Raw genomic sequence first — 42,342 nt, forward strand, 5'->3', positions numbered from 1 at the left:
ATGCAAGGGAAGTGAGAGAAAAAAGGTCGAAATATCCTTTAAAAAACAATGCTGGTCACCTTAAGTGACCAGCATTACGCCGGAGCGTGCCTTACAGAGGAGCCGTGCTGACGGATTACTGTGCCAGCAGGTAAATCGAGGTGTCACCACGCTGAATGTCCAGCGCCAGAACGTTTGGTTTGGTGTCGAGAATTTTACGCAGCTCACCCAGATTGGCGACTTTCTGCTGGTTCACGCCCAGGATCACGTCGCCTTTTTTCAGGCCGATGCGTGCCGCAGTAGAACCGGCTTTCACTTCATCCACTTTCACGCCTTTCTGATCGCCTGCTGCACCGTTGCTCAGTTCAGCGCCTTCGATACCGGTGTAAATGTTGCCGGATTCGACTTTAGGCGTCTGAGTGCTTTGCTCAATGGTGACATCGACGTTCACCGGTTTACCTTCACGCAGCAGACCCAGCGTCACTTTAGTGCCGATTGGCATGGTGCCAATATCAGCACGGAACGAGGCGAAGCTGCTGATTGGCTTACCGTTCATGCTCAGGATCACGTCACCGGCTTTGATACCCGCTTTCTCTGCTGCAGATTTCGGCATGACCTGGCTGATGAATGCACCGCGCTGTGCGTCCACTTTCATGGCTTTCGCCAGTTCAGAGTTCAGCTCGGTACCCATGATGCCCAGTTCGCCGCGTTTCACCTGACCGAACTCGATCATCTGTTTGGACAGGTTTTTCACCATGTTACTTGGGATCGCAAAACCGATACCGATGTTGCCACCGTCCGGCGCCAGGATCGCAGTATTGAGGCCGATCAGCTCGCCGTTCAGGTTCACCAGCGCACCACCGGAGTTACCACGGTTAATTGCCGCATCCGTCTGGATGAAGTTTTCGTAGTTTTCGATATTCAGGCCGGAACGTCCCAGCGCAGAAACGATACCGGAAGTCACGGTTTCGCCCAGACCATACGGGTTACCGATGGCCACGGTGTAATCACCGACGCGCAGCTGTTCGGAATCGGCCATTTTAATCGCCGTCAGGTTCTTCGCGTTTTGCAACTGGATAACCGCGATGTCTGAACGCGGATCTTTACCGATCACTTTCGCGTCGAATTTACGGCCATCGTTCAGCTGAACGCTGATTTTGGTCGCGTTATCCACCACGTGATTGTTGGTAACGACATAACCTTTGTCCGCATCAATAATGACGCCGGAACCCAGCGCGCGGAAATCTTCTTTCTGCTCAGGCGCAGGCTGACCATCCGGTCCCTGACCGCCACCCTGGCAAACAGGTGACCCCTGGAACGGAGAACCGTCCTGGCATAGCGGCGAGTTCTGACCAAAGAATTGCTGGAACTGCTGGCCCATGCGCGGTGTTTTCACCGGCGCGCTGCCTTCAACGTTCACACTCACCACGGATGGCATGACTTTTTCAAGCATCGGGGCAAGACTTGGCAGTTGTGTGGTGCTTGTAGATGAAGACGCTGTTTCAGCAGCCAGTGCAGATGAAACCGGGGCCATCGCCATACCGATGCTTAACGCTAATGCGCTGAGGAATAAACTTGTTTTTTTCATTTTTCAGGATCTCTTAAAATTATTGTGGCAACCAAAAAAGTCGCGTTGCTTGGTAGTCGTGATACTGAGATGTTATTAATAGCGTGAAGTTCATCATGGTCGATCTGGCAATGGTAAAAAATTATTGTCAGTATTTACAAATGGCGTTTTTTCAGACAGTTCCGTAAAGAAAATTAAAGACATTTATACTTTCCTTTTAATGAGAACTATTCCGCCGCCATTAAACGGCGATATTCATCATAGGCGTACAGGTCGGTCATTCCGCTAATATAATCCTGGATCATTCTTGCCCGGTAATAAAACTCCTGCGCCGCATGTTCCGCGACCGGTAATCCTTTCAGCGCCGTCACCGCATTGTTGTAGGCCAGCCGATGCTTGGCAGAAATCTTATGCAGTAAACGGGTTTCTATAGGATATTGCCTGTGTGTATCCTCATGAACCAGCTGCGAAAAATCAGAAAGCGGCATATCCAGCAGCGGGCTGTAAATATCGAGTAATCCGCTGATCACCCGGTAGCCCTGCAATTCCAGTTCTTCTACTTCGTGATGATTGAACACCTGTTTGAAGGCCACGTTTTTATAAATCTCTAACAAACGGTTAGCCTGGCTTTCATCTTCGAGCAGGGCATGGTTAAAGGTGCCCTGATAAATATCTTCGATGTTATCAATGAAACGGCGGGCAGCGTGCGGGACCAGTTGCTTAACGGTCTGAACACGCAATTCCATAAAGAAGTAATCGACCGGATTACGGAACGTTTTGGCTTTATCCATTTTCTCGTGAGCGGTGCGGACCACTTTGTCGAAGAAGTCGTTCTTCTCTATCTCGCCCCATTCACGGCACAGGTAATTATAGAGCTGGTCGACGCTGAAAATATTTTTCTCGACCGCATCCTCGAGATCCGCAATACAGTAAGAAATATCATCCGCCGCCTCCATAATGTAGGTCAGCGGGAAACGGCTGAACTCGCCCAGACTCAGTTCACTGCGCAAATCTTTAATAAAAGGCTCTTCTGCCAGATAAAAACCCGGCTTTTTCATCAGGTAATCATGCGAAGGCAGTTTGGTCATCGAATACGCCGGGCGGGTGTATTTCAAAATGCAGGCGGTCTGGCTGTAGGTCAGATTGAGTTTCAGCAGGGTAAACACCAGCCGTATGGCCTGTGCGTTGCCTTCGAAATTACACAAGTCATAGCGGATTTTACTGCGCAGACGGTTCAGCTCAACCTCGCCGGAGGCCAGGCGTAAACACGCCACCAGACAGGAATCAGTTTCCTGCGGCGTTTCGCCACAACTGGCGGTATCCAACCTTTTGGCAAACCAGTTATTAATCGCCGATTCACCAAAATGTCCGAACGGCGGATTGCCGATATCGTGCATCAGGCAGGCCATTTCGACCACGCTTTCAAAAGGATCGGTGACATCTTCAAGACCATACGCCTCGAGTTTCCCCTGGCGATGCAGACGGTGAAGCACTTCTTTGGCGATATGACGCCCAACCTGCTGAACTTCAAGAGAATGTGTCAGGCGGCTGCGGACAGCGGCGTTTTTCTCCAGCGGAAAAACCTGCGTTTTTTGCTGCAAACGGCGGATGGCGGCGGAGTTAATAATGCGCCCTCGATCGCTTTCAAACTGGCGAACCACATCGTACGCATCACGCGCCTCAATCGGGGCGCTGAAAGGACGCTGAAAATTGAATTTCGCTTTAAAATCGATCCCGGACATGATTTCTCACCTTTTCAGTAACTCACGCATCAAACCGATACGCTTGCAGCCTGATCATCCTGCATCCCAAACGCATTATCTCTTACCTTTAGCCATGATAGACTATCGCACATTGTTTTCGTGATTAAACCGTCAATTCCGCACAAGCTGCGGCTTATTCCAACCACATCTGCGAGTATTCATATGAAAGTAGGCATTATCGGTGCAATGGAGCAGGAAGTGACCCTGCTGCGCGACAAAATCATCAACCGTCAGACTATCGAACGCGCGGGCTGTGAAATCTACACCGGCCAGCTGCATGGCGTGGACGTGGCGCTGCTTAAATCTGGCATCGGTAAAGTGTCTGCGGCGATGGGCACCACGCTGCTGCTGGAACATTGCCGTCCTGATGTGGTGATCAACACCGGTTCCGCGGGGGGTCTGGCTAAGACGCTGAAAGTAGGCGATATCGTGGTTTCTGATGAAGTGCGTTATCACGATGCGGACGTCACCGCGTTTGGCTATGAACCCGGCCAGATGGCCGGTTGCCCTGCCGCTTTCACTGCCGATCCGGAGCTGATTACTCTGGCTGAAAACTGCATCCGTGAACTGAATTTAAACGCTGTCCGCGGTCTGGTGTGCAGCGGCGATGCCTTTATTAATGGTGCTGCGCCTCTGGCCCGTATCCGCGCAACTTTCCCGAACGTTGCTGCGGTGGAAATGGAAGCGGCTGCCATCGGTCACGTCTGTCACCTGTTTGAAACGCCGTTCGTTGTCGTTCGTGCCATTTCTGACGTGGCCGACGGGGGATCTCACCTGAGCTTTGAAGAGTTCCTGGTGGTTGCCGCACAGCAATCTACCCTGATGGTCGATGCGATGCTGAAAGCACTGGCAGCCTCAGAAGAGTGACAGTTCGCCGGTTTTGTCTCATGTTCAGTTGCCTGTGGTTGCCTGTGACGGCCACCGCAGCACCAGCCCAACGGGTGGTCAGTCTGGCACCCAATCTGACAGAACTGGCGTACGCAGCTGGTCTCGGCGAACGCTTAGTCGGAGTTAGTGCTTACTCCGACTATCCGCCGCAGGCCAGCAAGCTGGAACAGGTAGCAAACTGGCAGGGGATCAACGTCGAACGCATTGTGACGCTGAAACCCGATCTGGTGCTCGCGTGGCGTGGCGGAAATCCTCAGCGTCCTCTGGACCAGCTGACGTCTCTTGGCATCAAAGTGATTTATCTTGATCCGCAAAATGCAGACCAGATAGCACAAGCGCTGGAACAACTCGCGCCTTACAGCCCTTCGCCCGCCAGCGCGCAAAACGCCGCGAAGGCATTTCGCCAGCAATGGCAGGCACTTAAGCTGAAATATCACCGGCAGACTCCGGTTTTGGCGTTTATCCAGTTCGGCACACAGCCATTATTTACGGCTGCCGCCACCACGTTACAAAGCGAAGTGCTGGAAGCCTGCGGAGCAAAAAACATTTTTGCCGACAGCCGTGTCCCGTGGCCTCAGGTCAGCCGGGAGCAGGTTTTAACCCGCCAGCCACAGGTTATTGTTATCTCTGGCGGAAAATCGCAAAAACAGGTCATTGAAGATTACTGGCATTCTCTGCTCCGGGCGCAGGTTATCGCGCTGGATCCGGACTGGTTCAGCCGTGCAGGCCCGCGTATTTTGCTGGCAGCACAACAGCTCTGTCCGCAGCTGGCAGCGCTGCCTTTGCGGTAAATGCTTACTAACATAAGGTGCAGCGGATTCTCTTCCCTCTCTGTCGCCTTTTTCTGAATTGTTCTTTTATTAACCAAAATCAATAATTGAGTGCTGTCATCTGGTAACATGTCTGGCGTAAAATTCTTCGAACGTTGCCTGACCCCCGCTTTAACATTATCTCTTTGTATTACAGATGAAATAATAAAAATACTGGCACAACTGACGACAAAAACGCGACTTATTTCCAGATCATAAGAAATCCGGATTAAAGGCCGCAAAAATTAGACCGATAACCTTTTCAGCCACGCTGACTTATATTGTTCTACACCAGCAGGATTAAAAGAATGAAAGCTCTATTACTCAGCGTGTTACTCGCTGTGAGTCCACTTTTTGCCGTCGCGGGCATGGTGGGTGGCGACATCAATGTCAGCCTGACTATTTTGCCCAGCTGCAAAGTTGATGCTGCGCACAGCGGCACGTCCGTCACCTGCGCCAACCGGACGATGATGCAACCGCACATCAGCGAAATGATGCTCACCGCGGTGCCCGGGATCAGCCTGGATTCCAAGCTGGTGACGGTGGAGTGGTAATCCCCTTGTGAATGCTTACTTACCTGACCGCCCGCGTTTAATCATAAAAAAAGCCCGTCTGCATCAGCAAACGGGCTTTTTCTTTGAGACGGGTAATCAGATACTGAAGGAAGAACCGCACCCACACGTGGTTTTTGCGTTAGGGTTGGTCACGACAAAGCGTGAACCTTCCAGACCTTCAGTGTAATCGACTGAACCACCGACCAGATATTGCAGGCTCATCGGGTCAACGACCAGCGCCACACCGGCTTTCTCGATGGTCATATCGCCGTCGTTAATTTTATCGTCGAAGGTAAAACCATACTGGAATCCGCTGCAACCGCCGCCGGTGATATAAACACGCAGCTTCAGATTTGGATTTTCTTCATCCGAAATAAGGTTCTGTACCTTACGTGCCGCGGCCTCAGTAAACTGTAACGGCAACGCGGCTGTGTCATTCATCAATGCTTCGCTCATAATCTCTCACTCCCAATCCGCATTTGTTCAGGCCGCCGGATTGACTGTCTGAATAATGTACTCATTATCTAATACCTGAAAGTAGGGTTCAAGTATGGGGATTTTTTGCTGCGCTGTCCTGCTTATTGGTGCCTTCTGCGTCGGGTTCTGTCTGCGCTTTCTCTGCATTTTCACGTTCCTGCTTCTGCAAAGTGCGGGTGAGGATCGCGGAATACAAGGGCTTACCGCCTAAAAACTGTGCCAGTAAGGTGGCGCCAAGGCAGGTGATGATCATCGGTAAAATAAGCTGATAGTTATCGGTCATTTCGAGAACCAGCACAATACCGGTGAGCGGCGCCCGAACACTGGCGGCAAACAGCGCCCCCATTCCGGCTATCGCAAAAGTAGCGGGCTGGATCCCGTACTGCGGGAACCACGTCAGCGCGGCGGTACCAAATGCCGTGCCCAGCAGCGTGCCCAGCGCCAGCATCGGGGCGAAAATTCCACCCGGCGCGCCGGAAGCAAAGCATAAAAGCGTGGTGACCACGCGGACAAGAAAAATCGCCAGCAACATCATCAGGCTGTATTTTCCTGCCGCTGCCAGCGGGATCAGCGCAAAACCGCCACCCGTCGCTTCCTGGTGAATCAACCCGAGCAGGCCACAAAAGCCACCCAGCATCCCGCCGATAATCAGAATGTTACGCAGATTACCGCCATGAACGCGGGCAAACATGTCCTGCGTACGGAAAATCAGGGCGTTAAACGTTACGCCGACCACGCCAAAAACCATCCCCAGCACCAGATACAACCACAGTGTATTAAGCGGTGCGCTGGCAAGCTTGCCCACTTCAATCACTGCGCCGTCGCCGTTAAAAATACGGAAAACGATGCTCGACATAATCACGCCAATAAACACCGCTTTTATCGAAATCAGGCTGTAACGAAATTGCAGACGCATCTCTTCGAGGATAAACAGAATACCCGCCAGCGGGGCGTTGAACGCCGCAGAAAGCCCGGCAGCCGCACCGGTCGCCAGCAGCGAATGGCGCGCTTCTGCACTGCGCAGCCGGAAAATATCGTACATCATCTTCCCGACATTGGCGCCCATCTGTACGGTCGGCCCTTCCCTGCCCAGCACCATGCCCGCGCCAAGCGTGCCCAGACCGCCAAAAAATTTCACCGGGATCACCCGCCACCAGCGAACAGGACGTAACTCTTCCAGCGCCCCTTCAATTTCCGGGATCCCCGAACCGCCCGCTTCCGGCGCGAATTTACGCACCAGGTAATAACCGAACATCGCCATCACCGCCGAGATAACAAAGGTCAGCGGCCACAGCAGGATCCAGTAGTCACTGAAAACCCCAATGCCCGACAGACGCAGCGCCATCACCAGATTCACCGCTTTCTCAAAAGCAACGCCAAGCAAACCGGCGACGGTGCCTACCAGCGCGGCCATGATCAAAATCGTGACAGGTGTTTTATCCCGACGCAGCAAAAGGCGCAGCGCTTCACTACGTTTGCGAGGGCCGCGGACGTGCACGCTCTCTAAATTCTCAGTCTCAGATTCATTCATAACGGAAAGGGAAGTACAGGCATGGTTATAGAAGATTGATGGATTTAATCATACAAATTGCCTGCCTGACAGGATCTACAACAAAATGCATCACGGTTTACGGTTTTATATCGCCGCTCAGTTCACTAGAATGGGCGCATCAAAATTTCTTTACCCAGAACCCAGTAATTTCAGGAGTTGAATAATGAGTAAGTCTGAAAGTCTGTTCACGCAGGCGCAAGCGCTAATCCCGGGCGGTGTTAACTCGCCGGTACGTGCCTTCTCCGGCGTTGGCGGCGTGCCATTATTCATCGCGCGCGCTGACGGCGCTTTCCTTTTTGATGCCGATGGCAAAGCCTATATCGACTATGTCGGTTCATGGGGTCCGATGGTGCTTGGCCACAACAACGCCGAAATCCGCAGTGCGGTGATTGAAGCCGCAGAGCGTGGTCTGAGCTTCGGTGCGCCGACTGAAATGGAAGTCAAAATGGCCGAACTGGTCACCGGTCTGGTGCCAAGTATGGACATGGTGCGCATGGTGAACTCCGGTACCGAAGCGACCATGAGCGCCATTCGTCTGGCGCGTGGCTTCACGCATCGCGATAAAATCGTCAAATTCGAGGGCTGCTATCACGGTCACGCCGACTGCCTGCTGGTGAAAGCCGGTTCCGGTGCGCTGACCCTCGGCCAGCCCAACTCTCCAGGTGTTCCGGCTGATTTCGCCAAACACACGCTGACCTGTACGTATAACTGTCTGGATTCAGTGCGTGCCGCGTTCGAAGAATTCCCTGATGATATCGCCTGTATCATCGTTGAGCCGGTCGCGGGCAACATGAACTGTGTGCCGCCACTGCCGGAGTTCCTGCCAGGTCTGCGCAAGATTTGTGACGAGTTTGGCGCGCTGCTGATTATCGACGAAGTGATGACTGGTTTTCGCGTCGCGCTGGGCGGTGCTCAGGAGTATTACGATGTGATGCCTGATCTGACCTGTCTGGGCAAAATCATCGGCGGCGGTATGCCGGTGGGCGCGTTTGGCGGTCGTCGCGACGTGATGGAAGCACTGGCACCGACCGGTCCTGTCTATCAGGCGGGAACCCTTTCCGGTAACCCGATTGCGATGGCAGCCGGTATCGCCTGTCTGACACAAGTGGCACAACCGGGCGTGCATCAGACTCTGACCGAGCGCACTACGCAGCTGGCCGAAGGTTTGCTGGATGCGGCGCAGCAAGAAAATATTCCGTTCGTGGTGAACCACGTCGGCGGCATGTTCGGCCTGTTCTTCACCGATGCCGAAACCGTAACCTGTTATCAGGACGTGATGAAGTGCGACGTTGAGCGCTTTAAGAAGTTCTTCCATCTGATGCTGGAAGAAGGCATTTATCTGGCCCCTTCCGCGTTTGAAGCCGGCTTTATGTCTCTGGCCCATACGCAGGAAGACATCCAGCGCACCATCGACGCTGCTCGCCGCTGTTTCGCTAAGCTTTAAGATCCTGTCAAGTCGGCTCCTCCCCTGCGCAGGGGAGGAGCTAAGGCCACTTCCAAAGAAAGATCTGTTCTCAACATCTCCCTTTGTTATTCTCTAAAATTTTCTACTTCGCCTGTTTTCTCAGCAGATAGATAAAGTACGGCGCACCGATAAATGTCGCGAGCAAACCCGCCGGTATCTGGTTCGGAAAGATAATCATCCGGCCGCACCAGTCGGCAAAGACCATCAGTAAACCGCCGAGAATACTGGCGACCATCCACTGCGGAACCGCACGACGAAAGCCCATCATACGCGCCATATGCGGTGCCATCAGCCCGACAAAGCTCAGCGGCCCGATGGTCAGCGTCGCGGCAGCCGTCATCACCGCCGCCAGCAATAAAATCGCCATGCGGGTCGGCGTCAGTGCAATACCTACCGATTTCGCCGTCACGCTGCCCAGCGGCAAAATATTAATCCAGCGACGGCAGAACGGTACAATCACCATCAGCACAGCCGCAATAATCAACGTACGCCATGCCGCTTCGGCAGAAACTGAATAAGTAGAACCGGAAAGCCAGGTCAGCAACCCCCCCATACGCGGATCACCACTCGCCAGCAGCAATGCCATCAGCGTGGTGAATGCAGTACTCAGCGCGATACCGGTCAGCAACATACGTTCGGCAGAGAAACTGCGCAGGCCCGATGCCATCATAATCACCAGCAACGTCAGCGCCGCCCCGAGACTGCCCGCCGGTAACAGCCACGCAAAAGCATCGCCCGGCACGATAAACATCATCACTACCACGCCGGTCGCCGCGCCCGAGCTAATCCCCAGTACTTCCGGGCTCGCCATCGCGTTTCCGGTGAGTTTCTGGATCAGCACACCGGAAGATGCCAGCATGATGCCCGCCGCCAGTGCCGCCAGCACGCGGGGCAAACGCCACGGCAGCAGCGCCTGTAAATCCGCCCCCATAGACCAGCTCCAGCCTGTGGCGTTACGCCCTGCCATCAGTGCGATAACCAGACCCACAAACAATACCGCCAGCGCCAGAGCAACCCAGCGTACCAGGTGGTGACGCTCAGCCGGTACGTTATCCCCCTGATCCATCGGCGGCGGCGTCATGTTGTTGCGAAGACGCGGCAACAGCCACAGCAGCAGCGGAGCACCGACCAGCGCGGTTGCGGCCCCGGTCGGAATTTCCATCCAGAACGTGGTGATGTACTGCATCACCTGATCGGTGAACCACAGCAACAAAGCACCAATCAGCGGCGCCATAATCAGACGTGATGGCAAACGTCGCGCGCCGAGCATTTTCGCCAGAAGCGGGGCGAACAGACCGATAAAGCCGACGATACCGACTGCGTTAACCAGTTGCGCACTCATCAGAATGGCCAGCGTCAGCACCGCCAGACGTGCCGCAGAAAGCCCGAGGCCGAGATTTTTTGCGATGCCGTCGTCAAGCCCGAGAAGCGTCATCGGACGCTGCAACAGAAACGCCAGCAGCCAGACAATAACCACACGCGGCAACAGGAAGCTGGCGACATCCCAGTCCTGTTGCGTCAGCGAACCGCTGCTCCACATATACAGGCTTTGCAGGCTCTGATAATTGAAGATGCCGATCAGGCCGTTGACCGCACCGCAATACAAACCGAGCACCAGACCCGCCAGGATCAGCGTGACCGGTGACATGCGTTTGCCCCAGGCGATACCGAATACCAGTGCGCCAATCACCACTGCGCCAGTCATCGCAGCAAACTGCTGGGTGATCATCCCGCCCGGCAGCGCCCACAACGTCGCGACCGTCAGCCCGAGTTGTGCGCCAGCCGAAACGCCGAGCGTCGCAGGTTCTGCCAGCGGGTTGCGTAATACCTGCTGGAACAGCAAACCGACCAGCCCGAGCCCTGCACCGGCCAGCAATGCCACGGCGATGCGCGGCAGCGAGCTGTAATGGAAAAGCATCTGCTGCACATTGTCGATGTCCGGCTGCCACAGTGCGCCGCGCCATTGCGCGTAAGGCAATTGCTGATGCAGGTTGTAAATACTGAGCGCGCCCGCAGCCAGCGCCATAATAATCAGAAGCGTCAGCGACATGCTGAGCGAACGGCGGTTCATACCGGTTTCCTCAGTGTGCTGGTTAAAATATTGCACTTGTCAGTTAAAATATTGCAAAAGTGCATTGCGCTGAACGTTGCACCGTAGTACCAGACCGCAGGAATGACGGTGAACTGATTCGCACGCACGAAAGGCATCGATTTCCACAGAGGCGTTTTTTCAACGACGTTCATGATGCTGGCGCTGTCATGGTCGAAACACAGCACACGGGCATTTTTGATGCCCGCCAGCCGTTCAACACCGACGGAAACGCTACCCCAGAAACTGCCCTCACCCTGCCAGGCGTTGGTCAGCCCGACATTATTCATGACTTCATGCAGCATGCTGCCCTGACCAAAGACCAGAACATGGCGCGGATCGATAAAAGTAATCAGCAACAACGGCTGCTGTGCCACCGGCTTCAGCTGTTCGCGGGTTTGGGCTAAGGTGTCCCGATAAAGCTGTAAATGCTTTTCTGCGCGATCCTGTAAACCCAGCGTATCCGCCAGTTTATGCAGAGAACTGATCGCCAGATCTAAGGGCTTTGCAGAGCCGTCATTGGCTTTTACGCTCAGCACCGGCGCAATGTTTTCCAGCTGGCTGGTTGCGGGGCCATAGCCCTTAGTCACCAGTACCAGAGAAGGTTTGAGCTGCTGGATAAGTTCCATATTGGGTTCGGTGCGCTGACCGACGTCAATCACGCCCGGCGCCAGCGGCGGTTCCCCTACCCAAATGTTGTAATTACGGATATCCGCAACCGCCAGCGGCATTACGCCGAGGGCTATCAGAAGTTCAGCGGGAAGCCATTCCAGGGCAATAATACGGCTGAGATCGGGGCGGCTCGCTGACAGCGCAGGCAAGGAGGTCAGCAACGGGGAGAGCGCTATCATCTGCAAAATGCGACGACGGGTTATTGCGGAAAAATTTGAAATATCAGACATATCAGTATACGAAGCTCACCGGTGCGCCACCCGCTGGATGCGGCAAAATGCCCATCGGAATGCCATAAATTTGTTCGAGCACCTCACCGCGCATCATCTCGTCGGGCGTGCCTTGTGCGATCATCTCGCCACCGCGCAGCGCCATCAGCTGGTCGCAGTAACGCGCTGCCATATTCAGGTCATGCAGAACCGCAATCACGGTTAAGCCTTTTTCACGGCTCAGACGCTGGATCAGGGCCAGTACATCTTTCTGATGCGCAATATCCAGCGCAGAAGTCGGTTCGTCGAGCAGCAGACAGCGGCTGTCCTGCGCCACCATCATCGCCAGCCAGGCACGCTGACGCTCGCCACCGGACAGGCTGTCGACCAGACGATGTGCGAAAGGTTTCAGGCCGACCAGCGCAATGGCTTCTTCGACTTTTTCTTTATCGTGATGTTTGAAACGCCCCAGTGCGCCGTGCCACGGATAGCGGCCAATCGCCACCAGTTCCTGCACGGTCATGCCTTCAGCGGCGGGAAGTTGCTGCGGCAGATAGGCCACCTGCCGCGCAAAAGCTTTGCTGTCCCAGTGCGCCAGTGGCGTTTCATTGAGGTAAATGGTTCCGGAGGTCGCCGCCTGATGACGTCCCAGCATTTTTAACAACGTCGATTTCCCTGAGCCATTGTGACCAATCAGTCCGCACACCTTTCCTTGCGGGAAAGTCAGCGACAATGGCGCCAGCAGTGTTCGCCCCGGCACGGTAAAGCTGACCTCTTGCAGGCGGAATACGCTGTCCGGCTGCGGGGAAGAAGGATGTACGTTGTTATCAGGCATAAGATTTTCTACGTCGACATCTGGTTGAGAACAGGAAACGGGCACGACCAGCGTGCCCGGATTTTAGTGCTTACATACTGACTATTCGATGACTCTTAGAAACGGAATGTTGCTGTTGCTACGACCTGGCGATCTGAACCCCAGTAACAGGCGTAATCGCGGTAGCAACTGGCGACATATTCGCGATCCAGCAAGTTGTTGATGTTCAGACCCACGGAAGAACCTGGCAGGCCGAAGCGACCCAGATCGTACTTAACCGTAGCATCGACCAGCGTGTATGAAGAGACATTGAAGGCTTCATTCGCTTTGCCGGCATTCACACCGTTTGCGGTGTAGAAGCTGGAACTGGCACCGACATAACGCACACCGGAACCCACTGTCAGGCCGCTAAGCGCTGTTTCGTGGAAGGTGTAATCCGCCCACAGGGACGCCATATTTGCCGGCACTTCAACAGGACGTTTGCCTTCAAAGTTGGTGTCATGCGTGTATTTTGCATCGGTGTAGGTATAAGACGCCGTGATATTGATGTTGGCGTTAACCGCAGCTTTTGCTTCGAGTTCCACACCGCGTGAACGGATTTCACCCGACTGAACACTGAAGTTAGCGTCAGCAGGGTTGGCCGTCAGGTTTTTGTCTTTTGTCAGCTGGTATACCGCTGCCGTTACGCTGATCGGACGATCGTTCGGGATGTATTTGATCCCGGCTTCGTACTGTTTGCCCATTGAAGGATCGAACGGCTTTCCTTCTTTGGTCGCGCCGGCAGTCGGTTCAAAGGATTCGCTGTAGCTGAAGTACGGAGAAATACCGTTGTCGAACAGGTAGTTCAGACCGCCACGCCAGGTGAACTGCTCATCGTTGATCTGCGACGCGCTGTTGGTCGTACGGGTAAAGGTTGAGCTTTTCGCGAAGTCGTAACGACCACCAAGAGTCAGGATCCACTTATTCCATTCCGCCTGATCCTGCACGTACAGACCGGTTTGTTCCTGACGATTGAGGATCTCATACGGGAAGTACAGTGAAACGTTGCCGTTACCGTATTGCGGATCGGCCAGATTCAGATTACTTGCACTGCCGTAGTCCGCGTCAATATCGTTACGCATACGCATGTAATCGACGCCTGCCAGCACGGTGTGATCGACATCGCCGGTACCGAATTTGGCCTGAACCTGCGTATCAACATCAAAGTTCGCCAGCTTCTCTTTAGACTGAACATAGCTGCGCGTGATGTTGCCGTTACCGAGGTAACCGAAGCCATAAACTGATTTATATTCGGTATCGAGTTTGGTGTAACGCAGGTTCTGGCGCACCGTCCAGGTATCATCAAACTGATGCGCGAAGCTGTAACCGACCATTTTCTGGTTGCGGGACATGCGGTTATCCGCTTCACCTTCGTTGAAATCTGTCGGCAATTTATGCGCTTTACCGTTGGCGTCGTAATACGGCACCACGGTACCTTCACGCGGCAACCAGCCGTAATAACCGGCATCCGGATCGTTCTGGAAATTGCTCAGGAAGGTAAAGTCAGTTTTATCGTCAGGACGCCATGAGAAGGACGGAGCAATCGAATAGCGCTTCTCTTTCGCCATTTCCTGCTGCGCATCCTGACTGCGCGCCACGCCGGTCAGACGGTAGGAATACACGCCTGCATCGTCGATAGCATCGCTGAAATCAAAACCGGTCTGGTACAGATTGTCTGTACCCATTTTAAACTGCACTTCTTTCAGCGGTTCAGTGGTCGGGCGCTTGCTGACCATGCTGACTACGCCGCCCGGATTGCTTTTGCCGTACAGAACGGAAGACGGCCCGCGCAGCACTTCGACGCGCTCAAGCATGTACGGATCCATCGACACTTCAGAATAGTTGTCGCCCTGAAGTTTGATGCCGTCCAGATACTGGTTGGTGTTAACAGATGTGAAGCCACGGATTGCCATGGCGTCGATAGTGTTGGAGCTGCCACGACTGGCGAAGACACCCGGCGTATAACCCAGAGCCTCTTTCACGGTCACAGGCTGCTTCATGTCCATTTCTTCGCGGGTGACCACTGAAACTGATTGTGGTGTTTTCACCAGTGGCGTGTCGGTTTTCGTACCGGTTGCGCTGTGTTTAGCCGCGATGGTCGCCGCAGGGCCCCACGCAGATTCCTGCGCCGCTTCGGGAGCAGAAGAAGCTGTCACGTTAATCGTGTCTTCTTGCGCAGGGGCGGTGGTTGCGGCACCGGCGTAAAACGCGGCAGAACCCAGTATTGTCGTAATCGTTAAAGCTAACGTCCGACGCTTAAATGCGCCTTTTTGGACAGAAATTGAAAGCGAGCGTTGAGAAGCCATTGCATTATCTCTGGAGTGGTAATGGGAATGTAAACGATAATTATTATTATGACCGTCGCATATTATGCGCAATGCTTGCCCGTCTGCAACACTAATTCACACATAGATTGGCTGAATGAATAAAAAGTATCCCTATGTTAAGCATGGGTAAATATGCTTATAAATTAAACGGGGGTAGATGTAGCAGGCTTGCGGGGAATGTGAATCATCAGGGGTAAATTTGAGTTATGGATAACAAATAAAAAGGGCACGATTTTCATCGTGCCCTTTTTTACAATAAATCCAATATCCTAAATCATTCGAGTTGGATCATGGTAACCAACGCCGAGCCAGCTTGAAGGATGACGGATATTTAGTTGCCTGAACCAAACATATCCTTAATCCAGCCCGCCACGCCGTTGCTGTCTTTCTTCTCATCCTGAGATTGTGGCTTTTGCTGCTGTTGCCCGGATTGCTGTTGTTGTTGTTGCTGCTGGATCTGTTGCTGCTGCTGTTGCTGAACTGCCGTCACAGAAGCCTGACACATCGCATCCGGCGAATCCGTCCAGACAGGGATGGAACGCGTTGCGCCACCGCCGCCCAGCATTCCGCCGCTGTTATTACCGCAGACAAAGTTACCGCTGCCATCAATATTCATCGTACTGATGCCTTCCGGCATTTGCAGATCCAGTGGCTGCGGCGTGCCGTTCTCCAGATAGCGTCCGTACAGCACCAGCGCACCGGTTGAACCCCACAGTTTAGACGGGCCGTTGTTATCGCGACCAACCCAGGTAATGGCTACCTGATTGCCGTCGATGCCTGCAAACCAACTGTCACGCAGTTCGTTGGACGTACCGGTTTTGGCTGCCAGATGCAGTTTTGGGAACTTGTTCGCCAGAGCGCGTGATGTCCCTTCCTGCACAACCTGTTGCATCGCATACAGCGTCAGATACGCCGCCTGTGACGGGATCACTCGGACTGCCTGCGGGAAGCTCTGATAAAGCACCGTGCCGTCTTCCGCAATCACCGAGCGCACCGCTGAAAGTGGCGCTTTGTTACCGCCGCTGGCAATAGTCTGATATTCCTGCGCCACTTCCATCGGCGTCAGTGCAATCGCACCGAGCAGCATCGACGGCGTCTGATTCAGAGATTCTTTCGGGATCCCCAGGTTTATCAGCGTACTGGTGATATTATCCAGCCCTACCGCCATACCCAGATTCACTGTCGGTATGTTCATAGAACGCGCCAGGGCATCCACCAGCAGAACCTGACCACGGAACTGATGGTCATCGTTTTTCGGCGACCACGTCTGTCCGTTCGCCAGTTTCAGCGTCAGTGGCTGGTCGGCCAGAATGGTGTTCAGACGGTATTTATCCGGCTGTGAAAGCGCAGTCAGATAGGTCGCCGGTTTAGCCAGAGAACCCACCTGACGGCGTGCCTGCATCGCACGGTTGAAGCCTGCGAACTGCGTTTCCGCGCCGCCGACCATCGCCCGCACTTCGCCGGTATAACGGTCAACAATGACCATCGCGGTTTCGATGTCATTCAGGCCGCTTTTTTTGCGCAGTAACGGAATGCCTTCTTCGACCGCTTTTTCCGCCGCATCCTGAGAAATAGGATCCAGCGTGGTGAAGATTTTCACCCCGGACATGTCCTGAACTTTATCGCCCAGTTTGGCCTGAAGCTCCTGACGCACCATCTGCATAAACGCAGGCTGAGGCGAAATCACACCGCCTTTCGGCTGCACGCCAAGCGGACGCGCGCTGAGCATGTCATACAGCTCCTGATCGATAACTTTCTGATCAACCAGTAAACGCAGCACCAGATTACGACGCTGCAACGCCATTTGCGGGTTACGCCACGGGTTATACAGCGACGCACCTTTCACCATGCCGACCAGCAATGCCTGCTGATCGAGACTCAGTTCATTCACCGGACGGCCAAAGTAATACAGGCTCGCCAGCGGGAAACCGCGGATCTGATCTGAACCGCTCTGGCCGAGATACACTTCGTTCAGATACAGCTCGAGAATGCGGTCTTTGCTGTAATCCGCGTCGAGCAGGATAGCCATCACCGCTTCACGCGCTTTACGGCTCAGGGAGCGCTCGTTAGTCAGGAACAGGTTTTTCACCAACTGCTGCGTCAGCGTTGAACCGCCCTGCACCGCATGACCGGCAGTCAGGTTAGCCAGCACCGCACGACCAATGGAATAGAAGTTAATCCCGTCATGTTCATAGAAATGGCGGTCTTCGGTCGCCAGCAAAGTGTCGACCAGCAAATCCGGGAAACCGGCGCGTGGCACGAACAGACGCTGTTCACCGTTGGCGTTAGAGGCCTGCAACATCGTTATCAGGCGCGGATCGAGGCGGAACAGCCCGAAGTCATGCTGATTATCCAGATTCTTGATTTCTGAAAGGCTGTTGCCATCAAACATCAGACGGGCGTTTACCTGCCCTTCTTTACCTTCCGGGAAATCAAACGGACGACGCAACAAATCGATGTAATTCGCGTGCACCGTAAACTCGCCAGGGCGGGTGATGCGCGTCACTTCGCGGTACTGCGTCCCTTCCAGCAACCCGACCATTGCCGCTTTGCTGATCTGCATGTCCGGCTCAAGATTCACCTGACGGCCATACACCGCCGCAGGCAACTGCCAGACTTTACCGCCGTCAATGCGGTCATGGATTTGCCTGTTCAGATAAAACGCGTAAATCCCAAGCAGAATAAGAAACACGATGAACAGTTTGACTAACAGCCAGAAGATACGGCGCTTCAGGCTCTTTTTTCCGCCTTTTTTGGCTTTACGCGGCGATGCTTTACGGCTCATGCGAGATCCCTGTTCTTCTTCGTACTCATCGTCATCCTCATACTCGTCATCGATTTCTTCTTCGTCATCATCGTAGTCGTCATCCCGGCGGCTACGGCGGACGGGACGAGCCCGCTCAGGCTTGCGCCCGGCAGGTTTACCTTTACGGCCAATCGGCTCGCGATCATCGCCAGACATCAGTCAATCTCCCAACGTGCTGCTGTGTTCGTCATAATGATTCTGCTTAGCTGAGTCATTTTCATTTTTGATTTCATAAAGATAGATTCAATGGCCTGAAATCCAGGCCGCAAGGCGCTTACTCTGTGCCCCGCTTAAGTTTTCGCCCACAGGAAATGTCTGAAAAACCGGCCCTTTCATGCACAATTTTTAAAGACTCAGACAGACATCAGGACGCGTGTTTTTTCGTCCGTCGCGTAGGCAGCGCCTCTGCCGGATTATCCGGCCACGGATGTTTCGGGTATCGCCCTTTCATTTCTTTCTGCACTTCGCGGTACGATCCCTGCCAGAAAGCCGCCAGATCGGCGGTTATCTGCAACGGACGCTGCGCCGGTGACAATAATTCCAGCACCACGCCAACGCGGCCTTCCGCCAGTTGCGGGCTGCGCTGCTCGCCAAACATCTCCTGCATCCGCACCGAAAGTGCCGGTGGCTGGTCTGCATGATAACGGATTGGCAGACGACTGCCAGTCGGCACGGTGTAATGTGTCGGCAAGGCACTGTCAAGACGCTGACGTTGTTGCCAGTCGAGCAGCCTTAATAAGGCGTCATGTAAATCAACCTGTTGCAGCGATTTCAACGAGCGGACGCCCTGTAAAGACGGCTGCAACCAGCGTTCGAGACCGTCGAGTAATGTCTGGTCATCCACCGCAGGCCAGTCGGCTTCCGGCAGCCATTTAACGGCGCAGTGAAGCCGCACGCGCAGTTGTTCTGCCGCCACTGACCAGGTCAGCGCCTGCAAACCCTGCGTGCGGATCCAGTCGATCAGCGCCTGTTGCAGCTCTTCATCGTCCGGTTTAGCCAGCGGATTGGCTTTAAGCACCAGCCGGCCAATCTGCCAGCGTCGCCACGCGCGCAGTGTGCCTTTTTCCTCATCCCACTCCACGGCGGTTTGTTCTTTCACTACCTCCGGCAGGCGCGTGGGGAGTTGCGTAATATCCAGCGTGATCGCCAGCAAAATGCGCGCATCCGGACTGTTGTTGCCCTGCAATAACTGCGGCGCGACCAGCCACGGCGCGCGGGTTAAACCGTCGTCCTGCGGCAAAGCTGCACCCAGCCCGTTGGCCAGCAGATAGCGGCCATCTTCGCCGCGACGCTGCGCAATACGGTCGCTGAAAGCACGTGCCAGCAGCCACGGCGCAAGGGAAGCATCCGGCTCGCCGCTTTGTGCGCCGGTTCGCTGCGCCAGCTGTTTTGCCCGCCGCTGCCAGTTGCCTTGCGCACGGCTGAACCAGTAATCGATATCGGGCAATCCGCCGCGCGGCGGTTCTTCGAGCATCGCCGCCAGTAACGCCGCGGTCGCCAGCGCATCCGGACTTTGTGCCGCGGCAGTAATCAGCATCGCCGCCAGCCGTGGCTCACAGCCAAGCCGGGCCATACGTTGTCCGGCTGCGGTGAGTTTGCCCCGCGCATCGGTTGCACCGAGCTGTTGTAACAGGTGTTTTGCCGCAGATAACGCGGCAGCAGTCGGCGTATCCAGCCACTGAAGTTGCGCCGGATCCTGACAACCCCACTGCAACAACTCCAGCCAGAAACTGCTCAGATCGCTTTGCAGAATTTCCGCTTCTGCCTGCGCACTGGCGCGTTCAGCCTGCTCTTTGCTGAACAGATGCCAGCACAAACCCGGCTCCAGACGTCCCGCACGCCCCGCGCGCTGGGTCATCGACGCCTGACTGATGCGCTGCGTTATCAGCCGCGTCAGGCCGCTGCGCGGATCAAACTGCGCACTGCGCTCCAGACCGCTGTCCACCACCAGACGGATCCCTTCGATGGTCAGACTGGTCTCGGCAATATTGGTCGCCAGCACCACTTTACGGCGTCCGTCGGGCGAAGGCTGTATGGCTTTTTGCTGTTGTTCCAGCGATAACGCGCCGTACAGCGGGCAGAGATCGACATCGGCCGCCAGCCTGCCGGTCAGCAGATTTTGCACACGGGTGATTTCAGAAACACCGGGTAAAAACAACAACATCGAGCCGTGATTTTCGCCCATCAGACGGCTGACCACCCGCGCCACGCCTTCGTCCAGCCGTTCGTGGGTCGCAAGGGAAAGATACTGCCGGTCAACAGGAAAACTGCGGCCTGCGGATTCAATGACCGGCGCATCCGGTAATAAAGAGGACAGGCGCAGGTTGTCGAGCGTGGCCGACATAATCAGGATTTTTAAATCATCACGCAGCGCATTCTGCACATCAAGCAACAGCGCCAGCGCCAGATCGGCCTGCAAACTGCGCTCATGGAATTCATCGAGAATGACCATCGACACCCCGGTCAGTTCAGGATCCGCCTGCACCATGCGGGTCAGAATGCCTTCGGTCACCACTTCGAGACGGGTCGCTGCGCTGGTTTTACTTTCAGCGCGCATGCGGTAACCCACAGTCTGCCCCGGCGTTTCACCCAGCTGTTGCGCCAGACGGAAAGCCACGTTTTTTGCGGCCAGACGACGCGGTTCCAGCAGCAGAATTTTGCCCGGCAAATTGGCCAGTTTGAGCAACTGCAACGGCAGCCAGGTCGATTTACCCGCACCGGTCGGGGCGAGCAAAAGCACCTGCGGAGCCTGTTGCAGTGCGGCTAATAGCGGTTCAAGTACGGCGCTGACCGGCAAAGAAGGCAATGAATTCACCATGAGAGTTAACTTTAAACGGCGGGCATTGTAGCATTTAGCCCCACATCCGGCATGTTGCCGTGATTTGTCTGCTCAGGGATCACTATGTCTGCCGAACGTCGCCTGTTTTTCGCCTTATCCCTGCCTGCAAAATTGCAGAAGCAGGTGATTAAGTGGCGTGCTGACAATTTTCCGGCCGAAACGGGCCGTCCTGTTGCGGCGGCGAATCTGCATATTACTCTGGCGTTTCTCGGTGAAATCAGTGAGCTAAAAGCACAGGCGCTGACCCGTGTGGCCGGACGCATTCAGGCCAAAAAATTCAGTCTGACACTGGATGATATCGGTCACTGGCCGGGCTCGGGTGTGGTGTGGATTGGCACAAAGCGCGCGCCGAATGCGCTGTTACAGCTGGCCTCGGTATTGCGCTCCCACGCCGCCCGCAACGGTTGTCATCAGACCACGCTGCCATTTCATCCGCACGTTTCGTTATACCGCAGCGCCACGCGCCCTGTGGCTATTCCGCCCGCCACGCCGCAATGGCTGCTGGAAGCTACCGAGTTCAGTTTGTACGAGTCCCAGTATGAAAAAGGACGCACCCGTTATCGTTGTCTGCAAACCTGGCCACTGGCTGACGCACCGGCAACTTAACTTTACTGCTCACGCAAAACTCTACATCACACGGAAACTGTCATGCATTTCGAGCCTGCGCTTCAACCTGCCACTTTGATCAAACGTTACAAACGTTTTCTCGCGGACGTGATTACGCCCGAAGGCACGGAACTGACTCTGCATTGTGCCAATACCGGCGCAATGACAGGCTGCGCCACGCCGGGCGATACCGTCTGGTATTCCACATCGGACAATCTCAAGCGCAAGTACGCCCACAGCTGGGAACTGACCGAGACGCAGCAAAACCACTGGATTTGCGTCAACACGTTGCGGGCCAATCAGCTGGTACGCGAAGCGATTACAGAACAGCGTATACCGGAATTATCCGGTTACAGTAAACTCACTTCAGAAGTAAAATACGGCACCGAAAATAGCCGTATAGACTTGATGTTACAGGCAGAAAATCAACCTGACTGCTATATTGAAGTGAAATCTGTCACGCTGTTGCAGGAAGGGCAGGGATACTTCCCTGATGCAGTCACCCTGCGCGGTCAAAAGCATTTGCGCGAGTTACAGTCGATGACAGAACAGGGACAGCGAGCCGTACTTTTCTTCGCTGTTTTACATTCAGGCATTGAAAGCGTGTCCGCTGCACACCATATTGATCCCCGTTACACCCAATTGCTAACGCAGGTTCAGAAAAACGGTGTAGAAGTGATGTGCTACGGTGCCGCACTTTCTGCTGAGGGTATCCGCCTCACAGAACGATTACCGCTGGTTACGAAATCACTAAACGGATAAACCCAGTTAGGATAACCCTGTTATTAGCCGTCGGCGGCATAAAAAACAGGTCGCGAATACGCTTTTCCTCACAGCCTTGTCAAGCACCTGCGAGGAATAATTGCCAACTTCGTTGCCTTCTGTTATTTATAGCGGCCTGATTTTTTCCCCCGTTGGGGATCGAAATGTTCGAAGCCGGTATGTTGCAGTGATGCTGCGGCGTAAAAAGCGGATGAACATAGTGCGTGTTATGTAGGAGAAGCATCATGCAAGAAGGCCAAACCCGTAAGACGTCGTCCTTGAGCATTCTCGCTATCGCTGGGGTGCAGCCGTATCAAGAGAAGCCGGGCGAAGAGTACATGAACGACGCTCAGCTGGCTCACTTCAAAAAGATTCTTGAAGCATGGCGCAATCAGCTCAGGGATGAAGTAGATCGTACCGTTACACACATGCAAGATGAAGCTGCAAACTTCCCTGATCCGGTCGACCGTGCCGCTCAGGAAGAAGAATTCAGCCTCGAACTGCGTAACCGTGACCGTGAACGTAAGCTGATCAAAAAGATTGAAAAAACACTGAAAAAAGTGGAAGACGAGGATTTCGGATACTGCGATTCCTGTGGCGTTGAGATTGGCATCCGCCGTCTTGAAGCACGTCCTACCGCGGATTTGTGTATCGACTGTAAGACTCTGGCAGAAATCCGCGAAAAGCAGATGGCTGGCTAAGTTTCGGGTCCCACGCGGTGCGTCATGCACCGCGTTCCCTTTAAGCGCAGTACCCCATTTTTATGCCGCAAGAACAACACTACACAGGCCGTTTCGCCCCCTCACCTTCCGGTGACCTCCATTTTGGTTCGCTGATTGCCGCGCTTGGCAGCTATCTGCATGCCCGTTCGCAAAACGGACAATGGTTTGTCCGCATCGACGATATCGACCCGCCGCGTGAAATCCCCGGTTCCGCTGATCGCATTTTAGCCACGCTCGAACGTTACGGGCTGGAATGGGATGGTGAGGTGGTCTGGCAGTCAAAACGCCATGAAGCCTATCGCGCCACGCTGGACTGGCTGTATCAGCAGCAAAAAAGCTATTACTGCACCTGTACACGTCAGCGTATTTCGCAAACCGGCGGTACCTATGACGGCCACTGTCGTGATTTAAATTTAGGTGCAGAAAACGCCGCTATCCGCCTGCGCCAGACAATACCGGTATACGGTTTTGATGACGATTTTCAGGGTCACTTGCAGGCCAGCGCGAAACTGGCCGAAGAAGATTTTATTATCCGCCGCCGTGATGGCCTGTTTGCCTATAATCTGGCGGTGGTGGTAGATGACCATTTTCAGGGTGTAAACCACATCGTGCGTGGTGCGGACCTGATTGAACCGACGGTGCGCCAGATTTCCCTTTACCGGCATTTAGGTTATCCGCAGCCCGGATATCTGCATTTACCGCTGGCACTCAATGAAAATGGCGATAAGCTTTCCAAGCAAAATCACGCGCCCGCGCTGCCGGAAGGCGATCCCCGTCCGGTTATCATTAACGCACTGAAATTTTTAGGCCAAAGGCTGCCGGAAAACTGGCAGGATTACACTTTGCCTTTATTATTACGCTGGGCGACAACACAGTGGACGACGGCTGATATCCCGCATCAGGGCGCTAAAGCTGCGCAGATGTGACATCGGCATTCTCAAAGCGGCTACTGTGAGCTATGATTAGCCGCTGTTTTTGCGTCACGCCAATTTTTTCAGTCACTATCGAGGTGTACCATTTTTACCCGAGTAGCCAATTTTTGCCGTAAGGTGCTAGTTCGTGAAGATAAAGTCGTTCGTGAAGAAAAGGCTGTTCATGACGAAGCCGTGCTTCATGGAGAACCTAATCGCGAGGAGAATTCCCGTCGTGATCCGTCTCCTGTGGCCGAAGGCAATGTGAAGGCAAAAAATCCTGAACGTCGTGACAACGAGCAACGCCGCGAAAACCGCGGCCGTCGGGATGACAATGCGAACCGGGGCGACCGCCGCAATAATAACAACCGCCGCTCCTCTTCCCCTTATCAGCCTCGTGGCGAACGCAGCGATTCCCGCGGCGATCGTAATCACGATCAGCGTGCTGACCGTAATGAACCGCGCAATGAGCAACGCGCCCCGCGCCCTTCTGTTGAACACGTACAGAAACCGCGTCCGTCATTTGATTACGCCGGCGAAACCCGTGCGATAACCATTATTCCACGCGATGAGCACAATATTTCTCGTCGTGATATCAGCGAAAACGCCCTGAAAGTCCTTTACCGTCTGAACAAGTCTGGCTTTGAAGCCTTCCTGGTCGGCGGCGGCGTACGCGATTTGCTGCTGGATAAAAAACCGAAAGATTTCGACATCACCACCAACGCCACGCCTGATCAGGTACGTAAACTGTTCCGCAACTGCCGTCTGGTCGGTCGCCGTTTCCGTCTGGCGCACGTTATGTTTGGCCCGGAAATCATCGAAGTCGCCACCTTCCGTGGTCACCACGAACAGCACGAAGAAACCGAAGATAAAAACGTCTCCCAGCAGGCCGTGAATGGCATGCTGCTGCGCGACAATATCTTCGGCACTATCGAAGACGACGCCCAGCGCCGCGATTTCACCATCAACAGCCTGTATTACGGCGTCGCTGACTTCACCGTTCGCGATTACACCGGCGGTCTGCGTGACCTGGAAAACGGCATCATCCGTCTGATTGGTGATCCGGAAACCCGTTACCGCGAAGACCCTGTCCGTATGCTGCGCGCCGTGCGTTTCGCGGCCAAACTGGACATGAAGATCAGCCCGGAAACCGCCGGGCCGATCCCACGTCTGGCCACGCTGTTGCAGGAAATTCCGCCAGCGCGTCTGTTCGAAGAATCTCTGAAGCTTTTGCAGGCCGGTTACGGCTACGAAACTTACAAAAAGCTTTGCGAATACCAGCTGTTCCAGCCGTTGTTCCCGCTGATTGCCCGCCAGTTTACTGAGCAAGGCGACAGCCCGATGGAACACATTCTGGTGCAGGTGCTGAAAAACACCGATCACCGTCTGCAAAACGATCAGCGCGTCAATCCGGCGTTCCTGTTTGCTGCAATGTTGTGGTATCCGGTGATTGAGCATGCTCAGAAACTGGCGCAGGAAGGCGGTCTGACGTATTACGACGCCTTCGCGCTGGCGATGAATGACGTGCTTGATGAACAATGCCGCACGCTGGCTATTCCTAAACGTATTACTACGCTGGTTCGTGATATCTGGGCGCTGCAACTGCGTCTGTCACGCCGTCAGGGTAAACGTGCGCACAAGCTGATGGAGCATCCTAAGTTCCGTGCGGCTTACGATTTGCTGGTGCTGCGCGCTGAAGTCGAGCAACACCGCGAACTGCAAAGTCTGGCGCAGTGGTGGGGTGAGTTCCAGGAAGCCACACCGGCTTCGCAGAAAACCATGCTGGGTACGCTCGGGGATGATGCCACACCGGCACGCCGTGCGCGTCCGCGCCGTCCGCGTAAACGGGCTCCGCGTAAGGACGGCGGTCAATGATCCGCATTTACCTGGCTCTGGGCAGTAATCTTGCCCGTCCTCTTGACCAGGTAAATTGCGCGCTGGAGGCGCTGGCACATCTGCCGCGCACCCGCTTTGTGGCCGCATCCCCGTTTTACCGCAGTAAACCGCTGGGGCCGCAGGATCAACCTGATTATCTGAATGCTGTGGTGGCGTTAGACACGCTGCTGCCGCCGGAAGAGTTGCTCGATTGCACGCAAGGGATCGAGCAGAATCAGGGACGCGTTCGCAAAGCCGAACGCTGGGGACCGCGGACCTTAGATCTCGATATGCTGATGTATGGCGATCAGGTGATCAACACCGAGCGTCTGACTGTGCCGCATTACGACATGAAAAATCGTGAGTTTATGCTGTATCCGCTGGCCGATCTGGCGCCGGATCTGGTGCTCCCGGATGGCGAAACGCTGCAAAGCCTGCTCGCACGCGTTCCGCTTAACGGCCTGACGAAATGGTAAGTCGCTCAGCGACTTACCCGAACGATCAACCCGCCCTCTGCTCTGTTCCTGTAAACCACTCTCAGCTGATGTAACTGCGCGATCCTCTGCACGATCGAAATCCCCAGACCGCTGCCGGTTTGTTCCTGTCCCGGTGGCCGGTAAAAGCGCTCGCCGAGCCTTGCTAGATGTTCATCACTGATCCCCGGCCCCTGATCTTCAACCGTCATACCCCACGGTTCCCGTCGCACCGTCACACAGGTTCCGGCTGGCGAATAACGGATCGCATTATCGAGCAGATTACGCACCATCAGCGAAAGCAGCAGCGACTGACCGCGCATTTCGGGCGGCTTGCCCTGCTCCTCGAAACGTAATTCGATACCTTTGCCGTGCGCGCGATAATCCTGTTCCGACAGACTTTGAGCGATCAGCGAAGTCCAGTCGATGCGTTCCAGCTCTTCCGGCGCAGAGAAACTTTCCAGCCTTGAGAGCGTCAGTAACTGATCTACCAGGCGCGTGGCGCGATCAATACTGGTGGTCAGATTTTCCAGCGCATGTTCGCGCATCTCGCTGTCATCGCCGGAAAGCTGCACCACTTCGGTTTGCACCCGCAGCGCCGCCAGCGGACTGCGCAGTTCATGTGCGGCGTCCGAGGTAAACCGGCGTTCGCGTATCAGCATCTCACCGGTGCGGGTAAACAGGGAATTGAGCGCATTGGCCAGCGGCAGCACTTCTCCGGGCAGCGAGTCCGTCACAATCGGCGTAGCATCTTCCGGCGAACGCTGACGCAGCCCCTGCGCCACGCGCCGCAGCGGACGCAGTTCCAGCGTGACCATCACAATCAGCGCCAGCAACAGCACCGGCAGCGAGGCCAGCCACGGCGTCAGCTGTCCGCTGACCAGACTCCATGCCATGTCATTGCGGTAATCATATTCCTGCCCGACCGCCACGCGATATTGTCCGTCCGGCGACGTCAGCCAGACCATCCGCCAGGTATCACTGTCTCCTTTCAGCTCCACGTCGTTAAAGCCCTGCGTGTCACCATCAAAGCGGATGCGCTTGCCGTTCTCGCCATCATTGAGCAGCATCTGCCCGTGAACATTAAAAATGGCAAACGTCAGCGCATCGTCATCGGTATGACCCCGCGACCCTTTGCGCACCATTTTTTTGGTGTCCGGCAGTTCGGCATCCTTTGACAGATTCAGGCGATCGCCCAGCCCTGTCGCGGCAAGACGTTTAGCGAAAAGCATTTGCTGGGTATCGAAAACTTCATTGATGTGTTTGCGGGTCTGATGCCACGCCACGCCGCTGGCAATCATCCAGGTCAGCAGCGCCAGCACCGAGAAAAGCAAAATCAGACGCAGGCGCAGACTGAGGTTTTTCAGTTTCTTCAAGCGCCTCACGCCTCGCCTCCTCCACCCGCTTTTATCGCATCCCCCAGCGTATAGCCCACGCCATGCACCGTGCGGATAAAACCTTTGCCGAGTTTGCTGCGCAGATGGTGGATATGCACTTCCACTGCATTGCTGCTGACGTCGTCGTCCCAGCTGTAGAGTTTTTCCTGAATAAGCGTACGGGCCAGCACGCGGCCTTTGTTGTTGAGGAGTAATTCCAGCACCGCCACTTCACGCGGGGTGAGCGTGACCGCTTCTCCGTTGAGCGTGACGCTGCGGGCTGCGGGATCAAACTCGACCGCGCCATGCATCACTTTAGGCGTCACCACGCCATGACGGCGGCGGATCAGCGCCTGCAAACGCGCGGCGACTTCCACCAGTGCAAAAGGCTTACACAGGTAATCATCGGCACCGGCCTGCAGCCCGCCGACACGCTGCTCAAGCGCATCACGGGCGGTGAGGATCAGCACCGGCGTGTCGCGTCCGGCCTTGCGCCATTCGCGTAACAGATCCATTCCGTCCATTCCCGGCAGGCTTAAATCGAGGATCACTGCATCATAAGGCGCGCTGTCGAGCGCCGCTTTGCCGGTCACGCCGTCGGTAAACCAGTCGAGCGTAAAACCTAATTTTGTCAGCCCGGCTTTGATGCCGTCGCCAATCATCTTGTCGTCTTCAACTAATAGAATTCGCATGGTTCCCTCCGTTTTTGCCATTATAGCCGACGCTTCTTAATCACTTCTTAAGAGCAGGATCAACGTCTCTGAGAGTGATCGTGCTGTCTGACTTTCCACTCATACAGTAGAATACCGGCATCATATTCATCCGATGAATTATTCAAAGGAACGTGTTCATGAAACCAACAACGCTGAGCCAGCTTCGCCAATGGAAGCAGGAAAAACATAAATTTGCGACCATTACCGCGTATGACGCCAGTTTCGCGCAGCTGTTTGCTGAGCAGGGCATCAACGTGATGCTGATCGGCGACTCACTGGGCATGGTCGTTCAGGGCCAGGATTCCACGCTGCCGGTGACGGTCGAAGAGATTGCTTACCACACCCGCTGCGTGCGCCGTGGCGCGCCTCACGCATTATTGCTGGCTGACCTGCCCTTTATGAGTTACGCCACGCCTGAACAGGCGTTTGAAAGCGCCGCCGTGCTGATGCGGGCGGGCGGTAACATGGTCAAACTCGAAGGCGGCAGCTGGCTTTGCGGTACGGTTCGAATGCTGACCGAGCGCGCCGTGCCGGTGTGCGGCCATCTGGGGCTGACGCCGCAGTCGGTGAATATTTTCGGCGGTTATAAAGTTCAGGGCCGCGATGAAGTCGCCGCCAATCAGCTCATCAAAGATGCGATGATGCTCGAAGAAGCCGGTGCGCAGTTGCTGGTGCTGGAATGTGTGCCGGTCGATCTCGCCCGCCGCGTGACAGAAGAACTGAGCATTCCGGTTATCGGCATTGGCGCAGGTAATGTCACCGACGGTCAGATTCTGGTGATGCACGACGCCTTCGGCATCACCGGCGGCCATACGCCAAAATTCGCCAAAGACTTCCTCAGCGAAGCGGGCGATATTCGTGGCGCAGTGCGTTTGTATATCGATCAGGTCGCGCAGGGCGCGTATCCGGGCGAAGAACATTCCTTTAAATAAGCGGGAGAAGGCTGGTGTTGATAATTGACAGCGTGGCGCTGCTGCGTCGCGAAATCCGTGATTTTCGCAAGAATAACCGACGTATCGCGCTGGTGCCTACAATGGGCAACCTGCACGAAGGCCACATGACGCTGGTGGAAGAAGCCAAAGCGCGTGGCGATGTGGTCGTGGTGAGTATTTTCGTCAACCCGATGCAGTTCGAGCGTTCGGATGATCTCGAGCGTTACCCGCGCACTTTGCAGGAAGACTGCGAAAAGCTGAACAAACGCGGCGTGGATCTGGTCTTCGCACCGTCGCCGGCAGAAATCTATCCGAAAGGTCTGGCGACGCAGACCCAAGTCGATGTGCCGGTGATTTCCACCATTCTGGAAGGCGCGAGCCGTCCTGGGCATTTTCGTGGCGTCTCCACCATCGTCAGCAAACTGTTCAATCTGGTACAGCCGCAGGTTGCGTGCTTCGGGCAAAAAGACTTCCAGCAACTGGCGCTGCTGCGCACGATGGTGGAAGACATGGGCTATGACATCGAGATTATCGGCGTGCCGGTTGTGCGTGCCAAAGACGGTCTGGCGCTCAGTTCCCGTAACGGTTATCTGACTGCCGATGAACGTAAACTCGCGCCTCAACTGAACAAAATCATGAACGCGCTGGCGGAACGTCTGAGCCAGGGCGAGCGCCACACCGATGAAATGTTGCAGGAAACCGCGCAGCAACTTCGTGAAGCGGGATTCACACCGGACGAACTGTTTATCCGCGATGCGAAAACCTTGCAGGAGTTATCCGTCGACAGCACCGCTGCGGTGATCCTGATGGCAGCATGGCTGGGTAAAGCGCGACTGATTGATAACCAGGAGGTTGATCTGACGCAGTAGACAGCGCAGGTCAAATGGGCAACTATGTTGGCCGCCGGAAACTTCAGACTTTTATACTGTCTGCCCGGCGGATCCCCAGACTTTTTACGCACGAAGGGTCACACGCAATGGTACGTACAATGCTGCAAGGCAAACTGCACCGGGTTCACGTCACTCAGGCAGATTTGCACTACGAAGGTTCCTGCGCCATCGATCAGGATTTTCTCGATGCCTCAGGTATTCTGGAATACGAAGCGATTGATATTTATAACGTTGATAACGGTCAGCGTTTTTCGACTTACGCCATCGCGGCAGAACGCGGTTCGCGGATTATTTCGGTCAACGGTGCGGCTGCGCGCTGTGCCTGTGTCGGCGATCTGCTGATCATCTGTTCTTATGTGCAGATGTCCGATGCAGACGCCCGTCAGCACCAGCCGAAAGTGGCCTATTTTGAGGGCGAAAACCAGCTGAAACGCACCGCGAAAGCCGTGCCGGTTCAGGTGGCGTAATTAAATTCCTGCCCCTGCAAAGGGGCAGGAGCAAAAATCAACTTCTCAAACCGCGCCCGCGTTCAATCAAATACCACGCCAGCAGATAAAACACCGCGATAAACGCCACCAGCACGCTCATGGTAAACACCAGCGGCACATCGGAAATCCCCAGAAAACCGTAGCGGAAACCGCTGATCATATAAACGATCGGGTTCAGCTTGGAGACGGCCTGCCAGATTGGCGGCAACAGTGACAGCGAGTAGAACACGCCACCGAGGTAGGTCAGCGGAGTCAGCACGAAGGTCGGGATCAGGCTGATATCATCGAAGGTTGTGGCAAACACCGCATTCAGCAGGCCGCCCAGCGAGAACAGGATCGCCGTCAGCAGCAATGTCAGCGCAATGATCAGCCACGAATGGATCACCAGCGGCACGAAGAACAGTGAGATCGCCGTGACCAGGATCCCCACGCAGATCCCGCGCGCCACGCCGCCGCCGACATAACCGGCGATCACCACGTGCGTGGGCACCGGCGCGACCAGCAGTTCTTCAATATTGCGCTGGAATTTAGCGCTGAAGAACGACGAAGCCACGTTGGCGTAGGAGTTAGTGATCACCGCCATCATGATCAGGCCCGGCACGATAAACTGCATGTAAGTAAAGCCATGCATGCTGCCGATTTGCGAACCGATCAGATTACCAAAGATGATGAAATACAAGGTCATGGTGATGACCGGCGGAACCAGCGTTTGGATCCAGATCCGGCCAAAACGGTTGATCTCTTTCAGCCAGATACTTTTGAGTGCCACCCAGTACAATTGCGACATTATTTCTTTTCCTCACTGCCGTTCACCAGCGTGACAAACAGCTCTTCCAGACGGTTCGCTTTGTTACGCATACTCAATACCTGCACGCCCTGCTTGCTCAGCTGACTGAACAGGGAATTCAGCCCCTGTTCACGCATGACTTCTACTTCCAGCGTTGAAGTATCTGTCAGATGACTGCGGTAGCCTTCCAGCACCGGCAACGGGCTTTTCGCACCTAAATCCAGAATGAAGGTTTCGGATTTCAGCTTCGACAGCAGCTCTTTCATGCTGGTGTTTTCCACCAGTTGGCCGCCCTGAATAATGCCGATATTACGGCACAGCATTTCCGCTTCTTCCAGATAGTGCGTGGTCAGAATGATGGTGGTGCCCTGCGCGTTCAGCTCTTTCAGGAAGCCCCACATCGAGCGGCGCAGTTCGATATCTACACCGGCGGTTGGCTCATCAAGGATCAGCAGTTTTGGCTCGTGCATCAGCGCACGGGCGATCATCAGACGGCGCTTCATCCCGCCAGACAGCATGCGCGAACGCTCGTTGCGTTTGCCCCACAGGTCCAGCTGCGTCAGATATTTTTCCGCACGTTGCAGCGCCAGCGGACGCGGCACGCCGTAATAACCGGCCTGATTCACCACCACCTGCATGACGGTTTCAAACGGGTTGAAATTGAATTCCTGCGGCACCAGACCTAACTGGCGTTTAGCGTTGACGATATCTTTATCGATGTCGTAACCGAACACCCGCACCTTGCCGGCAGTTTTGTTGACCAGTGAACTGATGATACCAATGGTGGTGGATTTACCCGCACCGTTAGGCCCAAGCAGGGCATAAAAATCGCCAGCTTCGACGCGCAGATCGATTCCACGCAAAGCCTGTACACCACCGGCGTAAGTTTTGGTTAACTTTTCCAGTTCCAATGCATAATTCATAAAGGGAGCGTACCTTCTTGTGAAAACCCTGTTGTAGGAATGAGTAAGTGGAGATGCCGAATCAGTATGAAAAGTCGGGACATTGCCCTATATTACCCCATCGCAGTGAGCTCGTTACAGGCTATTAACCTCCATGAATGACATAGAAAGACTCATCAGTAACAACGCAGCCTGGTCTAAAACCATGATTGACGAAGATCCTGGTTTCTTTGAGCGCCTCTCTCAGTCTCAAAAACCCCGCTTCCTGTGGATTGGCTGTTCCGATAGCCGCGTCCCAGCCGAGCGCCTGACTGGCCTGGAGCCGGGCGAGCTTTTCGTTCACCGTAACGTCGCCAATCTGGTTATCCACACCGACCTTAACTGCCTGTCCGTCGTGCAATATGCTATCGACGTGCTGGAAGTCGAACACGTGATTATCTGCGGTCACTACGGCTGTGGCGGTGTGCAGGCGGCGGTTGAAAACCCTGAGCTGGGTTTGATTAATAACTGGCTGTTGCATATCAGGGACATCTGGTACAAGCACAGTTCCCTGCTGGGCGAACTGTCGCCAGAAAAGCGTCTCGATAAATTGTGCGAACTGAATGTGGTTGAACAAGTCTACAACCTTGGCCATTCCACCGTGATGCAATCGGCCTGGAAACGCGGCCAGAAAGTCACGCTGCACGGCTGGGTATACGGCATTCAGGATGGTCGTCTGCGCAACCTCGAAGTTGACGCCACCAGCCGCGAAACGCTGGAACAGCGCTACCGTCAGGGCGTCTCCGCCCTGCTAAACGGTGACCCGCAGTAACAAGCCGCCCTACTTTACAGAATTTAAAAAAACAAAAGGCACAAAAATGTGCCTTTTTTACCATTTATTTTTCCTGCACTTACAACGCGATCACTATAAATCAATGAGTTATAAATGCTGTAAGCAGCTGTAAGCCCTATAAAGATGCTTAGGTGTGGACACTATGTGGACACTCAAGCCCCGCTTTCCCCCTCAGTGGATTGAAGGAAATTGCGTCCTGCAGGAAGTCCGGAGCGAAGTGAGCATAGACCATTGTCTGGTTGATATTCGCGTGTCCGAGAATTCTTTGCAGGGTGATTATGTTCCCGCCGTTCATCATGAAATGTGTAGCAAACGTATGTCGCAGCACATGCAATGATTGCCCTTTCGGTAAGTCTGGCTTCACCGATTTCAATAGCAGCCGGAAGGTCAAGTAATCGGCATCAGGAAAAAGTAATCCAGACTTCTGATTTTTGACTGCCTTACATACCTCATCTGAGATCGGGACTGTTCTGGGTTTGCCATTTTTGGTATTGAGAAAAGTCACTCGGTTATTAATGACGTTCTCAACCTTCAAACTGCTTATTTCTCCCCAGCGGCCTCCTGTACTCAGGCTCAGGATCGCAATCCTCTTATTGTCCCCTTCCAAAACTGACAGCAACTCTTCAATTTCATCAGCAGACATAAAAGTCATGGATGATAGCTGCCCTTTTAGCAACGTTACGCCATGCAACGGATTTTCAGCGTGGAATAAACCTGCTTCGTTCAGGTAAGTAAACAGACCACTCAGCAACATTAAATTGCGGTTTACCGTTGTTGCCTTAACGCCCTTCGCCAATCTCAAAGACTTAAATTTTGTAATAGCCAGGCTATCAATTTGGAAAGAACACGGGTCATCCATCAGGTTGCAGATGAATTCCAGTTTGGCTTTGTCGAGCTTGCCGTGTTTCACGTTCTGCCCGTGATAGAGCCACCACAGTTCTATCAACTCGGATAACGGCCGCTTGTCTGCCGGTTTAGATAGCCATTCTTTGTCGTGATAATTCACCGCTACATATTTTTCGTAGGCGGCTGCTTCATGTTTCTTGTCGAACCTACGCCGGAAGCGCTTTCCGTTGCGCCCCTGCGGTCTGATGTCCACTTCATAACGACCATCATCGAGCTTCTTAATCGACATATTGAAGCCCTCCGGAATCGTGGGTACTGCAAAGACTCTGTGATTCTATAAAACGTAAAAAATCGAAATGTAGCGTTAACCAGTCTTTTTGTCGGAGTGGGACGACGTTGTTTCGCCCTGCCCAAAGTGTGCGAGAACCGGCGCGATCTGTCCGGCTTCTGGTGCAATTTGATCAGTCATAAACCACATTGTGTATTTCTTAAACGAATCGAAACTCAATAGTTTTTTAGCCGCAACTAAACTTATTTCCTTCGTTCCATTTTCATAAGCGGAAAGCGAGCTATACGGAACACCTGTTAAGTCGCTCAATTGCTTACGATTTAATCTCTCAGATTCTCTCATGAGCTTAATCTTTTCAGCATTGTCTATTGACATGAATATCCTCTCAGATAACAATTATACGAACAGAGTAATTAAATATCTTATAGAAGCACTTATAAGCCTCTGTAAGCACTTAGTAGTACCATGAGAGAGGTTACCAAATGAGTAAACAAATCGTAAGTGTGTCGGACGTTATGACTTATACGGAATTTGCCAAATCAATCGGTAAAACTCCGGTAGCAGTTAAGTCGATGATTGAAGCTGGCAAGCTCCCAATTGTCGAAATGCGTAACCCTGAAAATCCTACAGCACGTGCGGAAAACTGGGTTTATCTCCCTGCCTGGAATGCAGGCATGAAATTAGCATTTGAAAAGCGTCCAAAAGAGATTCGCGACGGTTGGCTGATGTGGCTGGGTTTGGGCGAGCCACGTTAAGGAGGGGAAATGGTTATCTCAATTGCACCACTGCTGAAAAGACAAAGCCCTTCCCGCAGTTTTGGACACGGCTGGATTGAGCTACCAGGTGGCAAACGCTGGAATCCAGCTAAACCGCAAATGTATTCAACTGTTCCGAACCGGAAGCCCTTCTACAAACGCTTCTTTGGTTGAGGTGTCTATGCAATCGCAAACATTGAGCTATTCGGAAAGTATCCCGAAGGAAAAAAGAGAGGCCTGTTTTCAGCATATTATCGGGATCCGAAAAATGCTGACCAGCCAGAAAAATATTGCGCAGGAAACGTTTGATGAAAGTACGCCGACCATGCGCAAATTGATCTGCTTCCATGCTGGATTGAAAAGTCGTCATATCAATATGCGTTTCTTTGAATTGGCACACAGTGAAAGAATAAAGGTGATTGAAGCACTTAACTCACTCATTGAGTTTGGTAACGCGCTTCCGGCCTTTATTAGTGAAACCGACTCAGTTCTCCACATAGAACATTAATACATCTGAAATTTAATTGGCGTTCAACTCGCCGGGCATTCTTTTGCCCAAAAACAGGATTGAATAATGGAAGAAATCATAAATGAAGCTCGTTCTGACGAACGTTTAAATCGTGCAGCCGTATTCGCTGCACGTCTTGAGGCTATCGCATGTTTCATCGTCAAGCAGGCAATGACCGGCACTGAAGCCGCCGAAGCTTTACGCGTTGAGGCTACCCGCATCCAAAACGAAGCGGGAGAATTTCATTAATGGCTGATGTTATTGACGCTGCCCAAGAACGAGCGGACCTGATCTTAGAGTCACAAATTCAAGCTGCCCGCATAAGCACTGCGGGCGCTTCCTCCATGTATTGCCTCGACTGTGACCGCCCTATTCCTGAAGAACGCCGCGCAGCTCTGCCTGGCGTTGAGCTGTGTGTCTATTGCAAGGAAATCAGTGAGCTAAACGCTAAGCATTACCGAGACAGTAAATGATTTTGTTCTCGATGGCATTGCTCATTCTGGCTGGCATCAATGCTGGCTATCTGATCATTGATATCAAAGACGGTTTGTAATGCAGAACAATCGCTTTACTTCTCAGACTGAAACGCCCGATGTTTGGGCGTTCCCCTGGAATAAACCTCTAGCCCCAATCGTCCCCCAAGAAAGGCCGAGACCGCTTACCCGTGATGAATACGATCAGGGGCAAGCTGTTTTAATCAAAGTAAAAAACCTCTCTAAAGACCTGCAAGAAATTTTCACTGGCCGCCATAAGTACCTGCTCAAAACTCAGGGCATTCACGCAGCTAATAAATATCTGGTTTATACCCTTGGGCGCAGCATACTGCCGCGTGTCGATGCAGTTAATAAAGCCCATGCAATGAATGTCAATGCCACCATGAAATTCATCTCAGAGGCCGATGTTTATCACCAGTTACCAGGCATGAGCGACAAACCGCTACGTCGTTTCACACAGAATATTGCAGGACAATTGAAGGCCATTTATGAAGACCGTTGCGATCAGCTGTTGGCTGAACATGGTGGAGATTACGCGGTACTTCTTCAGTCTGATACGCAGTGCGTTCTGTATCGTGATATTGCAGGAATATCCCGTGCCTTCAACGTCAACCCTATGTATTGGACAAAATTCACTAAAGGCAAGCTTGATGCAACGTCTGCCATCGCTAGCATGTCTCGGCTGGTAAATCCCGATTGGTGGTTAAGTCAGTTGAAAGGCCAGCGTACCCGCTGGCGTGAGTCATTGCTGATCGCAATCGGCAAGGTTAACCGTGACGCGTCTCCCTATGCCAGTAAGCAGGCTATCCGTGAAGTTCGTTCCCGCCGACTGTCGAATCTGGACTATCTAAAAAGCCGCGACCTGGAGAATGTCGAAACCGGCGAGCGTATCAGTTTGATCGATAAGGTCATGGCGAGTATTTCAAACCCTGAAATCCGCCGCATGGAGCTGATGAGCACTATCGCCGGCACCGAAAAATATGCGGCCGCAAATGGTGACGTCGGAATGTTTCTGACCATCACCACCCCATCTAAATTTCACCCGACCCGCATGGTGGGTAAAGGTGATAACAAGCGCGTTCAGCGAAATCATGCTTGGGACAAAGAGGCCTACACGCCGAAAGATGCGCAGCGTTATCTTTGCGGGATCTGGAGCAAAATGCGCACCGCGTTCAAAGACAGTGGCCTGTCCGTTTATGGGATGCGCGTAGTAGAGCCTCACCACGACGCGACCCCACACTGGCACATGATGTTATTCACAAAGCCCGCTATGCGTCAGCGGGTAATAGATATCATGCGCAAATACGCCATGAAAGAAGACGGTAACGAACGCGGCGCAGCTAAAAACCGCTTTGACTGTAAACACCTGAACCGCGGCGGTGCCGCTGGCTACATTGCTAAGTACATCGCGAAGAATATCGACGGTTATGCACTGGAAGGCGAACGCGACCACGAGACTGGCGAGCTTCTGACGGACTCCGCTACTGCTGTTACTGCTTGGGCTGCAACATGGCGTATCCCGCAGTTTCATCCCATAGGCTTACCTACCATGGGTTCCTACCGTGAGTGTCGTCGTATACGTTCCATCAGTCTGACTGAAACTTTTGACGAAGAAGTAGAAGCCGTTCGCGCTGCTGCTGATATCGGTGACTTTATGGCGTACATGACTGCCCAGGGCGGCGCTAATGTTCCTCGTGAAGATCAGACGGTGCGCGTAGCACGTCGCGTTGCTGACGAGTTGAATGCCTACGATGAAGAAGTGAAAAAGGTTGTGGGCATTTTCGCGCCCCATCTCGGCAAATCACATGTATATGAAACACGTACAACTCAATGGCGCATCGTTGCTTCTGCCGTTGATTCTGAGGTTTTGACCGCAAAAAGCGCCTCCGGCGCGCCTCGGAGTCCTGTCAATAACTGTGGGTTAGGAGGAAAGAAACAGGCCGAAAATTGGCGTTATAGCCAGGCTGAGAGCAATATTACTGATTCCACTTCACAACCAGGGAGTAATGGACTGGACAGACATTGCTGCCGCGAGGGCCATTGTGGCACGCATGCGGGAAGAAACACCAATTGGGAGTAATAGACAGAGAAGTGTTGCGAAAGAAAACGGTGATACAGTTCTATCATCAAATATGTCATCACTTTTGATTACTATTGTTAGAACTTTACTTTTCAGAAGAACGCATCCTGTACTCGATGCAATCATAATTGCAGAAAATGCCCCGCAGTCACTGCGGGGCACATTTATTATTGCACTTTCTGGATTTTCGGCGGTTGCCATGAACCATCAATAATCGCCTGTTCTCCCCAATAGGCGCGGATGTACAAAGAGAAAATCCCCTCCGGCGCAGGCAGCCAGTTTTTGACCTTATCCTCTCCCGGCGAAGCATGGCTGATATACAGCGTCAGAGAACCATCGTCGTTGAGTTTCAAATCCTTATTTTTTGTCCCAAGCGAATAGCGGTTAAGTTCATTCGGGCTGAAAAGATGGCGTTCGTTATATAACGTCAGTGACCAGAACCCTTTGACCGGCGGCAGTTGCCCTTTTGCAAAAGTTACCGTATAGGACTGTTTACCATCAAGTTGTGTCCCTGAAAAATCGTTATCGGTATAGAAATATTGGGTTTCATCTGGCTTATTATCAAACATGTTGGACTTGGACGTGCCCGTACGGTTGTAATAATCCACGCCAAATTCGGCATTATTTTTGGAGCGGTTCCATCCGTTACCGGCAGCTACTCCATTATTTTTCCATTTGAAGAAGTCTGCGATCACCGTTTTATCGGTTTGTTCGGCAGCCTCATTCATCCAGCGGCGTACTTCAGGATCTTTTTTCCCCGCATCGACCAAATGGCGGAACTGCGCATACAAGGCCTGTTCACCAGGAAGAGGCGGGACTTTTGTGAGCACGTTGTCCAACTGGTCAAAAAACTTATCAGGCACAACCCATTTCACTTCACCTGCCTGAGGATCGGGCTTATCGCCTATTGATGGCATTTTTGAATAGTCGAAAGATTTCATCTTGCCATCAAACTGGCTCAGGGGATAAGACATCACCTGCCGGATAGGCTGTTGGATTACCGTGCGCTCTTCGGGCGTATCATCCATCTGGATTCGTGGAATCATATTGGCCATTTCGGTAGAAGAACGGATCACACCACTGATACCTTTAGGCGTCTCACCTTTCCAATTAGGTCCCACCAGCAAATAAAATCCTGGTTTGGTTCCGTAAGGTTTCCCGACATTGCCTATCTGATCTGTCCGCGCATCGTAAATTGCATAAACCCAGAATCTGTCACCAAAATCAGGCACCTGAATAACAACAGGCTCTTTGTCTAAAGCATAAAAGCCAAGCCCATATACAACGTCCTGATTGGGACATGTTACAAAGGTTTCTTCCGGCTTAATGTAATTCGTCAGCATACTCAGTTGCCCCATCGGAGCTACAGGAACCATCCCGCCATTTAACGCGGGATAGGGTGCCTGCGTGATCGTCATACGGCGGTTGAACTGGTTAACCAAGGGATAGCCCCAGATATAAGCCTGCTGCGCAACCGCCTTAACATATGACTCAGGCATTTTTACATCAGGCGAGGGCATGGAAAGGTCTTCAAACTTTGCAGGATGAGGAATAGTGAGCGGTTCGGACTGAGCTGTAGCCCCCGCAGTAAACAGTAGGGACGATATCACTAGAGCAAGGCATCTGATTTTCACGTGAATTCCTTAAATATGGATGTAGGAGGCGGTTATATTACTTGTGAGCACTATTGTTCATTTGCACGACGTCATCCGGCAGCCAAGTTTGATCGTAAAAACTATCCCCTGTTCCATTTAAACGAAGAGCAACGAGGAAATTGCGACCAAGGATAGTTTTGATGACGGCCTTATTAGTGACATTATCCGGTTTGGTTGGCCCGAACCAGATATCGATCGATCCATCCTGATTGTAAGCTAATGATGCGATTCGGATTTTTCCATCATACCCTCTTAGAAAAAGCAAAATACTTTCTGTAAAGGATAGAAGGAAAAAGTGAATTAAGTTAAATATTTCTTGTTTAGAATTAAACATTGAGAGCGCTATCATCAATTTCACTAAATGGTTGGAAATTCATGCGTTTTTATGCACAGCGTGAGAGTTTGAATTGAGAATTCGCTTCATGTAAGAAAAAGTAATGCTTTCTAGAGTTCGTTGAGGTCTTTTGGTATAAGCCAAATATTAATGAAAGCTGTGGGTGTCCTAAGTGCATGGTTTTGCATGGTCCCTGAAGGATCAATAAATCCCTGTTCGTCCCTCTGGCCGTGCTTGGAGGCTCTCTGAGTCATGCATTAAAAACAATGAGTCAAGTCAGAAGCGGGCAGGCGGGTAACATTGCGCGCGCCGAGGTTCAGAGCGGCAAAAAATGACTCCGCGTATGACACACTGAGTCATTTTTTCATTTAAAACGGTACGCTATTATTTCGCGCCGGTCAGCGCAGCGTGGCTCTGAGACGTTCGTGTGATGTGGGGTGAAGTAGGTGGGAACTTTGTGGTAGTACTTAAGCTCCGTATCGCGGAGCTTTGCGATATTACTCTGGCGTAAGTTCATAAGAAGTAAACCTGATCACCTCCTCCCCAAACCACGCATTCAACTCCTTAAACCGTTCCTGCAACGGCGTCAGTTCATTCCGCACAAATACCTGTGATGCCTTAACTGAATCACCAAACCCGCCGCTGTTCTCCGGAATAATCCCCATCATCTGTGGCGGTACGCGATGCGCGCACAGCAAATCGTTCTGGCTGGCTTTCTTGATATTAAAGAAATCGTCTTTGGTGGCGACTTCACTTAACGGCAGAATCTTAATCCCGTCCGGCTTGCCGTTTGGGGCGTACATGAACAGGTTGCGGAAATTGCCCAGACCTTTTGTGTCCCGCATAGCCTTGCGCATTTGGTCGATGTCCGAGCTGCTTTGTGCCGCGTCCGTCATATACAGGATATATCCGGCGTGCGCGCCGTTCTGGTAATACTTGCGGCGGAACAGCGTGGCTGCTTCATTCAGCCAGGCAGAGTTCAGGGCGCTGAGATATTCCGGCAGGCCGTACAGCTCCTGATTAATGTCCGGTTCAATCAGATGAAATACACTGCCCGTTTCAAACTGGTGCGCATCCTTCCACTGCTGCACAAACCAGTAGGTATCCTGCTCAACGCCGCGCCGTGCATATTTGGCGGGCACGGTTTTCATCACCACGGCGTCGCCGAGCTGGTTACGGATCACTTCTAAGAACGCATTCCCGAATACCAGATAATCCAGGGCAAACCGGCTGAACTCCTGCTGCGATAGTAACGGGTGCGGGACAAAGGTCGAGGCCAGAATATTACGTTTCACATACAGCGATGAGCTGTGATGAACCGCAGCGCGCAGCGTGCGAGCCAGCCCGTCAAAGCTGACCGGTGGCTCATACCACTGGCCGTTACCCGTGCATTCGATGTAGTCCAGAATTTCGCGGCGGTCTAACACCGGCGTCGGGTCGCCAAAGCTGAACGCTTCCGCACCGCCGGTCTGCTGTGTGGTGGCGGTGACTGTGTTTTGTGCCGACTTGCGGAATTTGCGCTTACTCATAGTTAATAAAACTCCAGGATGTTAGGGCTTTGGCCGCCGTTCGCGGCGGTCAGGGGTTCGTTAAGCAGGGCGTGCATGATTGCCCAGGCGACATCCGCGTGGCTGGCTTCCTCGCTGCGGCTGGCCTCGTAGGTGGAACGGCTGCCGCTGGCGGTCATGGTTTTGCGGATCGCCATGAATGACGAGGTGATGTCTTTGTGGTTAGTGTCGTACTCCAGGCGGCCGGACGTGATGGTGTCTTTCGCTTTCAACACCATCTTCGTTTTGGTTTCGGGGCTGTAGCGGATTTCCATCGCGGCGGGGAAGAACTGCCGGACAAGCTGGAAAACCCCCTGGCCGATGCCGGTGGCATCTACGCCGATGTATTCCACGCAGTACCGCTTCGTTAACGCCTCAATGCTTTTCGCCTGGGCGGCAAAGTCCATGCCTTTCCACTGGTGACGTTCCAGCACGCGGAACTTGCCGCCGTCCACCAGCGGCGGAGCCACGACGGCACAGCCTGCGCTGTCGCCGGTGTGCGACGGGTCGTAACCAATCCAGACGGCGCGATAACCAAACGGACGCACGGCAAACGGGCTGAAATCTTCCCATTCCTCCGCGCTTTCCACCATGCAGCGTTGCAGCTCGGCAAACGGGAAAACGGAAGCCTGATCGTCTACAAACTCACACATGAACAGGTTGCGGAAATCCTCGGCGCTGTTTTCCTGCTTCAGCGTGTCGATGTTGAACAGGTT

At 53.4% G+C, this 42,342-nt stretch carries 39 protein-coding genes and 1 pseudogene; 20 read left to right on the forward strand and 20 right to left on the reverse strand.

Features of this window, described 5'->3' with window-relative positions; genetic code table 11:
* Positions 1-115: 115 nt before the first annotated feature.
* Positions 116-1,567 (reverse strand): serine endoprotease DegP, encoded by a 1,452-nt coding sequence (degP, locus tag D6C13_RS22715; protein ID WP_120134943.1) that lies wholly within the window; start codon positions 1,565-1,567, stop codon positions 116-118.
* 206 nt (positions 1,568-1,773) lie between these two features.
* Complete coding sequence (dgt, locus tag D6C13_RS22720; RefSeq protein WP_120134944.1) at positions 1,774-3,288, reverse strand: dGTPase; 1,515 nt, start codon at positions 3,286-3,288, stop codon at positions 1,774-1,776.
* A 183-nt stretch (positions 3,289-3,471) separates the two neighbouring features.
* Here dgt and mtnN point away from each other — a divergent pair, with 183 nt between their 5' ends.
* The 3 genes from mtnN to D6C13_RS22735 all read left to right on the forward strand — a co-directional run bounded on the left by mtnN (position 3,472) and on the right by D6C13_RS22735 (position 5,560).
* Entirely contained in the window at positions 3,472-4,176 is a 705-nt protein-coding gene (mtnN, locus tag D6C13_RS22725) for a 5'-methylthioadenosine/S-adenosylhomocysteine nucleosidase (protein WP_120134945.1), read from the forward strand.
* Positions 4,177-4,196: 20 nt separating this feature from the next.
* Entirely contained in the window at positions 4,197-4,988 is a 792-nt protein-coding gene (gene btuF / locus D6C13_RS22730; RefSeq protein ID WP_120134946.1) for a vitamin B12 ABC transporter substrate-binding protein BtuF, read from the forward strand.
* 326 nt (positions 4,989-5,314) lie between these two features.
* Complete coding sequence (locus tag D6C13_RS22735; protein WP_120134947.1) at positions 5,315-5,560, forward strand: hypothetical protein; 246 nt, start codon at positions 5,315-5,317, stop codon at positions 5,558-5,560.
* Positions 5,561-5,656: 96 nt separating this feature from the next.
* On the opposite strand, the gene erpA is transcribed toward D6C13_RS22735, so the two are convergent.
* Together erpA and clcA are read right to left on the reverse strand one after the other, a co-directional pair.
* Positions 5,657-6,001: an iron-sulfur cluster insertion protein ErpA gene (gene erpA / locus D6C13_RS22740; RefSeq protein WP_147243261.1), complete on the reverse strand. Its 345-nt coding sequence runs from the start codon at positions 5,999-6,001 to the stop codon at positions 5,657-5,659.
* A gap of 103 nt (positions 6,002-6,104) precedes the next feature.
* On the reverse strand, positions 6,105-7,568 hold the full coding sequence (gene clcA, locus D6C13_RS22745; RefSeq protein WP_120134948.1) for a H(+)/Cl(-) exchange transporter ClcA: 1,464 nt from the start codon (positions 7,566-7,568) through the stop codon (positions 6,105-6,107).
* Between the two features lie 184 nt (positions 7,569-7,752).
* On the opposite strand from clcA, the gene hemL reads away from it, so the two are divergent.
* A complete protein-coding gene (gene hemL / locus D6C13_RS22750) occupies positions 7,753-9,033 on the forward strand; it encodes a glutamate-1-semialdehyde 2,1-aminomutase (protein ID WP_120134949.1) in 1,281 nt (426 codons plus the stop codon).
* 103 nt (positions 9,034-9,136) lie between these two features.
* Here hemL and fhuB read toward each other — a convergent pair whose 3' ends face one another.
* The 6 genes from fhuB to hrpB form a co-directional block, all read right to left on the reverse strand.
* Positions 9,137-11,125 carry a Fe(3+)-hydroxamate ABC transporter permease FhuB gene (fhuB, locus tag D6C13_RS22755; RefSeq protein WP_120134950.1) on the reverse strand — a complete coding sequence of 663 codons (1,989 nt, stop codon included), beginning with the start codon at positions 11,123-11,125 and terminating at the stop codon, positions 9,137-9,139.
* Complete coding sequence (fhuD, locus tag D6C13_RS22760) at positions 11,122-12,045, reverse strand: Fe(3+)-hydroxamate ABC transporter substrate-binding protein FhuD (RefSeq protein ID WP_120134951.1); 924 nt, start codon at positions 12,043-12,045, stop codon at positions 11,122-11,124. Before fhuD ends, fhuB begins: the two co-directional genes overlap by 4 nt.
* 1 nt (position 12,046) lies before the next feature.
* Positions 12,047-12,859 (reverse strand): Fe3+-hydroxamate ABC transporter ATP-binding protein FhuC, encoded by an 813-nt coding sequence (gene fhuC / locus D6C13_RS22765; protein ID WP_120134952.1) that lies wholly within the window; start codon positions 12,857-12,859, stop codon positions 12,047-12,049.
* Positions 12,860-12,954: 95 nt separating this feature from the next.
* A complete protein-coding gene (gene fhuA, locus D6C13_RS22770; protein ID WP_120134953.1) occupies positions 12,955-15,183 on the reverse strand; it encodes a ferrichrome porin FhuA in 2,229 nt (742 codons plus the stop codon).
* 352 nt (positions 15,184-15,535) lie between these two features.
* Positions 15,536-18,166 carry a bifunctional glycosyl transferase/transpeptidase gene (gene mrcB / locus D6C13_RS22775; RefSeq protein WP_120134954.1) on the reverse strand — a complete coding sequence of 877 codons (2,631 nt, stop codon included), beginning with the start codon at positions 18,164-18,166 and terminating at the stop codon, positions 15,536-15,538.
* 208 nt (positions 18,167-18,374) lie between these two features.
* Positions 18,375-20,828, reverse strand: coding sequence for an ATP-dependent helicase HrpB (hrpB, locus tag D6C13_RS22780; RefSeq protein WP_244212754.1), 2,454 nt, complete (start codon positions 20,826-20,828; stop codon positions 18,375-18,377).
* 84 nt (positions 20,829-20,912) lie between these two features.
* On the opposite strand from hrpB, the gene thpR reads away from it, so the two are divergent.
* From thpR to folK, 6 genes are all read left to right on the forward strand, one after another.
* Complete coding sequence (gene thpR, locus D6C13_RS22785; protein WP_120134955.1) at positions 20,913-21,455, forward strand: RNA 2',3'-cyclic phosphodiesterase; 543 nt, start codon at positions 20,913-20,915, stop codon at positions 21,453-21,455.
* A 42-nt stretch (positions 21,456-21,497) separates the two neighbouring features.
* On the forward strand, positions 21,498-22,217 hold the full coding sequence (gene sfsA, locus D6C13_RS22790; RefSeq protein WP_120134956.1) for a DNA/RNA nuclease SfsA: 720 nt from the start codon (positions 21,498-21,500) through the stop codon (positions 22,215-22,217).
* Between the two features lie 245 nt (positions 22,218-22,462).
* Positions 22,463-22,918: an RNA polymerase-binding protein DksA gene (gene dksA / locus D6C13_RS22800; protein ID WP_095924702.1), complete on the forward strand. Its 456-nt coding sequence runs from the start codon at positions 22,463-22,465 to the stop codon at positions 22,916-22,918.
* A 62-nt stretch (positions 22,919-22,980) separates the two neighbouring features.
* Entirely contained in the window at positions 22,981-23,865 is an 885-nt protein-coding gene (gluQRS, locus tag D6C13_RS22805) for a tRNA glutamyl-Q(34) synthetase GluQRS (protein ID WP_120134957.1), read from the forward strand.
* A gap of 534 nt (positions 23,866-24,399) precedes the next feature.
* A complete protein-coding gene (pcnB, locus tag D6C13_RS22810) occupies positions 24,400-25,725 on the forward strand; it encodes a polynucleotide adenylyltransferase PcnB (RefSeq protein WP_208642933.1) in 1,326 nt (441 codons plus the stop codon).
* Complete coding sequence (gene folK / locus D6C13_RS22815) at positions 25,722-26,201, forward strand: 2-amino-4-hydroxy-6-hydroxymethyldihydropteridine diphosphokinase (RefSeq protein WP_120134959.1); 480 nt, start codon at positions 25,722-25,724, stop codon at positions 26,199-26,201. The genes pcnB and folK overlap by 4 nt, the downstream gene beginning before the upstream one ends.
* A gap of 5 nt (positions 26,202-26,206) precedes the next feature.
* Here the strand turns inward: folK and qseC are convergent, their stop codons facing one another.
* A complete protein-coding gene (gene qseC / locus D6C13_RS22820; RefSeq protein ID WP_167458067.1) occupies positions 26,207-27,565 on the reverse strand; it encodes a quorum sensing histidine kinase QseC in 1,359 nt (452 codons plus the stop codon).
* A 14-nt stretch (positions 27,566-27,579) separates the two neighbouring features.
* Entirely contained in the window at positions 27,580-28,266 is a 687-nt protein-coding gene (gene qseB, locus D6C13_RS22825) for a quorum sensing response regulator transcription factor QseB (RefSeq protein ID WP_120134961.1), read from the reverse strand.
* A gap of 158 nt (positions 28,267-28,424) precedes the next feature.
* Here qseB and panB point away from each other — a divergent pair, with 158 nt between their 5' ends.
* From panB to panD, 3 genes are all read left to right on the forward strand, one after another.
* A complete protein-coding gene (gene panB, locus D6C13_RS22830) occupies positions 28,425-29,219 on the forward strand; it encodes a 3-methyl-2-oxobutanoate hydroxymethyltransferase (protein ID WP_120134962.1) in 795 nt (264 codons plus the stop codon).
* Positions 29,220-29,233: 14 nt separating this feature from the next.
* Positions 29,234-30,088 (forward strand): pantoate--beta-alanine ligase, encoded by an 855-nt coding sequence (panC, locus tag D6C13_RS22835; RefSeq protein ID WP_120134963.1) that lies wholly within the window; start codon positions 29,234-29,236, stop codon positions 30,086-30,088.
* 107 nt (positions 30,089-30,195) lie between these two features.
* A complete protein-coding gene (gene panD / locus D6C13_RS22840; RefSeq protein ID WP_120134964.1) occupies positions 30,196-30,576 on the forward strand; it encodes an aspartate 1-decarboxylase in 381 nt (126 codons plus the stop codon).
* A 37-nt stretch (positions 30,577-30,613) separates the two neighbouring features.
* Here panD and D6C13_RS22845 read toward each other — a convergent pair whose 3' ends face one another.
* Both D6C13_RS22845 and D6C13_RS22850 read right to left on the reverse strand, forming a co-directional pair.
* Positions 30,614-31,384 carry an ABC transporter permease gene (locus D6C13_RS22845; RefSeq protein WP_120134965.1) on the reverse strand — a complete coding sequence of 257 codons (771 nt, stop codon included), beginning with the start codon at positions 31,382-31,384 and terminating at the stop codon, positions 30,614-30,616.
* Positions 31,384-32,307 carry an ABC transporter ATP-binding protein gene (locus D6C13_RS22850; protein WP_120134966.1) on the reverse strand — a complete coding sequence of 308 codons (924 nt, stop codon included), beginning with the start codon at positions 32,305-32,307 and terminating at the stop codon, positions 31,384-31,386. The genes D6C13_RS22845 and D6C13_RS22850 overlap by 1 nt, the downstream gene beginning before the upstream one ends.
* A 133-nt stretch (positions 32,308-32,440) precedes the next feature.
* On the opposite strand from D6C13_RS22850, the gene can reads away from it, so the two are divergent.
* Complete coding sequence (gene can, locus D6C13_RS22855) at positions 32,441-33,097, forward strand: carbonate dehydratase (protein WP_056774718.1); 657 nt, start codon at positions 32,441-32,443, stop codon at positions 33,095-33,097.
* Positions 33,098-33,245: 148 nt separating this feature from the next.
* Here the strand turns inward: can and D6C13_RS22860 are convergent, their stop codons facing one another.
* Both D6C13_RS22860 and D6C13_RS22865 read right to left on the reverse strand, forming a co-directional pair.
* Positions 33,246-34,253 carry a phage integrase gene (locus D6C13_RS22860; RefSeq protein WP_120134967.1) on the reverse strand — a complete coding sequence of 336 codons (1,008 nt, stop codon included), beginning with the start codon at positions 34,251-34,253 and terminating at the stop codon, positions 33,246-33,248.
* A gap of 75 nt (positions 34,254-34,328) precedes the next feature.
* Entirely contained in the window at positions 34,329-34,628 is a 300-nt protein-coding gene (locus D6C13_RS22865; RefSeq protein ID WP_120134968.1) for a helix-turn-helix domain-containing protein, read from the reverse strand.
* A 107-nt stretch (positions 34,629-34,735) separates the two neighbouring features.
* On the opposite strand from D6C13_RS22865, the gene D6C13_RS22870 reads away from it, so the two are divergent.
* The 6 genes and pseudogenes from D6C13_RS22870 (at position 34,736) to D6C13_RS22895 (ending at position 38,304) form a co-directional block, all read left to right on the forward strand.
* Positions 34,736-35,008 carry a Cox family DNA-binding protein gene (locus tag D6C13_RS22870; protein WP_120134969.1) on the forward strand — a complete coding sequence of 91 codons (273 nt, stop codon included), beginning with the start codon at positions 34,736-34,738 and terminating at the stop codon, positions 35,006-35,008.
* A 9-nt stretch (positions 35,009-35,017) separates the two neighbouring features.
* Positions 35,018-35,182, forward strand: a complete 165-nt coding sequence (locus tag D6C13_RS22875) for a phage filamentation protein Fil family protein (protein WP_120134970.1) — start codon at positions 35,018-35,020, stop codon at positions 35,180-35,182.
* 7 nt (positions 35,183-35,189) lie between these two features.
* The gene (locus tag D6C13_RS22880; protein WP_244212755.1) at positions 35,190-35,516 is read left to right on the forward strand and encodes a hypothetical protein; all 327 of its coding nucleotides are present in this window, start codon (positions 35,190-35,192) and stop codon (positions 35,514-35,516) included.
* 66 nt (positions 35,517-35,582) lie between these two features.
* A complete protein-coding gene (locus D6C13_RS22885; RefSeq protein WP_112150949.1) occupies positions 35,583-35,765 on the forward strand; it encodes a DUF2732 family protein in 183 nt (60 codons plus the stop codon).
* Positions 35,765-35,989, forward strand: a complete 225-nt coding sequence (locus D6C13_RS22890; protein WP_120134971.1) for a TraR/DksA family transcriptional regulator — start codon at positions 35,765-35,767, stop codon at positions 35,987-35,989. Before D6C13_RS22885 ends, D6C13_RS22890 begins: the two co-directional genes overlap by 1 nt.
* A 79-nt stretch (positions 35,990-36,068) precedes the next feature.
* Positions 36,069-38,304 (forward strand): annotated as a pseudogene (locus D6C13_RS22895) (replication endonuclease).
* Here the strand turns inward: D6C13_RS22895 and D6C13_RS22900 are convergent.
* The 4 genes from D6C13_RS22900 to D6C13_RS22915 form a co-directional block, all read right to left on the reverse strand.
* Positions 38,258-39,724: a DUF1254 domain-containing protein gene (locus D6C13_RS22900; RefSeq protein WP_120134972.1), complete on the reverse strand. Its 1,467-nt coding sequence runs from the start codon at positions 39,722-39,724 to the stop codon at positions 38,258-38,260. The pseudogene D6C13_RS22895 and the gene D6C13_RS22900 sit on opposite strands and share 47 nt — an antisense overlap.
* Positions 39,725-39,761: 37 nt before the next feature.
* The gene (locus D6C13_RS22905; protein ID WP_147408199.1) at positions 39,762-40,079 is read right to left on the reverse strand and encodes a hypothetical protein; all 318 of its coding nucleotides are present in this window, start codon (positions 40,077-40,079) and stop codon (positions 39,762-39,764) included.
* A gap of 497 nt (positions 40,080-40,576) precedes the next feature.
* Positions 40,577-41,608 (reverse strand): phage portal protein, encoded by a 1,032-nt coding sequence (locus tag D6C13_RS22910; RefSeq protein WP_120134974.1) that lies wholly within the window; start codon positions 41,606-41,608, stop codon positions 40,577-40,579.
* Between the two features lie 2 nt (positions 41,609-41,610).
* The coding region (locus D6C13_RS22915; protein WP_482822413.1) for a terminase large subunit domain-containing protein at positions 41,611-42,342 on the reverse strand (732 nt) is incomplete at its 5' end.

Source organism: Rahnella woolbedingensis, from assembly GCF_003602095.1.
Lineage (GTDB): Bacteria > Pseudomonadota > Gammaproteobacteria > Enterobacterales > Enterobacteriaceae > Rahnella > Rahnella woolbedingensis.

Excerpts from the sequence above, each read along its gene's own strand:
- degP (WP_120134943.1), bottom strand. The coding sequence starts at position 1,567 with ATGAAAAAAACAAGTTTATTCCTCAGCGCATTAGCGTTAAGCATCGGT.
- D6C13_RS22865 (WP_120134968.1), bottom strand. The coding sequence starts at position 34,628 with ATGTCAATAGACAATGCTGAAAAGATTAAGCTCATGAGAGAATCTGAG.
- D6C13_RS22880 (WP_244212755.1), top strand. The coding sequence starts at position 35,190 with ATGCAATCGCAAACATTGAGCTATTCGGAAAGTATCCCGAAGGAAAAA.
- gluQRS (WP_120134957.1), top strand. The coding sequence starts at position 22,981 with ATGCCGCAAGAACAACACTACACAGGCCGTTTCGCCCCCTCACCTTCC.
- sfsA (WP_120134956.1), top strand. The coding sequence starts at position 21,498 with ATGCATTTCGAGCCTGCGCTTCAACCTGCCACTTTGATCAAACGTTAC.
- btuF (WP_120134946.1), top strand. The coding sequence starts at position 4,197 with ATGTTCAGTTGCCTGTGGTTGCCTGTGACGGCCACCGCAGCACCAGCC.
- fhuC (WP_120134952.1), bottom strand. The coding sequence starts at position 12,859 with ATGCCTGATAACAACGTACATCCTTCTTCCCCGCAGCCGGACAGCGTA.
- fhuA (WP_120134953.1), bottom strand. The coding sequence starts at position 15,183 with ATGGCTTCTCAACGCTCGCTTTCAATTTCTGTCCAAAAAGGCGCATTT.
- hrpB (WP_244212754.1), bottom strand. The coding sequence starts at position 20,828 with ATGGTGAATTCATTGCCTTCTTTGCCGGTCAGCGCCGTACTTGAACCG.
- erpA (WP_147243261.1), bottom strand. The coding sequence starts at position 6,001 with ATGAATGACACAGCCGCGTTGCCGTTACAGTTTACTGAGGCCGCGGCA.
- qseB (WP_120134961.1), bottom strand. The coding sequence starts at position 28,266 with ATGCGAATTCTATTAGTTGAAGACGACAAGATGATTGGCGACGGCATC.
- D6C13_RS22910 (WP_120134974.1), bottom strand. The coding sequence starts at position 41,608 with ATGAGTAAGCGCAAATTCCGCAAGTCGGCACAAAACACAGTCACCGCC.
- panD (WP_120134964.1), top strand. The coding sequence starts at position 30,196 with ATGGTACGTACAATGCTGCAAGGCAAACTGCACCGGGTTCACGTCACT.
- hemL (WP_120134949.1), top strand. The coding sequence starts at position 7,753 with ATGAGTAAGTCTGAAAGTCTGTTCACGCAGGCGCAAGCGCTAATCCCG.
- D6C13_RS22860 (WP_120134967.1), bottom strand. The coding sequence starts at position 34,253 with ATGTCGATTAAGAAGCTCGATGATGGTCGTTATGAAGTGGACATCAGA.
- D6C13_RS22870 (WP_120134969.1), top strand. The coding sequence starts at position 34,736 with ATGAGTAAACAAATCGTAAGTGTGTCGGACGTTATGACTTATACGGAA.
- D6C13_RS22885 (WP_112150949.1), top strand. The coding sequence starts at position 35,583 with ATGGAAGAAATCATAAATGAAGCTCGTTCTGACGAACGTTTAAATCGT.
- D6C13_RS22875 (WP_120134970.1), top strand. The coding sequence starts at position 35,018 with ATGGTTATCTCAATTGCACCACTGCTGAAAAGACAAAGCCCTTCCCGC.
- folK (WP_120134959.1), top strand. The coding sequence starts at position 25,722 with ATGATCCGCATTTACCTGGCTCTGGGCAGTAATCTTGCCCGTCCTCTT.
- D6C13_RS22845 (WP_120134965.1), bottom strand. The coding sequence starts at position 31,384 with ATGTCGCAATTGTACTGGGTGGCACTCAAAAGTATCTGGCTGAAAGAG.
- dgt (WP_120134944.1), bottom strand. The coding sequence starts at position 3,288 with ATGTCCGGGATCGATTTTAAAGCGAAATTCAATTTTCAGCGTCCTTTC.
- fhuB (WP_120134950.1), bottom strand. The coding sequence starts at position 11,125 with ATGAACCGCCGTTCGCTCAGCATGTCGCTGACGCTTCTGATTATTATG.
- panB (WP_120134962.1), top strand. The coding sequence starts at position 28,425 with ATGAAACCAACAACGCTGAGCCAGCTTCGCCAATGGAAGCAGGAAAAA.
- D6C13_RS22850 (WP_120134966.1), bottom strand. The coding sequence starts at position 32,307 with ATGAATTATGCATTGGAACTGGAAAAGTTAACCAAAACTTACGCCGGT.
- D6C13_RS22890 (WP_120134971.1), top strand. The coding sequence starts at position 35,765 with ATGGCTGATGTTATTGACGCTGCCCAAGAACGAGCGGACCTGATCTTA.
- mrcB (WP_120134954.1), bottom strand. The coding sequence starts at position 18,166 with ATGTCTGGCGATGATCGCGAGCCGATTGGCCGTAAAGGTAAACCTGCC.
- can (WP_056774718.1), top strand. The coding sequence starts at position 32,441 with ATGAATGACATAGAAAGACTCATCAGTAACAACGCAGCCTGGTCTAAA.
- D6C13_RS22905 (WP_147408199.1), bottom strand. The coding sequence starts at position 40,079 with ATGTTTAATTCTAAACAAGAAATATTTAACTTAATTCACTTTTTCCTT.
- dksA (WP_095924702.1), top strand. The coding sequence starts at position 22,463 with ATGCAAGAAGGCCAAACCCGTAAGACGTCGTCCTTGAGCATTCTCGCT.
- fhuD (WP_120134951.1), bottom strand. The coding sequence starts at position 12,045 with ATGTCTGATATTTCAAATTTTTCCGCAATAACCCGTCGTCGCATTTTG.
- D6C13_RS22735 (WP_120134947.1), top strand. The coding sequence starts at position 5,315 with ATGAAAGCTCTATTACTCAGCGTGTTACTCGCTGTGAGTCCACTTTTT.
- thpR (WP_120134955.1), top strand. The coding sequence starts at position 20,913 with ATGTCTGCCGAACGTCGCCTGTTTTTCGCCTTATCCCTGCCTGCAAAA.
- clcA (WP_120134948.1), bottom strand. The coding sequence starts at position 7,568 with ATGAATGAATCTGAGACTGAGAATTTAGAGAGCGTGCACGTCCGCGGC.
- mtnN (WP_120134945.1), top strand. The coding sequence starts at position 3,472 with ATGAAAGTAGGCATTATCGGTGCAATGGAGCAGGAAGTGACCCTGCTG.